56 protein-coding genes and 1 other RNA gene (2 of these 57 running past the window's edge) are annotated in these 56526 nt (G+C 66.1%); 36 read left to right on the plus strand and 21 right to left on the minus strand.

All coding sequences use genetic code 11. The features are described 5' to 3' along the window. A protein-coding gene (locus tag AB0I14_RS09545) for an aromatic ring-hydroxylating dioxygenase subunit alpha (protein WP_358019410.1) crosses the window boundary here: on the plus strand, nt 1-543 show its 3' portion. The gene continues 798 nt to the left of window position 1, outside the view; the window shows 543 of its 1341 coding nt (coding positions 799-1341); its start codon lies off the left edge, out of view; it ends in the stop codon at nt 541-543. Then, nucleotides 540-1193 (plus strand): TetR/AcrR family transcriptional regulator, encoded by a 654-nt coding sequence (locus AB0I14_RS09550; protein WP_358019413.1) that lies wholly within the window; start codon nt 540-542, stop codon nt 1191-1193. Before AB0I14_RS09545 ends, AB0I14_RS09550 begins: the two co-directional genes overlap by 4 nt. On the opposite strand, the gene AB0I14_RS09555 is transcribed toward AB0I14_RS09550, so the two are convergent. From AB0I14_RS09555 to prfB, 12 genes are all read right to left on the minus strand, one after another. Next, a complete protein-coding gene (locus AB0I14_RS09555) occupies nt 1165-2574 on the minus strand; it encodes a DUF4185 domain-containing protein (protein ID WP_358019416.1) in 1410 nt (469 codons plus the stop codon). The genes AB0I14_RS09550 and AB0I14_RS09555 overlap by 29 nt on opposite strands. A gap of 641 nt (nt 2575-3215) precedes the next feature. Continuing rightward, nucleotides 3216-6098 (minus strand): MMPL family transporter, encoded by a 2883-nt coding sequence (locus AB0I14_RS09560; RefSeq protein WP_358019419.1) that lies wholly within the window; start codon nt 6096-6098, stop codon nt 3216-3218. Between the two features lie 110 nt (nt 6099-6208). Continuing rightward, nucleotides 6209-6943, minus strand: a complete 735-nt coding sequence (locus tag AB0I14_RS09565) for a TIGR02206 family membrane protein (RefSeq protein ID WP_358019422.1) — start codon at nt 6941-6943, stop codon at nt 6209-6211. Between the two features lie 122 nt (nt 6944-7065). Further along, nucleotides 7066-8040 (minus strand): cutinase family protein, encoded by a 975-nt coding sequence (locus AB0I14_RS09570; protein WP_358019424.1) that lies wholly within the window; start codon nt 8038-8040, stop codon nt 7066-7068. Between the two features lie 129 nt (nt 8041-8169). Next, nucleotides 8170-8538, minus strand: a transfer-messenger RNA (tmRNA) gene (gene ssrA / locus AB0I14_RS09575). 109 nt (nt 8539-8647) lie between these two features. After that, complete coding sequence (locus AB0I14_RS09580) at nt 8648-9181, minus strand: cytochrome C5 (RefSeq protein WP_358019427.1); 534 nt, start codon at nt 9179-9181, stop codon at nt 8648-8650. 34 nt (nt 9182-9215) lie between these two features. Then, complete coding sequence (smpB, locus tag AB0I14_RS09585) at nt 9216-9701, minus strand: SsrA-binding protein SmpB (protein WP_358019430.1); 486 nt, start codon at nt 9699-9701, stop codon at nt 9216-9218. A 13-nt stretch (nt 9702-9714) separates the two neighbouring features. Beyond that, complete coding sequence (gene ftsX, locus AB0I14_RS09590; protein WP_358019433.1) at nt 9715-10611, minus strand: permease-like cell division protein FtsX; 897 nt, start codon at nt 10609-10611, stop codon at nt 9715-9717. Continuing rightward, entirely contained in the window at nt 10612-11301 is a 690-nt protein-coding gene (gene ftsE, locus AB0I14_RS09595) for a cell division ATP-binding protein FtsE (RefSeq protein WP_064896558.1), read from the minus strand. 45 nt (nt 11302-11346) lie between these two features. Then, nucleotides 11347-11871: a hypothetical protein gene (locus AB0I14_RS09600; protein WP_358019436.1), complete on the minus strand. Its 525-nt coding sequence runs from the start codon at nt 11869-11871 to the stop codon at nt 11347-11349. Further along, on the minus strand, nt 11868-12851 hold the full coding sequence (locus AB0I14_RS09605) for a mechanosensitive ion channel family protein (RefSeq protein ID WP_358019439.1): 984 nt from the start codon (nt 12849-12851) through the stop codon (nt 11868-11870). Before AB0I14_RS09605 ends, AB0I14_RS09600 begins: the two co-directional genes overlap by 4 nt. Next, nucleotides 12838-13956, minus strand: a complete 1119-nt coding sequence (gene prfB, locus AB0I14_RS09610; protein WP_358019441.1) for a peptide chain release factor 2 — start codon at nt 13954-13956, stop codon at nt 12838-12840. Before prfB ends, AB0I14_RS09605 begins: the two co-directional genes overlap by 14 nt. Nucleotides 13957-14106: 150 nt before the next feature. On the opposite strand from prfB, the gene AB0I14_RS09615 reads away from it, so the two are divergent. After that, nucleotides 14107-15477, plus strand: coding sequence for an FAD-dependent oxidoreductase (locus AB0I14_RS09615; protein WP_358019444.1), 1371 nt, complete (start codon nt 14107-14109; stop codon nt 15475-15477). On the opposite strand, the gene AB0I14_RS09620 is transcribed toward AB0I14_RS09615, so the two are convergent. After that, nucleotides 15478-15810 carry a hypothetical protein gene (locus tag AB0I14_RS09620; RefSeq protein WP_358019447.1) on the minus strand — a complete coding sequence of 111 codons (333 nt, stop codon included), beginning with the start codon at nt 15808-15810 and terminating at the stop codon, nt 15478-15480. 23 nt (nt 15811-15833) lie between these two features. On the opposite strand from AB0I14_RS09620, the gene hisN reads away from it, so the two are divergent. Next, nucleotides 15834-16616 carry a histidinol-phosphatase gene (hisN, locus tag AB0I14_RS09625; RefSeq protein ID WP_358019450.1) on the plus strand — a complete coding sequence of 261 codons (783 nt, stop codon included), beginning with the start codon at nt 15834-15836 and terminating at the stop codon, nt 16614-16616. 1 nt (nt 16617) lies between these two features. Here the strand turns inward: hisN and AB0I14_RS09630 are convergent, their stop codons facing one another. Beyond that, entirely contained in the window at nt 16618-17523 is a 906-nt protein-coding gene (locus AB0I14_RS09630) for a zinc-binding dehydrogenase (protein WP_358019453.1), read from the minus strand. 123 nt (nt 17524-17646) lie between these two features. Here AB0I14_RS09630 and AB0I14_RS09635 point away from each other — a divergent pair, with 123 nt between their 5' ends. From AB0I14_RS09635 to AB0I14_RS09645, 3 genes are all read left to right on the plus strand, one after another. Continuing rightward, nucleotides 17647-18096, plus strand: coding sequence for a helix-turn-helix domain-containing protein (locus tag AB0I14_RS09635; protein ID WP_358019456.1), 450 nt, complete (start codon nt 17647-17649; stop codon nt 18094-18096). 94 nt (nt 18097-18190) lie between these two features. Next, complete coding sequence (locus AB0I14_RS09640) at nt 18191-19588, plus strand: acyl-CoA dehydrogenase family protein (RefSeq protein WP_358019459.1); 1398 nt, start codon at nt 18191-18193, stop codon at nt 19586-19588. A 39-nt stretch (nt 19589-19627) separates the two neighbouring features. After that, entirely contained in the window at nt 19628-20848 is a 1221-nt protein-coding gene (locus tag AB0I14_RS09645; protein ID WP_358019462.1) for an acyl-CoA dehydrogenase family protein, read from the plus strand. A gap of 302 nt (nt 20849-21150) precedes the next feature. Here AB0I14_RS09645 and AB0I14_RS09650 read toward each other — a convergent pair whose 3' ends face one another. Next, complete coding sequence (locus AB0I14_RS09650) at nt 21151-22128, minus strand: alpha/beta hydrolase family protein (RefSeq protein WP_358019465.1); 978 nt, start codon at nt 22126-22128, stop codon at nt 21151-21153. Between the two features lie 476 nt (nt 22129-22604). Between AB0I14_RS09650 and AB0I14_RS09655 the strand changes: the two genes are divergently transcribed. Together AB0I14_RS09655 and AB0I14_RS09660 are read left to right on the plus strand one after the other, a co-directional pair. Then, nucleotides 22605-23771 (plus strand): acyl-CoA dehydrogenase family protein, encoded by a 1167-nt coding sequence (locus tag AB0I14_RS09655; protein WP_358019468.1) that lies wholly within the window; start codon nt 22605-22607, stop codon nt 23769-23771. 57 nt (nt 23772-23828) lie between these two features. Further along, nucleotides 23829-24293: an NAD(P)H-dependent oxidoreductase gene (locus AB0I14_RS09660; RefSeq protein ID WP_358019471.1), complete on the plus strand. Its 465-nt coding sequence runs from the start codon at nt 23829-23831 to the stop codon at nt 24291-24293. A gap of 7 nt (nt 24294-24300) precedes the next feature. On the opposite strand, the gene AB0I14_RS09665 is transcribed toward AB0I14_RS09660, so the two are convergent. After that, the gene (locus tag AB0I14_RS09665) at nt 24301-24858 is read right to left on the minus strand and encodes a type 1 glutamine amidotransferase domain-containing protein (RefSeq protein ID WP_358019474.1); all 558 of its coding nucleotides are present in this window, start codon (nt 24856-24858) and stop codon (nt 24301-24303) included. A gap of 175 nt (nt 24859-25033) precedes the next feature. On the opposite strand from AB0I14_RS09665, the gene AB0I14_RS09670 reads away from it, so the two are divergent. The 8 genes from AB0I14_RS09670 to AB0I14_RS09705 are packed head-to-tail and all read left to right on the plus strand — an operon-like array spanning nt 25034 to nt 32695. Continuing rightward, the gene (locus AB0I14_RS09670) at nt 25034-26149 is read left to right on the plus strand and encodes a homogentisate 1,2-dioxygenase (protein WP_358019477.1); all 1116 of its coding nucleotides are present in this window, start codon (nt 25034-25036) and stop codon (nt 26147-26149) included. Nucleotides 26150-26151: 2 nt separating this feature from the next. After that, nucleotides 26152-27351, plus strand: coding sequence for an alpha/beta fold hydrolase (locus tag AB0I14_RS09675; protein WP_358019480.1), 1200 nt, complete (start codon nt 26152-26154; stop codon nt 27349-27351). Beyond that, nucleotides 27348-28550 (plus strand): CoA transferase, encoded by a 1203-nt coding sequence (locus AB0I14_RS09680; protein ID WP_358019483.1) that lies wholly within the window; start codon nt 27348-27350, stop codon nt 28548-28550. The genes AB0I14_RS09675 and AB0I14_RS09680 overlap by 4 nt, the downstream gene beginning before the upstream one ends. Before the next feature lies 1 nt (nt 28551). Further along, the gene (locus AB0I14_RS09685; RefSeq protein ID WP_358019486.1) at nt 28552-29469 is read left to right on the plus strand and encodes a hydroxymethylglutaryl-CoA lyase; all 918 of its coding nucleotides are present in this window, start codon (nt 28552-28554) and stop codon (nt 29467-29469) included. Between the two features lie 7 nt (nt 29470-29476). Next, on the plus strand, nt 29477-30088 hold the full coding sequence (locus AB0I14_RS09690) for a TetR/AcrR family transcriptional regulator (RefSeq protein WP_358019489.1): 612 nt from the start codon (nt 29477-29479) through the stop codon (nt 30086-30088). Between the two features lie 20 nt (nt 30089-30108). Continuing rightward, nucleotides 30109-31353, plus strand: a complete 1245-nt coding sequence (locus AB0I14_RS09695; RefSeq protein WP_358019492.1) for an acyl-CoA dehydrogenase family protein — start codon at nt 30109-30111, stop codon at nt 31351-31353. Beyond that, the gene (locus tag AB0I14_RS09700) at nt 31350-32342 is read left to right on the plus strand and encodes a phosphotransferase family protein (protein WP_358019495.1); all 993 of its coding nucleotides are present in this window, start codon (nt 31350-31352) and stop codon (nt 32340-32342) included. Before AB0I14_RS09695 ends, AB0I14_RS09700 begins: the two co-directional genes overlap by 4 nt. Next, on the plus strand, nt 32339-32695 hold the full coding sequence (locus AB0I14_RS09705) for a DUF6285 domain-containing protein (RefSeq protein WP_358019498.1): 357 nt from the start codon (nt 32339-32341) through the stop codon (nt 32693-32695). Before AB0I14_RS09700 ends, AB0I14_RS09705 begins: the two co-directional genes overlap by 4 nt. Nucleotides 32696-32700: 5 nt before the next feature. Here the strand turns inward: AB0I14_RS09705 and AB0I14_RS09710 are convergent, their stop codons facing one another. After that, the gene (locus AB0I14_RS09710) at nt 32701-33339 is read right to left on the minus strand and encodes a class I SAM-dependent methyltransferase (RefSeq protein WP_358019501.1); all 639 of its coding nucleotides are present in this window, start codon (nt 33337-33339) and stop codon (nt 32701-32703) included. A 59-nt stretch (nt 33340-33398) separates the two neighbouring features. Here AB0I14_RS09710 and AB0I14_RS09715 point away from each other — a divergent pair, with 59 nt between their 5' ends. The 18 genes from AB0I14_RS09715 to AB0I14_RS09800 all read left to right on the plus strand — a co-directional run bounded on the left by AB0I14_RS09715 (nt 33399) and on the right by AB0I14_RS09800 (nt 50854). After that, a complete protein-coding gene (locus tag AB0I14_RS09715) occupies nt 33399-33788 on the plus strand; it encodes a nuclear transport factor 2 family protein (protein ID WP_358021185.1) in 390 nt (129 codons plus the stop codon). Between the two features lie 36 nt (nt 33789-33824). Next, nucleotides 33825-34340, plus strand: a complete 516-nt coding sequence (locus AB0I14_RS09720) for a YceI family protein (RefSeq protein WP_358019504.1) — start codon at nt 33825-33827, stop codon at nt 34338-34340. Nucleotides 34341-34404: 64 nt separating this feature from the next. Next, nucleotides 34405-34803 (plus strand): hypothetical protein, encoded by a 399-nt coding sequence (locus AB0I14_RS09725; protein ID WP_358019507.1) that lies wholly within the window; start codon nt 34405-34407, stop codon nt 34801-34803. Nucleotides 34804-34976: 173 nt separating this feature from the next. Continuing rightward, nucleotides 34977-35345 (plus strand): NADH-quinone oxidoreductase subunit A, encoded by a 369-nt coding sequence (locus AB0I14_RS09730; RefSeq protein ID WP_358019510.1) that lies wholly within the window; start codon nt 34977-34979, stop codon nt 35343-35345. After that, nucleotides 35336-35890: an NADH-quinone oxidoreductase subunit B gene (locus tag AB0I14_RS09735; RefSeq protein WP_036388633.1), complete on the plus strand. Its 555-nt coding sequence runs from the start codon at nt 35336-35338 to the stop codon at nt 35888-35890. The genes AB0I14_RS09730 and AB0I14_RS09735 overlap by 10 nt, the downstream gene beginning before the upstream one ends. Continuing rightward, a complete protein-coding gene (locus AB0I14_RS09740) occupies nt 35887-36582 on the plus strand; it encodes an NADH-quinone oxidoreductase subunit C (RefSeq protein ID WP_358019514.1) in 696 nt (231 codons plus the stop codon). Before AB0I14_RS09735 ends, AB0I14_RS09740 begins: the two co-directional genes overlap by 4 nt. After that, nucleotides 36582-37886 (plus strand): NADH dehydrogenase (quinone) subunit D, encoded by a 1305-nt coding sequence (nuoD, locus tag AB0I14_RS09745; protein ID WP_358019517.1) that lies wholly within the window; start codon nt 36582-36584, stop codon nt 37884-37886. Before AB0I14_RS09740 ends, nuoD begins: the two co-directional genes overlap by 1 nt. A 61-nt stretch (nt 37887-37947) precedes the next feature. Next, on the plus strand, nt 37948-38679 hold the full coding sequence (gene nuoE / locus AB0I14_RS09750) for an NADH-quinone oxidoreductase subunit NuoE (RefSeq protein WP_358019519.1): 732 nt from the start codon (nt 37948-37950) through the stop codon (nt 38677-38679). Then, a complete protein-coding gene (nuoF, locus tag AB0I14_RS09755) occupies nt 38676-39992 on the plus strand; it encodes an NADH-quinone oxidoreductase subunit NuoF (protein WP_358019522.1) in 1317 nt (438 codons plus the stop codon). Before nuoE ends, nuoF begins: the two co-directional genes overlap by 4 nt. A 32-nt stretch (nt 39993-40024) precedes the next feature. Next, nucleotides 40025-42412, plus strand: a complete 2388-nt coding sequence (locus AB0I14_RS09760; protein WP_358019525.1) for an NADH-quinone oxidoreductase subunit G — start codon at nt 40025-40027, stop codon at nt 42410-42412. Then, nucleotides 42409-43632, plus strand: a complete 1224-nt coding sequence (gene nuoH, locus AB0I14_RS09765; RefSeq protein ID WP_358019528.1) for an NADH-quinone oxidoreductase subunit NuoH — start codon at nt 42409-42411, stop codon at nt 43630-43632. Before AB0I14_RS09760 ends, nuoH begins: the two co-directional genes overlap by 4 nt. Then, a complete protein-coding gene (gene nuoI / locus AB0I14_RS09770) occupies nt 43625-44158 on the plus strand; it encodes an NADH-quinone oxidoreductase subunit NuoI (protein WP_358019531.1) in 534 nt (177 codons plus the stop codon). Before nuoH ends, nuoI begins: the two co-directional genes overlap by 8 nt. Then, entirely contained in the window at nt 44155-44940 is a 786-nt protein-coding gene (locus AB0I14_RS09775) for an NADH-quinone oxidoreductase subunit J (protein ID WP_358019534.1), read from the plus strand. Before nuoI ends, AB0I14_RS09775 begins: the two co-directional genes overlap by 4 nt. A gap of 4 nt (nt 44941-44944) precedes the next feature. After that, the gene (gene nuoK / locus AB0I14_RS09780) at nt 44945-45244 is read left to right on the plus strand and encodes an NADH-quinone oxidoreductase subunit NuoK (protein ID WP_064878910.1); all 300 of its coding nucleotides are present in this window, start codon (nt 44945-44947) and stop codon (nt 45242-45244) included. 7 nt (nt 45245-45251) lie between these two features. Next, a complete protein-coding gene (gene nuoL / locus AB0I14_RS09785) occupies nt 45252-47132 on the plus strand; it encodes an NADH-quinone oxidoreductase subunit L (protein WP_358019538.1) in 1881 nt (626 codons plus the stop codon). Then, entirely contained in the window at nt 47126-48742 is a 1617-nt protein-coding gene (locus tag AB0I14_RS09790) for an NADH-quinone oxidoreductase subunit M (RefSeq protein ID WP_358019541.1), read from the plus strand. Before nuoL ends, AB0I14_RS09790 begins: the two co-directional genes overlap by 7 nt. A gap of 2 nt (nt 48743-48744) precedes the next feature. Then, on the plus strand, nt 48745-50310 hold the full coding sequence (nuoN, locus tag AB0I14_RS09795; RefSeq protein WP_358019544.1) for an NADH-quinone oxidoreductase subunit NuoN: 1566 nt from the start codon (nt 48745-48747) through the stop codon (nt 50308-50310). A gap of 157 nt (nt 50311-50467) precedes the next feature. Further along, nucleotides 50468-50854, plus strand: a complete 387-nt coding sequence (locus AB0I14_RS09800) for a hypothetical protein (RefSeq protein WP_358019547.1) — start codon at nt 50468-50470, stop codon at nt 50852-50854. Nucleotide 50855: 1 nt separating this feature from the next. Here AB0I14_RS09800 and AB0I14_RS09805 read toward each other — a convergent pair whose 3' ends face one another. After that, nucleotides 50856-52685 (minus strand): phospholipase D-like domain-containing protein, encoded by a 1830-nt coding sequence (locus AB0I14_RS09805; protein WP_358019550.1) that lies wholly within the window; start codon nt 52683-52685, stop codon nt 50856-50858. A gap of 195 nt (nt 52686-52880) precedes the next feature. Between AB0I14_RS09805 and AB0I14_RS09810 the strand changes: the two genes are divergently transcribed. After that, nucleotides 52881-53648, plus strand: a complete 768-nt coding sequence (locus AB0I14_RS09810; protein ID WP_358019553.1) for an enoyl-CoA hydratase — start codon at nt 52881-52883, stop codon at nt 53646-53648. Here AB0I14_RS09810 and AB0I14_RS09815 read toward each other — a convergent pair. The 3 genes from AB0I14_RS09815 to AB0I14_RS09825 all read right to left on the minus strand — a co-directional run. Continuing rightward, nucleotides 53645-54691: a zinc-dependent alcohol dehydrogenase family protein gene (locus AB0I14_RS09815; RefSeq protein WP_358019556.1), complete on the minus strand. Its 1047-nt coding sequence runs from the start codon at nt 54689-54691 to the stop codon at nt 53645-53647. The two genes, AB0I14_RS09810 and AB0I14_RS09815, sit on opposite strands and share 4 nt — an antisense overlap. 31 nt (nt 54692-54722) lie before the next feature. Next, nucleotides 54723-55397 carry a PIG-L family deacetylase gene (locus tag AB0I14_RS09820; protein WP_358019559.1) on the minus strand — a complete coding sequence of 225 codons (675 nt, stop codon included), beginning with the start codon at nt 55395-55397 and terminating at the stop codon, nt 54723-54725. A gap of 160 nt (nt 55398-55557) precedes the next feature. After that, on the minus strand, nt 55558-56526 hold the 3' portion of the coding sequence (locus AB0I14_RS09825; RefSeq protein ID WP_358019562.1) for an LLM class flavin-dependent oxidoreductase. The gene runs 396 nt beyond the window's last position; 969 of the gene's 1365 nt are visible here — the last part of the coding sequence; the start codon falls outside the window, past its right edge — the gene reads right to left on this strand; its stop codon occupies nt 55558-55560.

Raw genomic sequence — 56526 nt, forward strand, 5'->3', positions numbered from 1 at the left:
TACACCCAGGGTCCCCTGATGGGTATGGCCGAAGGAACACCGTTCCCCCGTGAGCGGCAATCCCCCGGCCAGACGGTGGCCGACGTGATCGCCACACAGATCAAGGAATTCGCGGCCGGACGCGGTGTCGACATCAGCTGGGCCAGCACCCTCCAGGTGATGTGCCTGCACCAGTACAACATCTTCCCGAACCTGACCCTGCTGGCCAGCGCCGATCATCTGACGGTGATGACGTCGCTGCCCGGGCCTGATCCCGACCGCGGCCTGCTCGTGATGACCCTGATGACCCGCACGCCACCGCAGGCACCGCGGATCAGGCCGACGGATGTCCGGATGAGCGCCGCCGACGCCCACCCCGGCGTGGTGATGAGCCAGGACATCGCCGTACTCACCGGCCTGCAGCGCGGTTTGCACCAGCCGGGCTTCACTCACCTGGTCCTGTCCGCCGAGGAGCGGAGAATCATCAACATGCACCGCAACCTGGAGCGCTACCTCGAACTCCCCGAGGCCGAATGCATCGCCGAAGCGGAAGCCGGCGGATGAGTCCGAAGTCGAAGGCGATCGACGCCGACGTCATCCTCGATGCGGCGGCATGCCTGATCGAAAAGGATGGGGTCGAAGCGTTCTCGATGCGGGGTCTGGCCGAGCGCATCGGCGTGGCCGTCACCTCGATCTACTGGCACATCGGCGGCCGAGACGCGCTCTTCGACAGTCTGGTCGACCGCTTGGTCGCCGAGATGGCCGGATTGCCCATGGAGGGCGACACTCCGGTGAATCGGATTGCCGCGCTCGCCCGCAACCAGCGCAGCCTGCTGATCCGCCGCCAGCATCTGTTGGGGGTCGCCCACGAGCGGGACCGCACCCCGACGTTGTTCCTGCCCGTGCAGCAGCGGCTGGCGACCGAACTGTCCGAGTTGGGTGTTACCGGGGCCCGTGCGGCACTGGTGCTCCGCGCGGTGGAAGTACATGTGATTTCCTCTGCGGTGATGCAGTTTTCGGCGGTGCGCGGCCCCCGGCACCAGGAGGAGGACCCGTCCCTGTGGACCGCCGACTGGCCCGATCAGGATCTCGTCGCTGCGCTACAGTCCCCCACCGATTACGACGCGGTGTTCGAGTACGGCCTCGACGCGCTGTTGGCGCCGCTGAGGCAGGTCAACGGTCGGGTCAGGGCAGCACGGTCTTCATCAGCATGACGTTGTAGGCCGACCACAGCGACAGGTTGTAATACAGCTCCTTGCCCGTCGACCACGGATGCAGGTACGGCGCGTAGATGCCGCCGGGGATCTGCGACGAGGGTGCGATCAACTGCTCGGGCCCCCACGGGCCCTGCGGCGCCGGCGCGGTCCGCATCACGACATCGTTCATCCCGTTGCCGTACAGCACCAGGTACTGCTTGAGATACGTGTTGTACTGCGCGGACATTTCGCTCACCGGCCCCGGGATCACCGGTGTCGCCGCCGCCGGATTGCCCGGCACCCACGCGTTGTTGTCGGCGTTCCAGTATTCGTATTTCGTGAGATCCGGAATCAGCGCAGGAGATACCCGTGCCAGGTACGCCGATCCGCCTCGGCCGTTCGGTGTCCCGAACGTGTAGATGTACGGATCGCCGGGGCCCGGCTTGAGGAACGCACCCATCTGGAAGTTCTCATTGCCTCCGCCGGGCGGGCGGATGGTCCCGGGGTAGACGCCCCAGTTCTCGCCGTTGTCCGGCGACATCGCGATCGCCGAGAAGTTGGTCGACCACGCTCCCGGGCTGTCCCAGTTCCTGATCGACATGAAGTTCAGATACTGGTTGCGCCCGACGGCGACTCCCGCCGTCGGAATGATGCCCGTCTCCTCCGGCGCCCGGCCGATGCTGTTGATGATCTGCTTGGAAATGCCCTGGCGCCACACGGGAGAACCCGAATACCTGTTGGCCACCACACCGTCGGGCACGGCGACGGTCTGCGACAGCGAGCCGTCCTGGCTGCGGAACAACGCGTTGTACCGCCACTGCTTGCCGGGAATGCCGCAGTAACCGTTGGTGTCGCCGAAGGCCATCAGTACCTGGCGGTTCGCCGGATCGCCGTTGTCCCACATGATCCCGAGGTCAGTGCCGGTGATGGCGAAGCGCTTGATCGTCTGATTCGGGCTGTCGGGGCCGGTCACCCACCCGACGATCGACGTGCCGGGAGGCGCACCCGGGGCCGGTTGGGCAGCCGGAGCCGGAGCGGGCTGAGCTGCGGCCGGAGCCGGTGCGGGCTGAGCTGCATTCGGGACGGGCTGGGCGCCACCAGGATTGGGCGCCGGGACAACCGCCGCCTTCTGCCTGACCTGTCCGGTGTTCGGCATCAGCGCCTTGAGCAGAGCCAACGGCAGCTGCCCGAGTTTGGGCAGTGGAGCGCGGTCATTGGCCCCCGCGGGCATGTGCCCGATCGGCCGGTTGAGGGGGGCGAGCCGGGACGGCTTGGGGATCTGGAAGGCCTGGTTCGGGAGGGGTTGCGCGGCCGCGGCAGCGCCTTCACAGGGTTCGGCCGATGCCGAAGGCGCTACTCCGACGGCGACGACTAATCCGATTGCGGCCGCCGCTGCCATCGTCGAAGCACCTCGAGGACGTCGCGACATGTCACACCTTCCCAATGCAGGGACGTCGGCATGACGTCACAGTTGGCTGATGTGACGTTAGTGATCAATGGTGTCGATGTGACCAGTGATGCACCGATAGGTACCGTCCCGTGACCGTGTCGCAACCGGCCCGGCGTGTTGCATTCCCGCGGTTCGATGGGGGCTGACCTGGGGGTTTGCTCCGGCGGCGCGGATAATCAGTGCTCGGACCAGGCTCCAGGCAGTCTTGGCGCCCTTATCGCCGAAGGCATGGCCGGCGTCGCCGAACTGCCCGCCGGCATCGGCCCGCCGACCGTTCGCTGTAGCGCCGGCAGCTAGCGGATCCACCGCGGCTATCACCGTCGATATCCCAACCACCCGCGGTAATTCCGCTGTTCGTCGCTGTTCGCTGCGCCGTCGTGAGTTCGTGGCTACGGTGGGCAGTGGTGGAACTATCGAAACGAGCGAGAGGGATCACCATGGCAGGAACGTTCGATCCGAAAAAGGGCGGCAAATTCGAGCCGACCACCAAGGCCAAGCCGCCGCCACCGCCGCGGCCTGGGGGCAACAAGAAGTAGTCAGACAGGACTGCCCACGTGCGAGCGTTTCAGCTCACACGTGGGCAGTTACGTTTACGGGACTGCGTGGACGCTCTGGACGTCCGGGTCGCGCTGCAACCCGGCCAGCCGCCGCTTCGACGCCGCCGACTGGATGACCTGCGGCCACCAGAACCACCGGCCCAGTAGAGCCGCGATCGCCGGGGTCATGAAAGACCGCACGATCAGAGTGTCGAACAGCAGGCCGAGCGCGATGGTGGTGCCGACCTGTGCCATGACCTTGAGATCACTGAACGCGAACGATGCCATGGTGAACGCGAACACCAGACCCGCCGAGGTCACCACCGAACCGGTGCCCGCCATCGCCCGGATGATGCCGGTTTTCAGGCCACCGGACAGCTCCTCCTTGAAGCGGGACACCAGCAGAAGGTTGTAGTCGGACCCGACCGCCAGCAGCAGGATGACCGACATCGCCAACACCATCCAGTGCAGTTCCAGCCCGAGTAGGTGCTGCCAGACGAGCACCGAAAGGCCGAAGGACGCGCCGAGGGACAAGAGCACCGTGCCGACGATCACCGCTGCCGCCACCGCGCTGCGCGTGATCAGCAGCATGATGATGAAAATCAGTGACACCGCGGCGATTCCGGCGATCATCAGGTCGTAGAAGGACCCGTCCTTCATGTCCTTGTAGGTGGCCGCGGTACCCGCCAGATAGATCCTGGAGCCCTCCAGCGGCGTGCCCTTGAGCGCTTCCTTGGCCGCCAGCTTGATCGGCTCCACATGGTTGACGCCCTCCGGCGTCGCGGGATCGCCCTCGTGACTGATGATGAACCGCACCGACTTTCCGTCGGGTGAGATGAAGCTCTTCATGCCGCGTTTGAAGTCCTTGTTGTCGAAGGCCTCCGGCGGGAGATAGAACGTATCGTCGTTGCGCGCCTCGTCGAAGGCCTTGCCCATCGCAGTGGAGTTCTCCTGCATGGCGGCCATCTGATCCTGCTGACCGGCCTGGGTGGCCCGCTGCGTCAGCATCATCGTCTTCATGCTCTTCATGGTCTCGATCTGCTGCGGCATCAACGCGGCCAACTGCGGCATCAATGTGTCCAGGCGCTCAAGGTCGGGCAGCAGCTCCTGGACGTCATCGGTCAAGGGGTCGATCCCGTCAAGGGTGTCGAACATCGACCGGATCGACCAGCACAGCGGGACGTCGAAACAGTGCGGCTCCCAGTAGAGGTAATTGCGCAGCGGACGCAGGAAATCGTCGAAATCGCCCAAATTGTCCCGCAATTCGGCGATGTCGAGAGTCATCGTCTTGGTCTTGGCGACCATCGAATGAGTGATGTCGGCCATCTGCAGGGTCAGCTGCGACATCCGCTCCATCGTGTCGATGGTCTTCTGCATCTCGTCGGCCTGAACCAGCATGTCGGCCATCCGGTCCTGGTTGTACTTCCGGTTCATCGTGTTCAGCGTGCCCTGCCTGCTGAGCAGGAACGGAATCGACGTGTGCTCGATCGGGCGGCCGTTGGGCCGGGTGATGGCCTGCACCCGGGAGATTCCGGGGACGCGGACGATCCCCTTGGCGATCTTGTCGATGACGAGAAAGTCTGCGGGGTTTCGCAGGTCGCGATCGGTCTCGATCATCAGCAATTCCGGATTCATCCGCGCGGCGCTGAAATGCCTTTCCGCGGCGGCATATCCGACATTGGCGGTCAGGTCGGAGGGCAGGTATTTGCGGGCGTCGTAATTGGTCTTGTAACCCGGCAGTGTGAGCAGGCCGATGAGTGCCAGGCCCAACGTCGCAGCCAGGATCGGACCGGGCCACCGGACCACCGCGATGCCGACCCGCCGCCAGCCACGCGACCGGATACTGCGCTTGGGCTCGAAACGCCCGAACCGGCTGCCGATCACGATGACCGCCGGGCCCATCGTCAGCGCGGCGATGACCGCGACGAACGTGCCCACCGCACATGGCACGCCCATGGTCTGGAAGTACGGCAGGCGGGTGAAACTCAGGCACAACATCGCGCCGGCGATCGTCATGCCGGACCCGAGCACCACATGAGAGGTACCGCGGAACATCGTGTAGTACGCGGTTTCCCGGTCTTCACCGGCACCACGCGCCTCTTGATAGCGACCGATCGCGAAGATCGCATAATCGGTTCCCGCCGCGATGACCATCAACGTCAGGAGGTTGACCGCGAAGGTCGACAAGCCGATGACGCCGGTATGGGCCAGGAGTGCCACGATGCCTCGGGCAGCACCTAGCTCCATGAACACCATGAGCAGTACCAGGATCATGGTGGCGATCGAGCGGTAGACGAGCAGCAGCATCACCGCGATCACCACGAGCGTGATGGCGGTGACCCGGGCGACGCTCTTGTCGCCGGCGTGGTGCTGATCGGAAACCAGCGGCGCCCCCCCGGTCACGTACACCTTGATCCCGGCCGGGGGCGATGACTGGTTGACGATGTCACGCACTGCGGCAACTGATTCGTTGGCCAGCGTCTCGCCCTGGTTGCCACGAAGGTACAGCTGGACGTAGGCGGCCTTGCCGTCGTTGCTCTGCGCACCCGAGGCCGTCAACGGGTCGCCCCAGAAATCGGCCACGTGCTGCACGTGGGCGGTGTCGGCCTCGAACTTGTCGACCATGCCGTCGTAGTAGTGGTGTGCGTCGTCGCCCAGGGGCTGCTCGCCTTCCAGCACCACCATGGCGTTGCTGTCGGAATCGAACTCCTGGAAGTTGCTCCCGATCTTGCGCATGGCGATCATCGCCGGCGCGTCCTTTGCGCTCAGCCCGACGGTGTTCTCTTCGCCGACTTTCTCAAGCGGTGGGACGAAAACGTTCGTCAGGATGGTCAGGGCCACCCAGCCGAGCAGGATGGGCACGGCCAGCACACGGATGACGCGGGCGATGCCCGATCTATCCGGTCCCGCGCTCGTGCCCGTTGCCTTGGTCTGCACAACCCGCCCCTTCGATCAGGCCACTGTCGCCCGGTGGGACAGGTCGCAAGCGATACACATTCGCAATCGCGCGTAATATACCTAGCCTGTCAAAGTGTAAGTGTCAATAATCACTTTGCCGGTCCACTGACAGCTACCTCACAGCTACGGCGCATGCGCTCCCACGGCCAGGTCATCAGCGCCCAGACGATGATGACGATCACGACCTCGGCCAGCAGATATACGGGCCACGGGCCGAGAACGTCCAGCAATGACGCGGTGGGCGGCTTCCGGTTGAGGTAGCCGTAATTCGATCCGGTGACCACGTTGAAGGTGAAGGTGACGGCCGCCCACGCGAGCGTCGCGACGACCGCGAAGCCGTAGTCACGCCAACGCGGCCGCATCCCTCTCCCCCAGGTGAGATAGATGGCCGCCCACACCACGAGCACGTGAAGCGTGAAGAACGTGACGAAGAGATGGTGGGGAAAGTCCGGAGCGCCGTCTTTGGCCGTACCGATGTCTGGCGTGATCAACGCCTGTGAGCTCAGGACCAGGCCCCAGTAATAGGTGAGTACGAAGGCCCAATGCCGTTGCGACCACAGGGCATACGCCGCCGCGAGTTCCGCGAGGTCGCACAGCTGCAGGGGTACCGAGGTGTCGACCGTGGGGTCGACCAGCTTGTAGGCGAGCGCCACGAGAAAGGCCGCGATGAGCGCAACCGCCAGGACACGGCTCAGGATTCGGGCGTGCGACTGGGTCTGCCGGCGACCGATCACGAGCAGCAGCACCGCGCCGACCGCGAACACCGCCAGCACCACCAGGTGCGACGGCCCGTATGCCGAGAACTCGCGTTGCGCAGCCAACAAATTCGATCAACTCCCCCGTTTCATCGCAGGGAACGATTACCCATGATCGCAGGCGGGGCCGCGTCTCTGCGTTGAAAAACGAAGAAGGGCCGCATCTCTGCGGCCCTTGCCTCGGGGACTGCCTAGACCCACCCGATTCCGGCGGGCGGTGCGGAAGGCGCGGATGTCGACGTACCAGACCCGGGCGGCTGCGTTCCGTACCCAGGTGTATCCGGGCTGTACCCCGGCGCCGGGCCGTACCCCGGTTGCGGACCGTGCAGCGACGTGTTCGGGCCGGAGCCCGGCAGTGGGCCATACACCGGCGTCGGACCGGACCCCGGCAACTGGCCGAACTCAGGCAGCTGACCGTAATCCGGCAGCGCGGGGCCGTACCCGGGCGGCGACTGGCCGGACCCGGCGAGCAGCTTCGACGCGATGAATGCCGCCGCCTGGGTGGTGTACACGGGGACGTAGCCCTCGGTGTGCCCGCTCCATTCGTTGCCCTGGCCCTCGTGACAGATCGGATCCATCGGGTTACACAGGTCGATCGCCTTGGACCCGTACAGTGCGCTCTGGGTTGCTATCGATTGCTTGGTTCGGGTGCCCACGTCGCCGAAGGTGGTGATCGCCACGACGTTGTCGGCGTATTCACGCGGTAGCGAATCGCCCCACGTGATGTTGCCCAGCGGGTTGCCGGCCACAATGTTGATCACACTCGCGCCCTGCGAGTATCCGCCCAGCACGATCTTGGTGTCAGGGCAGGAGGACAGCGTGGACTTGATGTGGGAAATCGCGTCTTTGGCGCCGTCGCCGCCGTGCAGCTGCAGCTTGCTGGCCTTGTAGTTGACCCCGTAGCTGTCGATCTTCATGCCGGCGGTCTGCTTGCGCAGTGCATCGACGAGGGCATCGCCGACCCGGCCCATACCGGCCGGCTCATCGGTGCCACGCGCGAAGACGACCTCCGCATCGGCGCAGTCGGCGGCCGACGCTACCGGCGGCGCGGTGAGAGCGGCGAGCGGAGCTCCCGCGGTGAGAAGTGCAGCAGCGCCAAGCCCGACCCAGCGACCACCTGACCGCCCGCTGCCCTGTTGAGGGCCACGTTTGCGGTGAGAAAACATGCCTCAATCTAACCCGTAACCAGGACGAGTGGACTCATGTGTGCGGATGGCCGGCCCCGGCTCCGTGGTGAAAGGGTGGTGACAGAAAAGAAAACAGGCCAGGGATTAGATCCCTGACCTGCATCTTCTCGGTGGAGCTGCCGGGAATTGAACCCGGGTCCTACGGCATGTCCTCGAGGCTTCTCCGTGCGCAGTTCGCTGTGCCTCTACTCGGATCTCTCAGTCACGCGAACAAGCCGAGATGACGATCCCAGTCGCTGTTTGATGTCCCCACGGATTCCGCGACCGAACCCGTGGGTGGGTCCCTCTAGCTGATGCCAGGGTCCGGGTCGAGGGCGCTCCCGGTCTGACAGACACGCAGTCGCTTAGGCAGCGAGTGCGTAGTCGCGCTGATTGGAATCGGCGCTTAATTGGTTGCAACGACGCTTACGGTGGTCTCTTGCCTGCACCGGCACGCTTCCCTTGATTCGATGCGCGAAGTCGAAACCGATCAGCCCCTCGCATCCCTGTCGAATCTCGGCAGGACAGTCAATGGTACGTCAAACCCAACGGCGAACGCCAAGCCATTATTCCGAGGCATTTTCGTGTCGGGCAGCAGGCACGCACGCTAGCGGTCGTCGGCTGCGCTGATGTGGTCGAGGAGGTCGTCGCCGGAGTCGAATTCGACGACCTCGACATCGTCGTCCTTGTCGTCCTTGTCGTCCACGATCACGCCGTCGACGTCGAAATCCGGATCGAGCTGCACGCGGATCCAGCTGTCGGGGAACTGCTTCGGCGCGGCGAACGACAGCAGGAACGCGTCGTGAAAGACGGCTGTTGACGCGAGCACCAGGTCATCGCGCAGGTCGGTGGTCTCGTGGACGGGCTGATCGCCGACCGCCTCCTCGATCTCCTCCGCGATCGAGTCGATGGTCCGAGCCCATTCCTCGGGTGTGATCGCGACTAGTCGCTCAATACGGCCAAGGAGCACAGGGACATCCGGATCGGGCCTGTCGTCGAGTTCGGGGTCGACGTTCACGGTGACATCGATTCCGATCGCGGGCATCCGAGCAGTGCCATGAACGAATCCGTCGTCGGCCACCGGCACCGCGAGCAGACCGCTCCGGACAATCTCGTCCCGCAACAGATCGATCGGACCCATCAGTTCGTCCTTTCCGAAGACGACGCAAGGGGCCCTACATGCCCTTGGCGCGGCGGCCCAACTCGCGGGTGATCTCCCGGTCGGCGTCGCGCTTGGCCAGGTCCTGGCGCTTGTCGTGGGCCTGTTTACCGCGGGCCAGCGCCAGCTCGACCTTGACCTTGCCGTCGGAGAAGTACATCGACAACGGCACCAGGGTGAGGTTGCCGTCGCGGATCTTGCCGATCAGGTTGTCGATCTGAGAACGGTGCAACAGCAGCTTGCGGTTGCGCCGCGGGGCGTGGTTGGTCCAGGTGCCGTGGTGGTATTCGGCGATGTGCACGTTGCGCAGCCAGATCTCGCCGTCGTCGACGGTCGCGAACGCGTCGGCCAGTGAGGCCTGGCCTTCACGCAGGCTCTTGACCTCGGTGCCCATCAGCGCGATACCTGCCTCATAGGTATCGAGGATCATGTAGTTGTGCCGTGCCTTGCGATTGCTGGCCACAATCTGCTTATTGCCGGCAGGGCTGGACTTCTTGGTCACGGCGATTTCACAACTACCTTCGTATGTAGAGCCGCAGCGTCACGTACGCGGTAATGCCGGACATCGCCAGGCCGAGGAACAGCATCCACGGTGCGCTGAAGTAGAGCACGTCAGCGTAGTCGACTCTGGCAATCAAATTCGACTGATAAAACTGGTCGAGCGCTTTCTCCAGGAACACCGCTCGCACCACGATCAGCCCGACGATGGCGATCACCACACCGATCAGGGCTGCGATCATCGCCTCCACGAGGAACGGCAGCTGGGTGTACCAGCGGGTGGCGCCGACCAGACGCATGATTCCGATCTCGTTGCGCCGTGTGTAGGCGGCCACCTGAACCATGTTGGCGATCAGCAGCACCGCACCGATCGCCTGCACCAGTGCCACCGCGAAGGCGACGCTACTGAGACCGTCGAGCACGGCGAACAATCGGTCGATCAGATCCTTCTGGTTGAGCACGTTGAGCACACCGGGCTGCCCCTGCATCGCCTTGTCGAACGCGTCATGCTGCTCGGGGTCGTTGAGCTTGACGATGAACGACGCCGGAAACGCATCCTTGCCCGCGACATCCTTGTACTGCGGGAACTTCTTGATCGCGTCGTTGTAGGCCTGCTCGCGATTGAGGAAGCTCAGCGAGCGCACGTCGTCACGGTCGTCGATCATGCGGTACAGCGCCTTGCACGCGTCGGCGTCGCAGTTCGGGTCGTTGGCCGAGATGTCGTCGGTCAGGAACACCTGGCTCTCGACGCGGTCGAGGTAGATGTCACGGGACTGGTCGGCCAGCCGCACCACCAGCAGACCGCCACCGAACAGGCCGATGGAGATGGCGGTGGTCAGGATCATCGCCACCGTCATCGTGACGTTGCGACGAAGCCCGGTCAGAACTTCATTGACAAGAAAGCCGAAGCGCACTTAGCGATCCATTCCGTAGACGCCGCGCTGCTCATCACGGATCAGCCGGCCGAGTTCGAGTTCGACGACCCGCTGGCGCATGGAGTCGACGATGTGGTGGTCGTGGGTGGCCATCAGCACCGTGGTGCCGGTCCGGTTGATCCGTTCCAGCAGGTCCATGATGTCCTTGCTGGTCTCGGGATCCAAGTTTCCGGTGGGCTCGTCGGCGATCAGTACCAGCGGACGGTTGACGAAGGCCCGCGCGATGGCGACACGCTGCTGCTCGCCACCGGACAGTTCGCTCGGCAACCGGTTGGCCTTGCCGGACAGGCCGACCATCTCCAGCACATCCGGGACCACCCGGTTGATCACCTCGCCGCGCTTGCCGATCACCTCGAGCGCGAACGCCACGTTCTCGAACACGGTCTTCTGCTGCAGCAGCCGGAAGTCCTGGAACACGCAGCCGATGACCTGACGCAGGCTCGGGACATGCCGGCCGGCGAGTTTGTTGACGTGAAACTTGGAAACCCGGATGTCACCGGAGGTGGGCGTCTCGGCCGCCAGCAGCAGCCGCATGAACGTCGACTTGCCCGAACCCGACGGGCCGATCAGGAAGACGAACTCACCCTTGTCGATTTTCAACGAGACGTCGTCGAGCGCTGGGCGCGCCGAAGACTTGTAGTGCTTCGTCACGTGGTCGAGGGTGATCATCACGGCACGCCAGTGTAGCGGGGCGGAAGTATCCGGCTGGTCAGGCTATCGCGGCAATGTCGGCGCCACCGGCTCCTGGCCGGGTAGCGGCTGCTCGGTGGGCGGGGCCGACGCAGGCCCGGGCAACACCGGCAACGTGATGGGCGGGATCAGTCCCGGACCGTCCGGATCGAACACCGTCGTCCGGGGCGCCCCGGGCAACGGCGTGGTCGTGGGACTGGTCGGCTCCCCGGGCGCAGGCTCGGTCGGAGTCGTGGTCTCCGTCGGAGTCGTCGTCTCCGGGGTGGTGGTCTCGGTGGTCTCCGGAGTCTCCGTCGGCGTCGTCGAACGGGGGGTCTGCAGCTTGGTGCGCGGCACCCAGGTGTAGTCGGGGTCGGGCACGAACCCGGGCGGTACCACCTGGGTGTCGGGCTCCTGGGGTGCGGTCTGCTTGGGCCGGTACTCCTGCTGCACCCACGACAGCGCGACGAAAACCACGATCAACACCACTGTCGATGTGCGGACCCGGCCCACCCGGCTACGCCAGAGCTTTTCGGCGGCGTCGGTCACCCGCGAGAAGTCGAGTTTCACTTCTTCGGCTCCTGCGTCGCGCCTTGAGGTGTCGCGACCGTCTCGGCGACCGCAGCCGGGTTCATGAAGTCCCCCGCCGCCGCGACCGACGCGTCAGACGACGTCACCACCCCGGCGCGGCGCAGCGCCCGCACCACCCGGACCCGCAACCGTCTGCCCACGTCGAACTGTTTGCCCGGCAGGGTCCGTGCGACCATCCGCAGGTTCACCGTGTCGACTCCGATGCTCTCGACGCCCATCAGCTGCGGCTTGTCGAGCAGCAGCCTGGACAATTCGCGATCTTCGGTGGCCTTCTCGGCGACATCGTTGAGCACATCGTTGACAACGTTGAGGTCGGCGCTGACCGGCACGGGGATGTCGACGACCGCTCGCGCCCAGTCCTTGGACAGGTTCAGCGCCTTGACGATCTGTCCGTTGGGCACGGTGTACATCTCGCCCTCGGACGACCGGAGCTTGGTGACCCGCAGCGTGACGTCCTCGACCGTGCCCTCGGCCTCGTTGGCCGCCGCGATCGTCAGCCGGACCAGATCGCCGAAGCCGTACTGCTTCTCGGTGATGATGAAGAAGCCGGCGAGCAGGTCCTGCACGATGCGCTGCGCACCGAAACCCAGCGCGGCGCCCAGCACCGCGGCGGGGGCGACCAGAGAGGCGACCGGCACCGCGAGAGCATCGGTGACCTCGACGAGCACGATGATGAACAGGACTGCCACCGACACCCAGGAGATCACCGAGGCGACCGCCTGCCGGTGCTTGGCGCTCTCCGAGCGCACCAGCTGATCGCTTTCCTGATACTCGGCGTCGATCCGGCGCACCACACGCTGCGCCGCCCAGTTGATGAAGCGCGCCGCAAGCAGGCCGCCGATGATCAGCAGGGCGATGTGCAGTCCGGTGGTCAGGATCCAGACACCGATCTCGCCGGCCCAGAAATCGTGCCAGCGGTCGGCGAGGGGAAGGGCTAGCACCGTGTTAGTCGTCGTCATCTTTTCTGTTGCGCCATCTGATCCCCGCTTCCAGGAATCCGTCGATGTCCCCGTCCAACACCGTGGCCGGGTTACCGACCTCGTACTCGGTGCGCAGGTCCTTCACCATCTGATAGGGGTGCAGCACGTAGGACCGCATCTGGTTACCCCATGAGCTGCCGCCGTCACCCTTGAGCGCGTCCATTTCGGCACGCTCCTCCAAACGCTTGCGTTCCAGCAGCCGTGCCTGCAGAACCCGCATCGCCGCGACCTTGTTCTGCAGCTGCGATTTCTCGTTCTGACAGGTCACCACGATGCCGGTGGGTATGTGGGTGAGCCGGACAGCGGAGTCGGTTGTGTTCACCGACTGCCCGCCGGGACCGCTGGAGCGGTACACGTCGACGCGCAGGTCGCCTTCGGGGATCTCGATGTGGTCCGTGGTTTCCACGACCGGGAGCACCTCGACGTCGGCGAACGACGTCTGGCGCCGGCTCTGGTTGTCGAACGGGCTGATCCGCACCAGTCGGTGGGTGCCCTGTTCCACCGAGAGGGTGCCGTAGGCGAACGGAGCGTGCACGGCGAAGGTCGCGCTCTTGATCCCCGCCTCCTCGGCGTAGGACGTGTCGAACACCTCGACCGAGTAGTCGTGCTTCTCGGCCCACCGGATGTACATCCGCATCAGCATCTCGGCCCAGTCCGCGGCGTCGACGCCACCCGCGCCGGAGCGGATCGTGACGACGGCTTCCCGCTCGTCGTACTCACCCGAGAGCAGGGTGCGGACCTCGAGGGTCTCGATCTCCTCGCGGAGCTTGGCGAGCTCGGCATCGGCCTCGGCCAGGGTTTCGGATCCCCCTGCTCCCTCGTCTTCGGCGGCGAGTTCGAACAGCACCGGCAGATCCTCGACGCGCTGACGCAGGTCCTGCACCCGGCGCAGTTCACTCTGCGCGTGCGAGAGCTCACTGGTGACCTTCTGGGCCCGCGACTGGTCGTCCCAGAGCTTCGGATCGGAGGCCTGCTGCTCGAGCGTGTCGATCCGCTGGCGCAGGCCATCGATGTCGAGCACCCGCTCCACTGTCGTCAGGGTGGTGTCGAGTGCGGCTACGGCGGCTTGGCGGTCTGGATCCACGAATGTTCAGGGTACCCGGCGGCATTTCGGCGGCAGTTCTCTCCGACTCGCGGCAGCGCAGACGATCTGTGTTTAAAGTCGGTTGGTACCCGGCCCAGCACGCCGTCAGCCGGGTCTGTGACGGTTTTTCCGCTCGTAAGAAGGCAGGGTATGCGCCCATATCACGTGGCGATCGTCGGCTCCGGCCCCTCGGGATTCTTTGCTGCCGCATCGCTGCTGAAGTTCGCCGATCTACCCGACTCCGATCGCGATGTGCGAGTCGACATGCTCGAGATGCTGCCGACCCCGTGGGGGCTGGTGCGCTCGGGCGTGGCGCCCGACCATCCGAAGATCAAGTCGATCAGCGCGCAGTTCGACAAGACCGCGGCCGATCCCCGGTTCCGGTTCTTCGGCAACATCAAGATCGGCGAGCACATCACTCCCGCCGAGTTGGCGCAACGCTACGACTCGGTGATCTATGCGATCGGGGCGCAGTCCGACCGGGCCCTGCACATCCCCGGGGAAGACTTGCCCGGCAGTGTGGCCGCGGTTGATTTCGTCGGCTGGTACAACGCCCATCCGCATTTCGACGGCATGGCACCCAACCTGGCGGGCGGGCGGGCCGTGGTCGTCGGCAACGGCAACGTCGCCCTGGACGTGGCCCGCATCCTGGTCAGCGACCCACAGGCCCTGGCCAACACCGACATCGCCAACCACGCGCTGGCCTCACTGGACACCCGCGGGGTGGAAGAGGTGGTCGTGATCGGACGCCGGGGCCCGTTGCAGGCGACGTTCACGACTCTGGAACTGCGCGAGCTGGGCGACATGGAGGGGCTGGGCGACGTCGACGTCATTCTCGACCCGGCCGATTTCGCGGGTATCACCGACGATGACCTCGAAGCGGCGGGCAAGACCGTCAAGCAGAACATCAGAGTGCTACGCAAGTACGTCGACGAGCCACCTCAAGAATCCAAGCGGCGCATCGTGTTCCGCTTCTGCACCTCCCCCATCGAATTACGCGGCGAGGACCGGGTCGAGTCGATCGTGCTGGGCCGCAACGAACTTGTCCGCGATGCGGACGGACGCATGGTGGCCAAGGACACCGGGGAGCGCGAGGAGCTGCCGGTCCAGCTGGTGGTGCGGGCGGTCGGCTACCGCGGCGTGCCCACCCCGGGACTGCCGTTCGACGAGCGCTCCGGCACGATTCCGCACACCGACGGCCGAATCGACGGCAGCCGGAACGAATACGTGGTGGGCTGGATCAAGCGGGGACCGTCCGGCGTGATCGGCAGCAACAAGAAAGACTCGCAGGCGACGGTCGACACCCTGCTCGACGATCTTCGAGCGCGCGGCGTCGACGAGCACGGTTCGGAACACGGCGAAGAACTGGCCGAGTGGCTGCTGGGGCACCAGCCCGCCCTCGTCACCGGCGCGCACTGGCAGCTGATCGACGCGCACGAGCGCGCCGCCGGCGAGTCAGTCGGACGGCCCCGGGTGAAGCTGGCCAGCGTGGCCGAGCTGCTCCGGATCGCCCACGCCTGATCAGGCCGGCGGCGGCTCCGCGGGCGCCATCGCCCAGTTGTCCGGGTTGCTCGGGGAGTAGACCACCGGGAACAGCGTCCCCATGGTCGGCCAGTTGTCCACGTCGACCGCCATGCGCTGATACACGACGTGCTCGCTGACGGTCGGTCCGGTGATGACGCCGGTGATCGTGACGTACTGCTCCCCCGTGGCATCCGGGCGCGGACTCACCCCGGTCACCAGCAACGTGCCGTGCGCCAGCTCACCGCGAATTCCCCGGCGCCGCATGATCCGTGGTGCCAGCAGCAGCACGAGGGCACCCACGAGCAACAGGAGTATGCCGATTTCCCACACGAGGCCATGGTAGGACTTCTGGCATGAGTACCACCGCGGATGACATGGCATTGGCCCTCGAGTTGGCCGATCAGGCCGACGCACTCACCATGGACCGCTTCGGCGCCCTCGATCTGCGCATCGAGACCAAACCCGACCTGACCCCGGTCACCGATGCCGACCGCGGAGCCGAGGAAGCCCTGCGCGCATCGCTGGCCACGGCCCGCCCGGACGACACGGTGTTCGGCGAAGAGTTCGGTGGGACAACGACATTGACCGGCCGCCAGTGGGTGATCGATCCGATCGACGGGACCAAGAACTTCGTCCGCGGCGTCCCGGTGTGGTGCACATTGATCGCGTTGCTCGAAGACGGCGTCCCGACCATCGGCGTGGTGAGTGCACCGGCACTGGCCCGGCGATGGTGGGCAGGCCTGGGACAGGGCGCGTTCGGTTCGTTCGCCGGAGCGACCCGCAAACTGTCGGTGTCGGCGGTCGGCGACCTCGCGTCGGCAAGTCTGTCCTACTCCGACCTCACCACCGGCTGGGACGACCGCCGGGACAGCTTCGTCGCGTTGACGGATGCGGTGTGGCGGGTGCGCGCCTACGGCGACTTCTGGTCGTACTGCATGGTCGCCGAGGGCGCGGTGGACATCGCCTGCGAACCCGAGGTGAAGCTGTGGGACATCGCCCCGCTCGACATCCTCATCCGCGAGGCCGGCGGCACGTTCACCAGCATCGACGGCACCCCGGGCCCGCACGGCGGCAGCGCGCTGGCCACCAACGGGCCGCTCCATGGACAAGTGTTGGACCGGCTCGCCGGCAACTAGTTCACGGCTGGAGCACGTACCGACCACGCACTCCGCCCTTGGCGAGCGCCCGGTGGGCATCGGCCACCTGATCCAGCGGCAGCACGGCATGCACCCGGGCCTGCAACTGGCCGGACGCCGTACGGGCGAGGAGGTCGGCGAGCCGAGTGCCGTCGGGGTGCGCCACGACGGCCGCAACGGCGATGCCACGCTCGGCCGGCGGAGGCGAACTCGGCTGCACCCCGACGAACTGCCCGCCGTCGCGGACGAGCGCGAGGGCCTCCTGTTGCATCGCACCGGCATCGGCGACAGCGTCCCACCCCGGCTCTGCATCGGCCGTGAAGTCGGCACCCAGGCCGCGGACGAACTCCTCGTCATGCGCGCGGGCCAGGCCGGTCACCTTCCAGCCGCGCTCCCGCGCGAGCGCGACGAGGTAGCCCCCGACCGCACCGGCCGCACCGGTGACCAAGAGGCGGCGACCGTCGGCGGGCGCGTCGCCGAGCAGATCGAGGATCTGGGCTGCAGCTAATCCGTTGAGCGGCACCGTCGATGCCTCGATCAAGTCCAGTCCGTCGGGTACTACGGCAACGTCGGCCACCGGAACCACCAATTGCTCGGCGTACGTGCCGTAGTTACGGTCGAAACCGGCGACCGGCGTACCGATGGCCAGACCCGCGCCGGCACCGGCGGCTTCGACGGTGCCCGCGAAATCCCAGCCGAGCCCGGTCCAGTTCGGTTGATCGACTAGTCCGAGATCGTGGAACACGCCGCCGGCGACCCCGAGGTCGACCGGGTTGACCGCCGCTGCGGCGACTTTCACGCGGACCTGCCCGGGGCCTGGTTCGGCCAGCGGAACATCGATGATCTCGATCGAGTCCGGGCCGCCCGGAGTACGGACAACAGCGGTGCGAAACGTGGGAACAGACATGAAAATTCACTCCTCGAAGCCTTGTGGTGAACTGCCCTCCTGCTCCACGATGGATGGGTAGCTCTCCAATGGGAAGTACGCACCTCGAAGTGCGTAAGTCACCTCGCATCGAACGGAGCCGACGTGCCGACGACGACCGCAGCCCAGAAGCGGGCGCGAGCAAAGATGGAATACGACGCCTTCCTGGCAAATTGCCCCAGCCGCCAGCTGCTTGACCGCATCAGCGACAAGTGGGTCGCGTTGATCCTGGCGGCGCTCGGCGGCGACGGCCCGCGCCCCGGAATGGGCGGGGCCGGCGAGCCACGTTCGATGCGCTACTCCGAGATCTCCCGGCGTCTCGCCGGAGTCAGCCAGAAGATGCTCACCCAGACGCTGCGCGCCCTCGAGCGCGACGGACTGCTCACCCGCACAGTGACCGCAAGCGTGCCGGTCACGGTCACCTACGAGCTCACCGACCTCGGCCTTTCACTGCACCACCTGATGGCCGGGGTCAAGTCGTGGGCCGAGGCGCACATGGACGAGGTTCACGCGAACCGCGAGAAGCACGACCAGCTTTCCGCAGCTGAACCCTGATCCCACATGGTGTGAGGTTGGTAACAGATGCCATACCTTACTCCAGAGTAAGATACGGTCAGATGCGTCGCCACGACCAACAGAGGCAGCTGACATGACCAACACCCTGCCGTCCAAGAACGGCACCCCTTCCCGTCCCTCGACCTCCGGCCAGCAAAGCGCGGTCGGTCTGCACAAACACAAGCGGACAGCGACCGACATCGGGTTGGCGCTGATCACTCCCATCGTCGGCCAGGAATTCCTGGACCGCTACGGCCTGCGCGACCCGCTGAACCGTGGAATCAAATACGGTGTCAAACACGCCTTTTCGGCCGCAGGCGCGGCCACCCGCCAGTTCCAGCGCATCCAGGGCCTCGGAAAGTCGCCGACCCGGCTGAAGGCCAGCGGGGCCGACTACTTCGACCTGACCCCCGACGAAGACCAGCAGCTGATCGTCGAGACGGTCCGGGAGTTCGCCGCGGAGATCCTGCGGCCGGCGGCCCACGATGCCGACGAAGCCGCGGCCTACCCGGCGGATCTGATCGCCAAGGCCGCCGAGCTGGGCATCACCGCCGTCAACGTGCCCGAGGACTTCGACGGCATCGCCGAGCACCGCAGCACCGTCACCAATGCACTCGTCGCCGAGGCCCTGGCCTACGGTGACATGGGGCTGGCTCTTCCGATCCTGGCGCCCGGCGGCGTCGCCTCGGCACTGACCCACTGGGGCAGCGCCGACCAGCAGGCCACCTATCTCAAGGAATTCGCCGGCGAGAATGTGCCGCAGGCCTGCGTGGCAATCGCCGAACCGCACGCGCTGTTCGACCCCACCGCGCTCAAGACCACCGCGGTACGCACCCCCAGCGGCTATCGTCTCTCCGGGGTCAAGTCGCTGGTGCCGGCCGCCGCCGATGCCGAATTATTCATCGTGGCAGCGCAATTGAACGGCAAGCCGGCGATGTTCATCGTCGAGGCCTCGTCACCGGGACTCACGGTCAAGGCCGATCCGAGCATGGGCATCCGGGCCGCGGCGCTGGGCCGCGTCGAACTCGACAACGTGGCGGTGCCGCTCGGCAACCTCCTCGGCGAGGATGGCGCAACCGATCAGGATTACTCCGAGGCCATCGCCCTGTCCCGGCTGGGCTGGGCCGCGCTGGCCGTCGGCACCTCGCATGCGGTGCTCGACTACGTCATCCCATACATCAAGGAACGCACCGCGTTCGGTGAGCCGATCGCCCACCGCCAGTCCGTGGCGTTCATGACCGCCAACATCGCCATCGAACTCGACGGCCTGCGGCTGATCACCTGGCGCGGCGCCGCCCGCGCCGAGCAGGGCCTGCCGTTCGCCCGCGAGGCAGCACTCGCGCGCAAGCTCGGCACCGACAAGGGCATGCAGATCGGCCTGGACGGTGTCCAGCTGCTCGGCGGTCACGGTTACACCAAGGAACACCCGGTCGAACGCTGGTACCGCGATCTGCGAGCTATCGGCGTCGCCGAAGGTGTTGTCGTCATCTAGCCCTGGGTCATTCCTGTTATCTGAGCTGAAAGACTAATCATGGCAATCAATCTGGAAATGCCCCGTAAGCTCCAGGCGGTCATCGAGAAGGGCCACCAAGGCGCCGCCGAGATGCTTCGCCCGATCTCGCGCAAGTACGACCTCGCCGAGCACGCCTACCCCGTCGAGCTCGACACTCTGGCCACGCTCTTCGAAGGAATCTCTCAAGCCAAGACGATCTCGTTCGCCGGCGCCGAGGCGTTCCGTGACGACGCCAACGCCAAGGGCGACAAGACCACCGTCAACGGTGCCAACATGTCCGCCCTGCTCAACGCACTCGAAGTCAGCTGGGGCGATGTCGCCCTGCTGCTGTCGGTGCCGCGTCAGGGCCTGGGCAACGCCGCCATCTCCTCGGTGGCCACACCCGAGCAGCTCGACCGCCTGGGCAAGGACGTGTGGGCCGCAATGGCGATCACCGAGCCGTCCTTCGGGTCGGATTCGGCGGCAGTCACCACGACCGCGGTGCTCGACGGCGACGAATACGTGATCAACGGTGAGAAGATCTTCGTCACCGCGGGTTCGCGCGCCACCCACATCGTGGTGTGGGCGACGCTGGACAAGTCGTTGGGCCGGGCGGCGATCAAATCGTTCATCGTGCCGCGCGAGCATCCCGGGGTCACCGTCGAGCGTCTCGAGCACAAGCTGGGCATCAAGGCGTCCGACACCGCGGTGATCCGCTTCGAGAACGCACGCATCCCCAAGGACAACCTCCTGGGCGACCCGGAAGTCCACGTGGAGAAGGGTTTTGCCGGGGTCATGGAGACCTTCGACAACACCCGGCCGATCGTGGCCGCCATGGCGGTCGGTATCGCCCGCGCCGCACTGGAGGACCTGCGCGCGATCCTCACCGACGCCGGTATCGAGATCTCCTACGACAAGCCCGCCCATGCCCAGAGCGCCGCGGCCGCGGAGTTCCTGCGCATGGAGGCCGACTGGGAGTCCGGCTACCTGTTGACGGTGCGCTCGGCATGGCAGGCCGACAACAGCATCCCCAACTCCAAGGAAGCCTCGATGGGCAAGGCCAAAGCCGCCCGGGTGGCCAGCGACATCACCCTCAAGGCCGTCGAAATGGCAGGCACCACCGGCTATTCCGAGCAGACCCTGCTGGAGAAGTGGGCCCGCGACTCCAAGATCCTCGACATCTTCGAGGGCACCCAGCAGATTCAGCAATTGGTGGTGGCCCGCCGCCTGCTGGGCCTGTCCTCGGCCGAGCTGAAGTAGCTTTCTCGGCGACCAGTCCCCCGCAAGCGGGAGGTGCCCCCAGTAAAACTGCCCAAAACCGCATGGTTTTGGGCAGTTTTGCGTCTGTTCGGCCAGGACGGTCGTGGAGACCGGCACGACCGGCACGACCGGCGCGGGTCAGCATCGACCTGCTGACAGCCGCCGGCTATCAGGTGGTGGCGTCAATCGGAAAGCCCGACCAGGCCGATCCCGAGGCCGGGGCCGGGGCCGGGGCCGTAGACAGCGAAATCGCCCAGAACACCAGGTGTTCTGGGCGATTTCGTTATCGCGTGTTGCCGGGCTTAGCCGAGCACCCGCTGCAGGTCCGGAACCATGGCCTGCAACTGCTGACCCCAGTAGGCCCAGTTGTGCGTGCCGGATTCCGGGAAGTTGAACACACCGTTGGTGCCGCCTGCGGCGATGTAGTTGTCCTGGAACGTCCGGTTGGTCTTGATGGTCAGGCCTTCGAGGAAGGTGGCAGGCAGGTCGCCGCCGCCCAGCTCGTTGGGCTGCCCGTTACCGCAGTAGATCCAGAGCCGCGTGTTGTTGGCCACCAGCGTGGGGATCTGCAACATCGGGTCGTTGCGCTTCCAGCCGCTGTTCGGATCCTCCGTCGGACCCCACATGTCGTTGGCCTTGTAGCCGCCGGCGTCACCCATGGAGATGTTGATCAGGAATGGCCACCACCCCTCGGAGGGGTTCAGGAAGCCCGACATCGAACCGGCGTAGATGAACCGGTCCGGGTGGTACGTCGCCAGGATCAGCGCGGCGGAACCGGCCATCGACAGACCGATCGCGGCGTTACCGTTCGCAGCGACGTCGCGGTTGGCGGCCAGCCACTGCGGCAGCTCGCTGGTCAGGAAGGTCTCCCACTTGTAGGTGGTGCAACCGGCCTTACCGCAGGCCTGGTTGTACCAGTCGGCGTAGAAGCTGGACTGACCACCAACGGGCATGACCACCGAAAGGCCGCTGTTGAGGAACATCTCGAACGCGTTGGTGTTGATGTCCCAGCCGTTGAAGTCGTCCTGAGCACGCAGGCCGTCGAGCAGGTACACCGCGTGCGAACCCGGCCCACCGCTCTGGAACTGAATCTTGATGTCGCGGCCCATCGACGGCGACGGGACCATCAGGTACTCCACCGGCAGACCCGGCCGGGAGAACGCTCCCGCGGTCGCCGACCCGCCGGTCACTCCGATCAAGCCAGGCAGCATCAGTGCTGCCACAGCCGCCACCGTCATGCGGCGTGCCCAATGGCCACGAATCTTGTCAATGAAGGTCATACTGCGAATCCATCCGTCTTCCGGGTCAATTACGCCCTTTTGTGCGATCAGCGATCAACATCGCCAAGCGACACCACAGCGATCGACTCGCTGCGTTGCCACGCCCGCTCGCTACGCCCGGACGCTTCAGAAGGCGTAACGGAGCGGACCAAAGAATTCAGTTGTTGCGCCATGAGTAAAGCACGCGTCCACGACAGGGGAAAACCCGCGGCGCGCCGCCGAACTGCACATCTGCGGATTTCAAAAAGTGATTTCGACTTTATCTATTGCCCGTCGGCGGGTGATCTACCTGGGAAAACGGCTCGACACTCGCGACGGCGCGGGTGACGTTCGATGAACACCGATGCGCATCTGTTCACAACTGGTGTCCGGAGGGTTATCTGATCGTCGCCAACCGGTTTTCAAATTGCCCGGGCGGAGCCTCCGGGACGGGCCCCAATCATGGCCATACTAAAAAGTATGGTAACTTTCGGGCCATGACCTCGCCCCCCACCACGGACTGCGCCATCACCGCCGAATTCGTCACCCGACTGGCCGCGCGGGCCGGTGAAGCCGAGGAGTTGCGCCGGCTTCCGGATGCGACAGTGACCGACCTCGTCGACTCCGGTTTCACCGAGCTCCTGGTACCCGCCCGCTACGGCGGTCAGCAGGCTGATTTCGCGGCAATCCTGGATCCGGTACGCCGGATGGCCCACGGGTGCACGTCGAGCGCCTGGACCATCGGCTTCCTGGCCCTGCACAACTGGATGCTCTCGTTGTTCGGCGAGCAGGCCCAGGAGGAGGCGTTCGCGAACCGCCCGTTCCTGGCCCCGGCCCCACTCGCACCGACCGGGCGCGGGCTGCCGGCCGACGGCGGCATCCGCCTGACCGGCAGGTGGTCCTGGGCCACCGGCGTCATGCACAGCAACTGGATCATCGTCGCCGCGCTGTGCGGACCCGACGATGCGCTGTACCCGGCACTGGCGCTGCTGCCGATCGGCGACGTGACCGTGGCCGACGTGTGGCACACCGACGGCATGCGGGCCACCGGCTCCAACGACGCCATCGCCACCGACGTCTTCGTCCCGGAGCACCGGCTGGTGAAGGTGCTCGACATCTACTCGGGTACCGCGCCGGGCGCCGGATTGCACGACAGCGCCGCCTACCGCTGGCCGATGGTGCCCGCACTGGCACTGCTGGCGGCGATGCCCGCACTGGGCAGCGCCGAGCGGGTCACCGAGATCTATGCGCAACGCCTCGGCGAACGCGTGCTGCCCTATGAGGGCGTCATACAGAAGGACAAGCCGATCGCGCAGGCCCACTTGGCCGGGGCGCAGGTTCGAGTGCGGGCCTTGCGCGCCCTGCTGGCCGACACGGTCGGCGAGATCGAGGGCATCGTGGCGACCGGCGACGCGGTGGACAAGCCGGTGCGCGCGCAGGCCCGCCTGGCGGCCGCGCACATCGTCACCGAATCCAAGGCGGTGATCGCCGACCTATTGGGGGCAGGCGGCGCGAGCATTCATTTCCTGTCCAGCCCGCTGCAGCGATTCAAGCGCGATGTCGACGTCCTGTCCGGACATGTGGTGTTCGACTACGACACCAGCCGCGAACTGGCCGGTGCACTGGCGCTGGGGATGAAGATCCCCCGGACCTCAATGATCTGACGGAGCTGAACTGATGCGGACTCTGTGGATAAAGGCCAGCCCGAAAAGGGACGAGCATTGTCCTCACAATTGGCGCAGGCCTATCTGGATGCCGCCGACGGGGTCGGCAAGGTGGAACGGTTCTCGGTGTGGGACGACGACATGCTGCGCTTCGGCCGGCCGGTCGTCTCCTCCCCCATGTGGAACTGGCATGTGCCGCATGCACTCAAGGCGTGGATCGACATCATCGTGCAGCCGGTGGCCAGCTTCACTCTCAACGAGCGTGGTGAACACGTGGGCACGCTCGGCGAAGGGAAGCCGTTGCAGCTGTTGCTGACCCGCAGCAGCGCGTACGACGGGCGCCACCCTGAACTGCAGGATTTCCAGAGGCCGTATCTGGAGTATGTGTTCGGGATGCTGGGCTACCGCGTCGACACCCTCGTCGTGGAGCCCACGACAAGGTGGACACCTGCCGAACGGGAACAGATGCGGACCCAGGCCGTCGAGCGTGCCCGGGAAGTCGCCCGCACCTCCGGGGCTTGACCGGCGCTCAGGTCTGGGCAGGACTGCAGGCCAAAACCTCGGTGATCGCCTCACAGAACGCCGGCAGATCACCGGGGGCGCGGCTGGTGATCAGGTTGCCGTCGACGCAGACCTGCCGATCCACCACGATGGCACCGGCGTTGCCGAGATCCGTACGGATACTCGGATAGCCGGTCAGCGTGCGGCCGCGCACCACGTCCGCCTCCACCAGGGTCCACGGACCGTGGCAGATCGCCGCCACGGGCTTACCGGATTTGACGAAATCGCGGACGAACGCCACCGCAGTCTTGTCGAGCCTCAACTTGTCCGGGTTCACGGTCCCGCCGGGCAGGATCAGCGCGTCGAACTGGTCGACCTTCGCCTCGGCGACCGTGCGGTCCACCGGAAAGGTGCCTGCGGGTTCGAGATCGTGGTCGCGAGCCTGGATCTCGCCGGCTCTGAGCGACAGCAGCTCGACGTGACCGCCCTCGTTCTCGACGGCCGCGCGCGGTTGTTCGAGTTCAATGCGCTCCACACCGTCGGCGGCAAGGATCCCGACCCTGCGGCCTTCCAATTCCTTTCGCATGAGAGTCCTTTCGTTGACACCGACGGGCAGCAGTGAGCTTGGGCGCCCACTCGAGGGCTACCCCGGAAAACGGACTGCAAAACGTTGAAGATCACCTCCTCAACCCCCTTGTCAGTGGCTCTAACAAAAAGTAAAGTCACTTTCAGTTTTCGCCCCGCACCTTCAGGAGTCGAGCATGGAATCTTTCGTCCACCTGCGCAAAGGCAAGACCCCGAAGCGGGTGCATGCCGACCTCGACGGCCTCAAGGACGACGAACTCGGCCGTGGCGGGTTCGTCGGCCGCACCGCCAACATGTATCGGCGCAACGACCCGACCGCCTACCGGACCGTCGGCCCGCTGCGTCCCACCGACGTGTTGTCCAGCGAGCTCAAGCCCAGCGATGCCACCGACGCGCAGGGCGGCCCGCTGCTGATGTTCTCCAACCCCGACTGCCAGGTGCTGCTGAGTCGACGCACCGAGGAGATGCCGTTCTTCGTGCGCTACGTCGACGGCGACCTGCTGTTGTTCGTGCACAAGGGATCTGGCCTGCTGGAGACCGAGTTCGGCCCACTGCGCTACCGCGAGGGCGACTGGGTCTACATCCCCAAAGCCTGCACGTTCCGTCAGGTGCCCGACAGTGGAGCGGACGGGGCGAGCACTTTCCTGATGATCCAGGCCACCGATGATTTCCGGGTCCCGCCGGCCGGCATCCTGGGGCGGCACTTCCCGTTCGATCCGGCGCAGGTCACCATTCCCGAACCGGCGCCGATCGACGACGGCGTCGGGCCGCAGACCGCCGGAGAATACGAAGTCCGCCTCATTCATGACGGCGGTCCGACTTCGCTGTTCTACCAACACAATCCCCTCGACGTGGAAGGCTGGCGGGGCGACAACTTCCCGTTCACCTTCAATATCGAGGACTACACCGTCATCACCTCCGAGAGCGTGCACCTGCCACCGACCGTGCACCTCTTCATGCAGGCCACCGGCGTGTACGTGATGAACTTCCTGCCCAAGCCCGCCGAGAGCGTGCCGGGCACCGAGCGCACCCCGTGGTACCACCGCAACGTCGACTACGACGAGATCGCCTTCTTCCACGGCGGAACGCTGTACGGCATCCCGATGCCGCCCGGCCTGGTTTCCCATGCACCGCAGGGTGTTCACCACGGGGCACCTGAGAAGGCGCGGGAACGCGCCCGCCGCAAGTTCGACGACTACGACCGGGTCGACTGGTCGGTGATCGCCATCGACACCCGTCGTCGTCTCATCCCGTCCGCCGAAATCCTCGCCAACGACCTGGGGCAGCACTAGACATGACAACAGTTGAAGCACCTGTGAAGCACGAGTACAACCGCATCCCGTATCTGGTTGCCTACCAGAACAACTCGTCGGTGCGCGATGTGTACGGCGGTGTCGCCGAGCTGGTGGTGTTGGAGAGCTACCTGCTGCGCCCCAAGCAGAAGCCTTCGGACACCGTGCTGGTGTTCATGCATCCGATCGGCGGCGGCGCGTACCTGCCGATGATCAATGCGCTGGCCCGTGCGGGACACCATGTCATCTACTGCAACAGCCGGTTCCGCGGCACCGACTCGGCGCTGCTGATGGAGAAGGTGGTCGAGGATCTCGGCGAGTGCATCAAGGATGCCAAGAACCGTCTCGGCTACGACAAGGTCGTGCTGGCCGGATGGAGCGGCGGCGGATCGCTGTCGGTGTTCTACCAGCAGCAGGCACAGAACCCCACGGTGACTGCCAGCCCCTCCGGGGACGGGCCGGATCTGACCAAGCTCGGCTTGATCCCGGCCGACGGAATCATGCTGCTGGCCGCACACATCAGCCGACACGGCACCATGACCGAATGGATGGACGCGTCCATTATCGATGAGAACGATCCGTCCAAGCGGGACCCCGAACTGGATCTCTACAACCCGGACAACCCCAACCAGCCGCCCTACACGCCGGAGTTCTTGGAGCGTTACCACCAGGCCCAGATCGCCCGGAACCGGCGAATCACTGTGTGGGTCAAAGAAAAGCTAGCGGAGCTGTCCGAAATGGGGCGGCCCGATGACGAGTTCGCGTTCGTCGTGCACGGCACGATGGCCGACCCGCGCTGGCTGGACCCGAGCGTCGATCCCAACGAGCGCACCCCTGGCACCTGTTATCTCGGCGATCCTCAGGTGGTCAACATGAGCCCGGTCGGACTGGCGCGGTTCTGCACCCTGCGCAGTTGGCTGTCTCAGTGGAGCTACGACGACGCGAACGGTGACGCGGTCAAGGCCGGGCCGGATATCGCGGTACCCGCCCTGGTGATCGGCAACCTGGCCGACGACGCCTGCACGCCCAGTCACACCCGCCGGTTGTACGAGGCGATCGGTCATTCCGACAAGGAGATGCACGAGATCCCCGGCGCCAACCACTACTACTCGGGCCCGGACCAGCGCGACACGCTGCGCCAGGCCGTCACGGTCTGCACGGATTGGCTGCACCGGCACGGATTTTCACTGGACCCGGCATGACGACAGGCGCATTGGACGGGGTCCGGGTGATCGAACTCGGCACCCTGATCTCCGGGCCGTTCGCCGGCCGACTGCTGGGCGACATGGGCGCCGAGGTCATCAAGATCGAACTGCCTGCCACCCCGGATCCGCTGCGCACCTGGGGTCAGGCCGAGCTCGACGGGCACCATTTCTTCTGGACCGTGCACGCCCGCAACAAGAAGGCCGTCACCCTGGACCTTCGGACCGCCAAGGGCCGCGAGTTGTTCCTCGAACTGGTCGAACGGTCCGACATCATCGTGGAGAACTTCCGCCCGGGCACACTGGAGAAGTGGGACCTGGGCTACGACGTTCTGCGCAAACGCAATAAGGGCATCATCCTGGTCAGGGTGTCCGGTTATGGACAGACCGGACCCGACGCAGGCAAGGCCGGTTACGCCTCGGTGGCTGAGGCGTCGAGCGGGTTGCGCCACATGAACGGGTTCCCGGGCGGTCCCCCGCCGCGGCTGGCCCTGTCACTGGGCGACAGCCTGGCCGGCATGTTCGCCGCCCAGGGCGCGCTGGCGGCCCTGTACCGCCGGACCGTCACCGGCGAGGGCCAGATCGTCGACACCGCGTTGACCGAAAGTTGCCTGGCCATACAGGAATCCACCATCCCCGACTACGACGTCGGCGGCGTGGTGCGCGGGCCGTCGGGCACCCGGCTGGAAGGCATCGCGCCGTCGAACATCTACCAGAGTGCCAACGGCAGCTGGGTGGTGATCGCGGCCAACCAGGACACCGTGTTCCGCCGGCTGTGCGCGGCGATGGACAGCCCGGAGCTGGCGACCGACGATCGATTCGCCAATCATGTTGCCCGGGGCCGCAATCAGGACGAGCTGGACAAGATCATCGGCGATTGGGCGGCGCGCCGGCAGCCGGAGGAGATCATCGAAACCCTGTCACAAGCCGGAGTGATCAGCGGGCCGATCAACACCGTGGCCGAGGTCATGCAGGATCCGCAACTGCAGGCCCGCGGCATGCTCGCCGACCATTGGGACGAACGGGTGCAACGCAATGTCAAGGGCCCCGGCGTCGTCCCGGTGCTCTCCGAGTCACCTGGCACGATCCGCAATGCCGGCTCAGCCCGGCCCGGCCAGCACAACGAAGACGTGTACGGCGGCCTGCTCGGGCGCAGTGCACAGGACCTGGAAACACTGCGCGCCGAGGGGGTGCTGTGACATGACGAACGCTGAGACGACCCTGCCCAACAAGGTCGATATCCGCGAGGTGTGCCTGCGGGACGGCCTGCAGATCGAGACGCCGATCCCGTTGTCGGCCAAGGTTGCGATCCTCGAGGCCATCGTCGCCACCGGAGTACGGGAGGTGGAGGCGACGGCGTTCGTCTCCCCCTCGAAAGTGCCGGCCCTGGCCGACGCGGCCGAACTCGCCGCAGAGCTGCACCGGTTTCCAGATGTGGAGTTCTCCGCCCTGGTCGCCAGCCCCAACGGCGCCAAACGCGCCATCGCCGCCGGCCTGCGTTCCATCGAGTACGTGGTGTCTGCCTCCGACGCCCACTCCCATGCCAACGTCGGACGCACCTCGGCGGAGGCCACCGCACAGATCGCCGACATCGTGGCCATCGCGTCAGACAGCGGCACCTCGGTCGAGGTGATCGTCGCCACCGCGTGGGACTGCCCGTTCGACGGCCCGACCGATCCGCAGCGGGTGCTCGACATCGCCTCGGCCGCCGCCGGTTTCGGGGTCAGCCGGATCGCCATCGCCGACACCATCGGCACCACCACCCCGCGCCGGGTGAGCGCATTGATCGCGCAGGTCCGACCGCTGATCGGTGACCTGCCGCTGGGCGCGCACTTCCACAACACCCGCGGCGCGGGCCTGGCCAGCGCCTACGCGGCCGTGCAATCCGGGGTCACCCGCCTCGACGCGTCGGTCGGCGGATTGGGTGGCTGCCCGTTCGCCCCAGGCGCAAGCGGCAACATCGCCACCGAAGACCTGGTCTACATGTTGCGCGACAGCGACATCGCCGTCGACGTCGACCTGCCCACCGCGATCGTTGCCGCACGCGTCGCGCAGGAGGCCGTGGGCCACGAGCTTCCCAGCGCACTGCTGCGGGCCGGCGACCGGATCTTGAACTGAGACGTCGATGACCGCTGCCGAGCTGGGTACCAAGGGCCGCCAGACGCGGTCGGCGATCGAGCTTGCCGCTCGAAAACTATTTGCCGAGAGGGGTTTTCACGGCACTACCCTGTCCGACATCACCTCGGCCGCGGGCAAGAGCCCGGCGGTGTTCTATCGGTACTTCACCGACAAGGAGGATCTGCTGGCCGCGCTGGCCGAATCGTTCCTGCACGACGTCGTCGAACCGTCCGGGCTGAACCTGCACCTGCCGGATTCCCCGGAAGACACCGAGTTCTTCACCACGGTGGTCACCGGCTACTGGAACATCTTCAAACAGAACATCGGCATCATGATCGCGGTCGCCCAGTTGGCCGCCACCCAGCAGCGATTCGCCGACGTACAGAACAAGTTCCGCCGGTTCGGCATCGACATCGTCATCGCGTCGGTGCATCACGCGCAGGACCAGGGCCATGCTCAGGGACTGCAACCCGAACACGTGGGGGCGGCCATCGCCTTGCTGTTCGAGAACTTCACCACGGTGTTCGTCGGTCAATCGGGGCTCGGCATCGAGATCAGCGATACCGAGGCCATCACCACCCTGTCCACAATCTGGAAGAAGACCCTGTACGGCTTCTGATCCGAGAAAGAGAGATCACAGTGGATTTCGCTTTGCCCGAACATCTTTCGGATGTGCTTGCCGAGATGGACGAGTTCATCGAGGCCGAGATCAGGCCGCTTGAGCGCGAACACATGCAGTATTTCGACCAGCGCCGCGAATACGCCCGCACCGACTGGGAGAACGGCGGGGTACCCGCCCGGGCCTGGGAGGATCTGCTCGACGAGATGCGTCGACGTGCCGATGCCGCGGGTTGGCTGCGGTACGGGCTGCCTGCCCGGTTCGGCGGACGCGACGGCAGCAACCTGGACATGGCCGTCATCCGGGAACACCTGGCGCACAAGGGTCTGGGGTTGCACAACGACCTGCAGGACGAGTCCTCGATCGTCGGGAACTTCCCGCAGGTGATCATGATGGACCGCTTCGGGACCGAGGCCCAGAAGGCTGACTGGGTCGAGGCGATGCTCACCGGCAAGCGTTCGATGGCGTTCGGGTTGACCGAGCCCGACCACGGTTCGGATGCCACCTGGTTGGAGACCACGGCGGTACCCGACGGGGACGGCTGGATCATCAACGGTCGCAAGCGGTGGAACACCGGGGTACACCGTGCCACTCATGATCTGATCTTCGCCCGGACCTCCGGCGAGCCCGGACAAGCCCGTGGCATCAGCGCATTCCTGGTGCCCACCGACGCGCCGGGATTCACCGTCCCGTTCTACTGGTGGACGTTCAACATGCCCACCGATCACGGTGAGGTGGAGCTGAAGGACGTCCGGGTGCCGGCCGATGCGGTGCTCGGCGAAGTCGACCGGGGCCTGGAGGTCGGGCAGACCTTCCTGCACGAGAACCGGATTCGTCAGGCCGCCAGCAGCCTGGGTGCCGCCCAGTTCTGTATCGACCGCGCCGTGGACTACGCCAACCGGCGCATGGTGTTCGGTAAGCCGCTGGCGGTGAACCAGGCCGTGCAGTGGCCGTTGGTGGAATTGCAGACCGAGGCGCAGATGGTCCGGTTGCTGGTCCGGTATGCCGCAACGCAGCTGGACCAGAACCACCACATGGAGGTTTCCGACAAGGTCTCGATGGCGAATTACCGCGCCAACCGTCTGGTGTGTGAGGCCGCCGATCGGGCCATGCAGGTACACGGCGGCATCGGCTACAGCCGTCACGAGCCGTTCGAGCACATCTACCGCCACCACCGGCGGTACCGGATCACCGAAGGAGCCGAGGAGATCCAGATGCGCCGAGTGGCGCAGCGGCTGTTCGGGTTTGGCAAGGCCAAGCGGTGACCAGCCTGTCCCGGCCGGCCGATCTGCTCACCCCTCGGCTGGTCGATGTCCTCACCCCGGTGCTCGGCGCCGGTGTCGCCGTCGAGAATCTGCGCGAGCTGACCGGCGGAGCCAGCCGCACCACCTGGTCGTTCGATGCCGTCACGGACTCGACTCGGCGCGCCCTGATCCTGCGTACCGGCGCGCCCGATGAGGTGCACGCCGGGATGGAACTGGAGGCCGGTGCACAACGGGCGGCGGCGCTGGCCGGCGCGCCGGTCCCCCCCGTGCTGGTCGCCGACGATTCCGCTGCCGCCCTGGGTGATCCCTTCCTGATCTGTGACTTCATCGGTGGCGAGACCATCGTGCGGCGGATTCAGCGCATGCTCGACGACGCCGGCCGGGCACGGTTGCTCACCCAGTGCGCGCAGGCGCTGGCCGCCATCCACCGGGCCGAGCCGCCGGCGCTGACGGGCCTCGCGGAGCTGGACCAGGTGTCGCAGTGGCGTGAGCAACTCGACGAGATGGGCGATACCACAGCCACTTTCGAATGGGTGTTTCGCTGGCTGGACGCCAACCGGCCGCCCGCGTCGCCACTGCGGCTGGTGCACGGCGACTTCCGGATGGGCAACGTGATCGTAGACGGCTCCGGCCTGGCCGCGGTGCTGGACTGGGAGCTGGTGCACCTCGGCGAGGTGTACGAGGACCTGGCCTGGTTCTGCATCCGGGCCTGGCGGTTCGGGGCACCGGCCGACCTCGGGGCGGGCGGGCTCGGCAGCATCGAGAGCTTCCTGAGCGCCTACGAGAAAGCCGCCGGGCAGACACTGGACCGGTCGGCGATCCGCTGGTGGCTCGTGCTCGCCACGTTGCGCTGGGGCGTCATCTGCCGCTACCAGGCCGAGCGGCATCTGAGCGGGCAGACCCGATCGGTGGAGCTGGCAACCATCGGCCGTCGGGTGTGCGAAACCGAGTGGGACCTGTTGTGTCTGCTGGACGGGAGCAGCTGGTGAGCAACCTGTACGGACGACCGAGCGCGGCCGAACTGGTGGCTGCGGTGGCGGAGTTCCTCGACACCGAGGTGCGCGACAGCGAGACGGTCGCAGCGCCGGTCAAATTTCAGGCTCGCGTCGCCGCCAACGCGTTGCGCATGGTGGAGCGCGAACTGCTGGCCTCCGACACCCCTGCTGCGGCCACCGCCCCGTTTGCGGCGCTGGCCGGCATCGGCTTCACCGACGAGGCCGCGCTCGCGGCGGCGATCCGTGCCGGCGAACTCGACGACCGGGCCGATGACGTCACCCCCTGTCTGCGCGTCCTGGTGCGTCAACGGCTCGCCGCCGCACACCCGGGCTACGACGAGCCGTGAATCCGTCAAAGTCTGCGGATCCGGGCCAGCCAGGCCGGCTCGTCCACGCGGGCCCCGACCGGCTCGCCGAGCACGTCGGCATGCGCCGTGCCCACCACACCGCGGTAGGTGGTGGTCTCCAGAGATTCCAGTTCCCAGCCGTCGGAGAAGGCCTGCCGGATCACCTCCTCGCTGACCTGGGGTCCGAATCCGCGGCCCGCGTCGGAAAGCGCCAGCACGTGCACCGTCGCACCCGGCCGGCAGGCTCGGTGCAGGCTGGCGACGTAGCGGTGGCGGTCGGCAGGGTCGCCGAAGACATGGAACAGCGCACTGTCGACGATGGTGTCGTAGCGCGGGTCCGGCGACTCCCCGAGGCGGGTCGCGTCGGCCACTGCGAAGTACGCGTCGATTCCCCGCTGCGCGGCATTCTCGCGGGCTTGAGCGACAGCATGTTCGGAGAAGTCGATTCCGAGTACGTCGTATCCCAGTCGGGTCAGCAACATGGTGTGTTCACCGGTACCGCAGCCGACGTCGAGCACCTTGCCGCGCAGGCGGCCGGCGCGTTCCAACTCGACGATCGCCGGCTGCGGCTCGCCGATCACCCACGGTGCGGTGCGGTGCTCGTAGGCTTCGTCGAACAGGGAGTGCGCGGGTGTGGAGTTCATGATTCGAGTCTGAAACCTCAATAACCATTGAGGTCAAGCCCTGTCCGAGGAGGCCGATGATATCCCCAGCCGACACCCAGGTCATCGATGACGTCGCGCACCGGTTGTTCGACGCGATCGAGCGCGGAGACAAGGCCGGGGTAGCCCGGCTGTGGGCCGATGACGTCGCGGTATGGCACGCCGGCGACTCCCGGGACAACGACCACACCCGCGCGTTGAAAGTCATCGACTGGTTCATCAACGCCACCGGCGAGCGCCGCTACGAAGTGCTGGACCGGCAGTTCTTCGACGGCGGATTCGTCCAGCAACATGTCCTGCATGCCACCGGACGCGACGGTGCATTGATCGCCCTCCGGGTGTGCATCGTGATCAAAGTGGGTACCGACGGTCTGATCCACCGCATCGACGAATACTTCGATCCAAAAGACATCGCACCCTTGTTCACCTGACCCGAGCCGACAGAATGCCGACTGAACGGAGATGCCATGGCTACGATCCCTGACATCCTGACCACGCACGCCGGAAACTGGACCCTGGTCCCAGACCGGTCCCGAGTGACGTTCCGGAACAAGACGCTGTGGGGCCTGGCCACCGTCACCGGGCGGTTCACCGAGTTCACCGGTGAGGGCAGGGCCGATGACGGGGTGACCGGCCGCGTGGTGATCAAAGCAGCGTCAGTGCGCACCGGAATCGGCAAGCGTGACGCGCATCTGCGGTCGGCCGATTTCTTCGATGCCGAGGCTCACCCCGATATCGCCGTTCAGGTGACAGGTTTGGATCCGTCGGACGAAAGCGCGCGATTGACGACGGTTCTTACGGTCCGAGGCGTATCGCGAACCATCGAGTTGCCGGTCGACGTGCAGATTCTCGACGACGGTTCACTGCAACTCTCCGGCTGGTGCTCGGTACAGCGGGCCGACTTCGGCGTGTCGGGCGACCTACTCGGGATGGTGGGTCCGACGACGATCCTCTCGGGTGAACTGGTGTTCACCCGGGACTGATGCGCCACAACAGAATTCGCTGAGTTGTCCGGCCAACGGCGTCGCGCGCAGTAGCATCGGCACCATGGCCGGCCCAGCGCCGCTGCGCATCCTGGTGTACAGCGACAACCCGCGCACCCGCGAACAGGTACGACTCGCACTGGGCAAACGCCTGCACCCGGAACTGCCGGAACTGGCGTACGTGGAGATCGCCACCGCACCGATGGTGATCTCGCAGATGGACGCCGGGGGTATCGACCTGGCGATTCTCGACGGGGAGGCCACGCCGGCCGGGGGCATGGGAGTGGCCAAACAGCTCAAGGACGAGATCACCGATTGCCCGCCGATCCTCGTGCTCACGGGGCGTCCCGACGACGCCTGGCTGGCTAGCTGGTCACAGGCGGAGGCCGCCGTGCCACACCCGATCGATCCGATCCGGCTGGGCGATGCCGTGGTGTCTCTGCTGCGCACCCCAGCTCAGTAAATTTTCTGCGAATTGCCCTGTTGCCGTTGATTGTTCACGGCACGGCTGTGGCCGCAGCGACACGCTGCCCCGATATGAAACGATACTAACCAAAATGTGTGGCGCAGGCCGCAAACCTCGCTAGGCTGTGGGTTAGCTCACATCGACAGCCCAGCGAGGGAGCGATAAGTGGCATGAATCTATACACGCCCATCCTTGTTCTCGGAGCGATCGCGGCCGCGTTCGCCGTGGGGTCCGTGGGGATCGCGCTCGTCATCGGCCCGCGCCGCTACAACCGGTCCAAACTCGATGCCTACGAATGCGGTATCGAACCGATGCAGCCCGGGGCTGCCGGCGTGACCGGCCAGCGCATGCCGATCCGGTACTACCTGACGGCGATGTTGTTCATCGTGTTCGACATCGAAATCGTCTTCCTCTACCCGTGGGCGGTGGCCTTCGACAATCTCGGGCTGTTTGCGCTGGTGGAGATGTTGCTGTTCATGCTCACGGTATTCGTGGCGTACGCCTATGTCTGGCGGCGAGGAGGCCTGAATTGGGATTAGAGGAGCGCCTGCCCGGTGGAATCCTGCTGTCGACGGTGGAGGCTGTCGCGGGCTACGTACGTAAGGGGTCGTTGTGGCCGGCCACCTTCGGCCTGGCCTGCTGCGCAATCGAGATGATGTCGACGGCCGGGCCGCGGTTCGACATCGCCCGGTTCGGCATGGAGCGGTTCTCCGCGACGCCGCGGCAGGCCGACCTGATGATCGTCGCGGGCCGGGTCAGCCAGAAGATGGCGCCGGTGCTGCGACAGATCTACGACCAGATGGCCGAGCCGAAATGGGTGCTGGCCATGGGGGTTTGCGCTTCCTCCGGCGGCATGTTCAACAACTACGCGGTGGTGCAGGGCGTCGACCATGTGGTGCCGGTGGACATCTACCTGCCCGGCTGCCCACCGCGGCCGGAGATGCTCCTGCACGCAATCCTCAAGTTGCACGACAAGATTCAGCAGATGCCGCTCGGGGTCAACCGCGAGGAGGCGATCCGTGAGGCCGAGCAGGCAGCGCTGGCCGTCACACCGACCATCGAGCTCAAGGGGCTGCTGCGGTGAGCACGGCCAACGGGAACGGCCCGGACGGCGGCGACACCCCCGAGGTGATCGGGACGCGGCGCGGCATGTTCGGCGCCTCGGGCACGGGCGACACCTCCGGGTACGGCCGGCTGGTGCGATCGGTGGCACTGCCCGGCAGCTCCCCCCGGCCCTACGGCGGGTTCTTCGATGAGGTGGTGGACCGGCTCGCCGAAATCCTCGGCGAGGAACGCTATGCGGTGTCGATCGAGCGTGTGGTGGTGCATCGCGATGAGCTGACCTTGGAGGTCAGCCGGGTCCAACTGCCCGCGGTGGCCAGTGTGCTGCGCGATGATCCGCAGTTGCGGTTCGAACTGTGCCTGGGTGTGAGCGGGGTGCACTATCCCGACGACACCGACCGCGAACTGCACGCCGTCTATCCGCTGATGTCGATCACCCACAACCGCCGGATCCGGCTGGAAGTCGCAGCGCCCGATGCGGATCCGCATGTGCCGTCGCTGTTCACGATCTATCCGACCACCGACTGGCACGAACGCGAGACCTACGACTTCTTCGGAATCGTGTTCGACGGGCACCCGGCGCTGACCCGGATCGAGATGCCCGACGACTGGGTCGGCCATCCCCAGCGCAAGGACTATCCGCTGGGCGGCATTCCGGTCGAATACCACGGCGCGCAGATCCCGCCGCCCGATCAGCGGAGGTCGTACAACTGATGAGTACCGAATCTCCTGTGGTGGTGGTCGGCGGGCAGGACTGGGATGACGTGGTCGCCGCGGCCCGTGAGCATGCAGGCGAACGCATCGTGGTCAACATGGGCCCCCAGCATCCGTCGACCCACGGGGTGCTGCGGCTGATCCTGGAGATCGAGGGCGAGATCATCACCGAAGCCCGTTGCGGCATCGGCTATCTGCACACCGGTATCGAGAAGAATCTCGAATACCGCAACTGGACGCAAGGCGTCACCTTCGTCACCCGGATGGACTATCTCTCGCCGTTCTTCAACGAAACGGCGTACTGCCTGGGCGTGGAGAAGCTACTCGGCGTCACCGACGATATTCCCCAGCGCGCCAGCATCATCCGGGTGATGCTCATGGAGCTCAACCGGATTTCCTCGCATCTGGTGGCGCTGGCCACCGGCGGCATGGAACTCGGTGCGATGAGTGCGATGTTCTACGGGTTCCGAGAGCGCGAGGAGATCCTGCGGGTCTTCGAGTCGATCACCGGCCTGCGGATGAACCACGCCTATATCCGGCCGGGCGGGCTGGCCGCCGATCTGCCCGACGGCGCGATAGGCCAGGTTCGGGCGCTGCTCGATCTCCTGCCGAAGCGGTTGCAGGACTTGGAGGATCTGCTCAACGAGAACTACATCTGGAAGGCCCGCACCGTCGGTGTCGGGTATCTCGACCTGACCGGGTGTATCGCCCTGGGCATCACCGGCCCGGTGTTGCGCTCCACCGGGCTGCCCCACGACCTGCGTCGCGCACAACCGTACTGCGGCTACGAGGACTACGAATTCGACGTGATCACCGATGACCGCTGCGACTCGTACGGCCGGTACATCATCCGGGTCAAGGAGATGCGGGAGTCGCTCAAGATCGTCGGGCAGTGCGTCGACCGACTCGAGAAGCTCGGCGACGGTCCCGTGATGATCAACGACAAGAAGCTGGCCTGGCCGGCCGATCTCAAAGTCGGCCCAGACGGATTGGGCAACTCCCCCGAGCACATCGCCAAGATCATGGGCCACTCGATGGAGGGGCTGATCCATCACTTCAAGCTCGTCACCGAGGGCATCAGGGTTCCCGCCGGGCAGGTGTACGTCGCCGTGGAGTCCCCGCGCGGCGAGCTCGGAGTGCACTTGGTGTCCGACGGCGGCACCCGGCCCTACCGGGTGCACTACCGGGACCCCTCGTTCACGAATCTGCAAGCGGTGGCGGCGATGTGCGAGGGCGGCATGGTCGCCGATGCCATTGCCGCGGTGGCGTCGATCGACCCGGTCATGGGCGGAGTTGACCGCTGATGAGCGCTTGCGCGAAGAAGAGACCGCACATGAGCGCTTGCGCGAAGGGGAGACAGCAAGGATGAGTGACGTATTCATTCAGCTGGGGCAGCGCCCCGATGAAGCGGGCCCGCCGATCAACGGGCCCGCGGCATATCCGGATGAGGTGACGGCGCGACTCACTGCCGAGGCCGAGCAGATCACCGCCCGCTACCCCGATGCCCGTTCCGCTCTTTTGCCGTTGCTCCATCTGGTGCAGGCCGAGGACGGTTGCCTGACCCCGGCCGGAATCGGTTTCTGCGCAACGCTGTTGGGCCTGACCGACGCCGAGGTCACCGCGGTGGCCACGTTCTACTCGATGTACCGGCGTACCCCGACGGGCGACTACCTCGTCGGGGTGTGCACCAACACGTTGTGCGCGATCATGGGCGGCGACGCGATCCTGGATTCGCTGCAGGAGCACCTGGACATCCACGCCGGGGAAACCACTGCAGACGGCCGGGTCACCCTGGAGCACATCGAGTGCAATGCCGCGTGTGATTACGCGCCGGTGATGATGGTCAACTGGGAGTTCTACGACAACCAGACTCCGTCGTCGGCACGGGATCTCGTCGACGGGCTCCGCGGCGGAACTCCACCCGCACCGACCCGCGGCGCGCCGCTGTGCACCTTCCGGGAAACAGCCCGCACCCTGGCCGGCCTGAGCGATCCCAACGCGCCGGGCGGCACCCCAGGCCCGGCCACCCTGGCCGGGCTGCGGGAAGCCCGCAAACGCGGAATGTTCACTCCTGAAGCGGCAGGTCCGAGCGCATGACGGCGCTGACCCCGGTACTCAGCCGATTCTGGGACGAACCAGAACCGTGGACGTTGGACACCTACCGCCGCCACGACGGTTACCGCGGGCTGCAGCGGGCCCTGGCGATGGGGCCGGACGACGTGATCGGACTGGTGAAGGATTCCGGGCTGCGCGGCCGCGGCGGCGCCGGGTTCCCGACCGGGACCAAGTGGTCGTTCATCCCTCAGGGCGAAGAGGGCGCAGGAGCCAAGCCGCACTATCTCGTGGTCAACGCCGACGAGTCGGAACCCGGGACGTGTAAGGACATTCCGCTCCTGCTGACCACGCCACACTTCCTCATCGAGGGTGTCATCATCGCGGCGTACTCGATCCGGGCCAAGCATGCCTTCATCTACGTGCGTGGCGAAGTCGTGCCGGTGTTGCGGCGTCTGCAGGCCGCGGTCGCCGAGGCCTATGCGGCGGGATATCTGGGTACCGACATCCTCGGCTCGGGCTTCGATCTGGAGCTGACCGTGCACGCCGGTGCGGGTGCCTACATCTGCGGCGAGGAAACCGCACTGCTGGATTCCCTGGAGGGCCGCCGCGGCCAACCACGGCTGCGCCCACCGTTTCCCGCCGTCGCGGGTCTCTACGCGTGCCCGACGGTGGTCAACAATGTCGAGTCCATCGCGAGTGTCCCGCCGATCATGGTCAATGGGGTGGATTGGTTCCGGTCGATGGGATCGGAGAAATCCCCCGGCTTCACATTGTATTCGCTGTCGGGCCACGTCAACCGGCCCGGCCAGTACGAGGCGCCGCTGGGAATCACCCTGCGGGAACTGCTCGACTACGCCGGCGGCGTCCGCGACGGGAACACCCTGAAATTCTGGACCCCGGGCGGTTCGTCGACACCACTCCTGACGGCCGAACACATCGATGTGCCACTGGATTACGAGGGCATGGCCTCCGTCGGCTCCATGCTGGGCACCAAGGCACTGCAGATCTTCGACGAGACCACCTGTGTGGTCCGGGCGGTGCGGCGCTGGACGCAGTTCTACGCCCACGAGTCCTGCGGTAAGTGCACACCGTGCCGGGAAGGCACCTACTGGCTGGCCCAGATCTACGCCCGGCTGGAAACCGGTGCGGGCACTCAGGCCGATATCGACAAGCTGCTCGACATCGCCGACGGCATCTTCGGAAAGTCGTTCTGCGCGTTGGGAGACGGTGCGGCCAGCCCGATCATGTCGTCGATCCAGCATTTTCGCGAGGAGTACGTGGCGCATCTGGACGGCGGGTGCCCGTTCGATCCGCACGCCTCGACATTGATGGCGACCGAAGGGGCGGGTGCGTAGATGTTTCTCACCGCGAGGAGAGGGGGGCGTGCATGACGCTGGCCGAACCGACCAAGGACACCCCGCCGGTCGAGATGGTGTCGCTCACCATCGACGGTGAACAGATCAGTGTCCCCAAGGGCACGTTGGTGATCCGCGCCGCCGAACTGATGGGTGTCCAGATCCCCCGGTTCTGCGATCACCCGCTGCTCGATCCCGTCGGGGCCTGCCGGCAGTGCCTGGTCGAAGTCGAGGGCCAGCGCAAACCGATGGCCTCGTGTACCACCACGGTCAGCCCGGACATGGTGGTACACACCCAGTACAGCTCCGAGGCGGCAGACAAGGCACAGCGCGGCGTGATGGAACTGCTGCTGATCAACCACCCGCTGGACTGCCCGGTCTGCGACAAGGGCGGTGAATGCCCGTTGCAGAACCAGGCAATGTCCAACGGGCGCCCGGAAACCCGGTTCGAGGACGTCAAGCGGACCTACCCGAAACCGATCAGCATCTCCGCGCAGGTGCTGCTGGACCGCGAACGGTGCGTGCTGTGCGCACGGTGCACCCGGTTCTCCGCACAGATCGCCGGCGACCCGTTCATCGAGCTGTTGGAACGCGGTGCGCTGCAACAGGTCGGCATCGCCCCGGGCGAGCCGTTCCAGTCCTACTTCTCCGGCAACACCGTGCAGATCTGCCCGGTGGGCGCCCTCACCGGGACGGCCTACCGCTTCCGGGCGCGGCCCTTCGACCTGGTGTCCAGCCCCAGCGTGTGCGAGCACTGCGCGTCGGGTTGCGCCCAGCGCACCGACCACCGCCGTGGGAAAGTACTGCGCCGCCTGGCCGGTGACGACCCCGAGGTCAACGAGGAGTGGAACTGCGACAAGGGCCGGTGGGCCTTCACCTATGCCACCACCGGCGACCGGATCACCACACCGTTGATTCGCGAAGACGGCACGCTGCGCCCGGCATCGTGGTCGGAGGCGCTGACGGTTGCCGGGGCGGGCCTGCTGGCTGCGGCGTCGAACACCGGCGTGTTGGTCGGTGGACGCTGCACCGTGCAGGACGCCTACGCCTATTCGAAGTTCGCCCGAATGGTGCTGGGCACCAACGACATCGACTTCCGCGCCCGCCCGCACTCCGGTGAGGAGGCCGATTTCCTGTCCTCCCGCATCGCTGCGCAGCCGATGACATTGCGCTACGCCGAACTGGAGAAGGCACCGACCGTTCTGCTGGTCGGGCTGGAGCCCGAAGAGGAATCCCCGATCGTCTTCCTGCGGCTGCGCAAGGCCGCCCGCAAGAACGGCCAGCAGGTGCTCGCGGTGGCACCGTTCGCCAGCCGCGGGCTGACCAAGATGGCGGGCACGCTGATCGCGACCGTCCCTGGGGCCGAGGCGGACGCATTGGCCGCGCTGGAGACCGATGAGCGGCTGCGACGCCCGGGCGCCGTGGTCCTGGTCGGTGAGCGACTGGCCACCTCACCCGGTGCACTGTCGGCCGCGCTGCGTCTTGCCACCGCGACCGGGGCCCGGTTGGCCTGGATCCCGCGCCGGGCCGGTGAGCGCGGCGCCCTGGAGGCCGGCGCCCTGCCGAACCTTCTGCCCGGTGGGCGCCCGGTGACCGACGCCGACGCGCGGGCCCAGACCGCCGCGGTCTGGAACGTCGCCGAACTGCCCGGCAACACCGGCCGCGACACGAACGCCATCCTGGCCGCGGCCGCCGACGGACAACTCTCCGCGCTTCTGGTCGGCGGCGTCGAGATCACCGACCTCCCCGACCCCGTCACGGCGCTGGCCGCGCTGCGGGCCACCCCGTTCGTGGTGAGCCTCGAGCTGCGCGAGAGCGAGGTCACCGAACTGGCCGATGTGGTGTTCCCCGTGGCGCCCGTGGTGGAGAAGGCCGGCGCATACCTCAACTGGGAGGGCCGGATTCGCCCGTTCAAGCCGGCATTGCAGACCAACGCGATTCCCGACCTGCGGGTGCTGCAGTACCTCGCCGACGAGATCGGCGTCGACCTCGGGCTGACCGGACCCGAAGCCGCCGACGCCGAACTGGCCCGGCTCGGCTCCTGGACCGGACCCTGCCCCGCGGAGCCGTCGACGACACCCGAACCGCTCCCCACCCCCGGACCCGGACAGGCCGTGCTGGCCAGCTGGCGTCTGCTGCTGGACGCCGGACGCCTGCAGGACGGCGAACCCTATCTGGCCGGCACCGCGGTCAGCCCGGTGGTGCGGCTCTCCCCCGGCACCGCCACTGAACTCGGTGCGGCAGCGGGAGATCCGGTGACCGTCAGCACCGACCGAGGATCGGTCACGTTGCCGCTGTCGGTTACCGAGATGCCCGACCGGGTGGTATGGCTGCCCACCAATTCCCCGGGATCGGCGATCCATCGTCAACTCGGGGTGACCGCCGGTGCCCTGGTCGCGATCGGGCGGGCCGCCTCATGACCTACCCCGACCCCACCCTGTTCGGCCACGACCCGTGGTGGCTGATCCTGGCCAAGGCACTCGGGGTGTTCGTCTTCCTGCTGCTGACCGTGCTCGCGGCGATCCTCATCGAACGGAAGGTGCTGGGCCGCATGCAGATGCGGCCAGGGCCCAACCGCGTCGGTCCCTGGGGTCTGCTGCAGTCCCTGGCCGACGGCGTGAAGCTCGCCCTCAAGGAGGGCCTCACCCCGGCCGGCGTCGACAAACCCCTCTACCTACTGGCCCCGGTGATCGCGGTGATCCCGGCCTTCATGGCGTTCGCGGTGATCCCGATGGGCGGTGAGGTATCGGTGTTCGGTCACCGCACCGCACTGCAATTGACCGATCTCCCCGTAGCGGTGCTCTACATCCTGGCTGTCACCTCGATCGGCGTGTACGGCATCGTGCTGGCCGGCTGGGCCTCCGGGTCCACCTACCCGCTCATGGGTGGGCTGCGCTCCAGCGCCCAGGTGATCTCCTACGAGGTCGCGATGGCCTTGTCCTTCGCCGCGGTCTTCCTCTACGCGGGCACCATGTCCACCTCGGGCATCGTGGCGGCCCAGGATCGCACCTGGTATGTGTTCCTGCTCCTGCCCTCGTTCGTGGTGTACGTGACGTCGATGGTGGGTGAAACCAACCGGGCGCCTTTCGATCTGCCCGAGGCCGAGGGGGAACTGGTCGGCGGCTTCCACACCGAGTACTCGTCGTTGAAGTTCGCGATGTTCATGCTCGCCGAGTACGTCAACATGACCACCGTGTCCGCGCTGGCCACCACGATGTTCCTCGGTGGGTGGCATGCACCGTTCCCGTTCAACCTGATCGACGGCGCCAACAGCGGCTGGTGGCCGCTGCTGTGGTTCACCGCCAAGGTGTGGACGTTCATGTTCCTCTATTTCTGGCTGCGCGCCACCCTGCCCCGGCTGCGCTACGACCAGTTCATGGCACTGGGCTGGAAGGTGCTCATCCCGGTGTCACTCGTCTGGATCATGGTCGTCGCGGTCACCCACAGCCTGCGCGAGCACGGCTACCACAACTGGGCCACCGGTCTGGTGACCACGGCGGTCGTGGTGGTGGCGGTGCTGGCCGTCGCACTGTGGAAGGCACTGCGGGGCAGAACCGTACAGCCGATACCGCAGCAGAGCGCCGGGGCCTATCCGGTGCCGCCGCTGCCGAAAGCTGGAAAGGAGGCGGTCGATGTCTAAGAAGCCCAAGTTCCTCGATGCCCTGGCCGGATTCGCGGTCACGTTCAGCTCGATGTTCAAAAAGACGATCACCGAAGAGTATCCGGAGAAGCCGGGACCGGTCGCACCGCGCTATCACGGCCGGCATCAACTCAACCGCTACCCCGACGGCCTGGAGAAGTGCATCGGCTGCGAGTTGTGCGCCTGGGCCTGCCCGGCCGACGCCATCTTCGTCGAAGGTGCCGACAACACTGACGCAGAACGCTTCTCGCCGGGCGAGCGCTACGGCCGGGTGTACCAGATCAACTACCTGCGCTGTATCGGGTGCGGATTGTGCATCGAGGCCTGCCCGACCCGGGCCCTGACGATGACGAACGAATACGAGATGGCCGACGACAACCGGGCAGATCTGATCTGGGGCAAGGACAAACTGCTGGCCCCGATGCAACCGGGGATGCAGGCGCCTCCTCACGACATGGCACCGGGCAGTACCGACGACGACTACTACCTCGGCCGGATCAAACCGCTCACCGAGGACGTCCAATGACCCCCGACGTCGTGCTGCTGGCCGAGCACATTTCGCGGCTCGCCGCGGCCGAACCCGCGGCGCGCACGTCGACATCAGAGGCAGTGCTGTTCTGGATCCTGGGGACGGTCGCAGTGCTCGGCGCCATCGGCGTGGTCGCCGCACCGAAAGCTGTGTACTCCGCGGTGTTCCTGGCCTGCACAATGATCTCGCTGGCGGTGCTCTACATCGCCCAGGACGCCCTGTTCCTCGGCGTGGTGCAGGTGGTGGTCTACACCGGCGCGGTGATGATGCTCTTCCTGTTCGTGCTGATGCTCATCGGTGTCGACCTGTCCGAATCGTTCGCCGAAACGATACGCGGCCAACGTCTTGCGGCACTCGCGGCCGGCACCGGGTTCGGCATCCTGTTGATCGCCGGGATCGGCAGCGTGTCCGTCAGCGGGTTCACCGGCCTGGCCCAAGCCAACAGCGGCGGCAACGTGGAAGGTCTGGCCGCCCTGATCTTCACCCGGTACCTGTGGGCATTCGAGTTGACCAGCACACTGCTCATCACCGCGGCAATGGGGGCGATGGTGCTGGCGCACCGGGAACGCTTCGAACACCGCAAGACCCAGCGGGAGCTGGCCGTCGAGCGCTTCCAGGCCGGGGGCCACCCGACGCCGCTGCCCAATCCCGGTGTCTACGCGCGGCACAACGCCGTCGATGTCCCGGCACGCCTGCCCGATGGCTCCGACGCGGCGTTGTCGGTCAGCGCCATCCTGCCGCGGCGCACGATCAGCAACTCGGCCAACGGGGAGGGGTGATGCGATGAATCCCGACAACTATCTCTACCTGTCGGCGCTGCTGTTCACTATCGGCGCATCGGGAGTGCTGTTGCGGCGCAATGCCATCGTGATGTTCATGTGCGTCGAGCTCATGCTCAACGCGGCGAATCTGGCATTCGTGGCGTTCTCCCGCATGCACGGCCATCTCGACGGTCAGGTGGTGGCGTTCTTCACCATGGTGGTGGCCGCCTGCGAGGTGGTCATCGGCCTGGCCATCATCATGACCATCTTCCGTACCCGCCATTCGGCCTCGGTCGACGACGCCAGCCTGCTGAAGCACTAAGGGCAACATGACATTACCTGTGTGGCTGCTGATCGCCCTCCCCGCCGCCGGAGCAGCGGTGCTGCTGTTGGGCGGCCGACGATCCGACCGGTGGGGGCATCTGCTGGGTTGCGCGACCGCCGTGGGCGCCTTCGCCGTCGGAGCGGTGCTCTTCACCCAGATGCTGGGCCGGCACGACGAGCACCGCGCGCTTCAGGAATCTCTGTTCTCCTGGGTTCCGGTGGCCGGCCTGCAGGTCGATTTCGGGTTGCAACTGGATCAGCTGTCGGTGTGCTTCGTGCTGCTGATCACCGGTGTGGGCTCGCTGATCCACGTCTACTCGATCGGCTACATGGCTGACGATCCGGACCGGAGAAGGTTTTTCGCATATCTGAACCTGTTCCTTGCGGCGATGCTGCTGCTCGTGCTCGCGGACAACTACCTCGGTCTGTACGCCGGGTGGGAAGGCGTGGGCCTGGCCTCGTATCTGCTGATCGGATTCTGGTCGTACAAACCCTCGGCCGCCGCCGCAGCCAAGAAGGCTTTCGTCGTCAACCGGGTCGGCGACATGGGCCTGGCGATCGCACTGATGATCATGTTCGCCACCGTCGGATCCATCTCGTTCGCCGGGGTGTTCGGCGCCGCACCGGCATTGAGCGAAGGAACCCTGACCGCGATCGGCCTGCTGCTGTTGTTGGGCGCGTGTGGCAAATCGGCCCAGGTGCCGCTGCAGTCCTGGCTCGGGGATGCGATGGAGGGCCCGACCCCGGTGTCGGCGCTGATCCATGCCGCGACGATGGTCACCGCAGGCGTCTATCTGATCGTGCGTTCGGGGCCGATCTTCGACCTGGCGCCGGGCGCCCAGACCGGTGTGGTCATCGTCGGGGCGGTCACGCTGCTGTTCGGCGCGATCATCGGCTGCGCCAAGGACGACATCAAGAAGGCCCTGGCCGCGTCGACCATGAGCCAGATCGGCTACATGGTGCTCGCCGCCGGACTCGGGCCCGCCGGTTACGCGTTCGCGATCATGCACTTGCTGACCCACGGATTCTTCAAGGCCGGCCTGTTCCTCGGCGCCGGGTCGGTGATGCACGCCATGAACGACGAGGTGAACATGCGGCGCTACGGCGGCCTGCGCAAGGTCCTGCCGGTCACGTTCGCCACGTTCGGACTCGGCTATCTGGCCATCATCGGGGTCCCGCCGCTTGCCGGCTTCTTCTCCAAAGACAGCATCATCGAAGCGGCGCTGGGCGCCGGGGGCGTGCGCGGCATGATCCTCGGCGGGGCGGCCATCCTGGGGGCCGGGATCACCGCGTTCTACATGACCCGGGTGATGCTCATGACGTTCTTCGGCGAAAAGCGCTGGGACGAACAGTCGCATCCCCACGAGGCCCCGGCCGTGATGACCTGGCCGATGATCTTGCTCGCGGTCGGCTCGGTGGTCTCCGGCGGTGCGCTGGCGATCGGCGGCACGCTGTCACATTGGCTGGAGCCGGTCGTCGGCGCTCACGAGGCGCACCACGCGATCCCCGCGTGGGTGGTCACCGTGGTAGTGCTGGCGGTCGTGGCGGTCGGTATCGCGGTGGCCTACCGGATGTATGCGCAGCAGCCGGTTCCGGCCGACGTGCCCGACGGGTCAGCGTGGGCGGTGGCGGCCCGACGCGATCTGTACGGCGACGCATTCAACGAGGCGGTGTTCATGCGAGGTGGCCAGACCTTGACCGCGGCCCTGGTGACCGTCGATGACAAGGTGGTCGACGGAACGGCCGGCGGGCTGGCCGCGCTGGTCAGCCGAACATCGGAGGGGTTGCGCCAGTTGCAGACCGGCTTCGCCCGCTCCTATGCGCTCTCCATGCTGGGCGGGGCGGCCCTGGTGGTGGCGACGATCCTGGCGGTGCGACTGTGGTGAGCACATTTCCGTGGCTGACGGCGTTGTGGGCCACCCCGACGGTGGGAGCCGCCGTGGTGATGCTGCTCCCGGCCGGGCAGCGGACGTTGGCGAAATGGCTGGCGCTGGTGGTCTCGCTGGTGGTGCTGGGCCTGGCGGCCGTGCTCGCCGTCGGTTTCGATCCGGCGGGCGAGCAGTTTCAGTTCGTCGAATCACACCGCTGGATACCGTCGTTCGGAACCGGCTACATCCTCGGTGTCGACGGAATCGCGCTGGCCCTTGTCGTTCTCACCGCCGTGCTGCTGCCGCTGCTCATCGTCGCGGGCTGGAATGACGCCGCGCACCAGACCGGGCTCGGTGGCCGCGGCGTGCAGGCCTACCTGGCGTTGACGCTGGCCGTGCAGGGCATGGTGTTCATGTCCCTGGTGGCCCTGGACATCCTGCTGTTCTACGTGTTCTTCGAAGCCATGCTGATCCCGATGTATTTCCTGATCGGTGGCTTCGGCGGCGAGAACAGGTCTAAAGCGGCGGTCAAGTTCCTGCTGTACAACCTGTTCGGCGGATTGGTCATGCTGGCCGCGGTGATCGGTCTGTATGTGGTGACCGCGGGCAGCGACGCGTTCGCGGCCGTCGGCGGTGCCGACAATCCTGCCTCGGGCACCTTCGATTTCCGCGCGATCGTCGCCGCGGTATCGTCCGGTGCGCTGGTGATCAACCCCGCGGTGGCGAACTTCCTGTTCCTGGGTTTCATGTTCGCATTCGCCGTCAAGGCACCGTTGTGGCCGTTTCACCGGTGGTTGCCGGATGCCGCCGTGCAGGCGACCCCGGCCAGCGCAGTGCTGATGATGGCGATCATGGACAAGGTCGGCACCTTCGGCATGCTGCGTTACTGCCTGCCGCTGTTCCCCGATGCGTCAACGTATTTCCGCCCGCTGGTCATCACCCTCGCGGTGATCGGCATCATCTACGGCGCCGTCCTGGCGATCGGCCAGACCGATGTGATGCGCTTGATCGCCTACACGTCGATCTCGCATTTCGGTTTCATCATCCTGGGCATCTTCGTGATGACCAGCCAGGGCCAGGCCGGGTCGACGCTGTACATGATCAACCACGGGATCTCCACGGCCGCACTGTTCCTGATCGCCGGATTCCTGGTCTCACGCCGCGGTTCCCGGATGATCGACGCCTACGGCGGCGTGCAGAAGGTGGCTCCGGTGCTCGCCGGGGCGTTCCTGGTGGCCGGGCTCGCGACGTTGTCGCTGCCGGGCCTGGCGCCGTTCATCAGTGAATTCCTGGTTCTCATCGGCACATTCACGCGCTATCCGGTGGTCGCGGTGTTCGCGGCCACCGCACTGGTGCTGTCCGCCGTCTACATCCTGTGGATGTACCAGCGGATGATGACCGGTCCGGTCCCCGAGGAGCCCTCCGGAGACGAGCACCGGATCCGGGATCTGGTGCCTCGCGAACTCGTCGTTGTGGCCCCCTTGATCGCGCTGCTGCTGGTGCTGGGCATCTATCCCAAACCCGCACTGGACGTGATCAATCCGGCCGTCCAGCACACGTTGACCACCATCGGACAGACCGATCCGCCACCGCAGGTGCTACCCAAGATGGCAGAGGGGGTTCGCTGATCATGGTGACACCGAGCATCGAATACGGCCTGCTCTCCCCCATGCTGATCGTGTTCGGGGTGGGCGTGGCCGGTGTACTCGTCGAGGCATTCCTGCCCCGATCGGCCCGCTACCGGGTACAGGTTGCCCTCGCGCTCGGCGGGCTGGTGGCCGCCGTGGTGGCGGTCGTCCTGTTGGCCCGGGACTTGCACGGCACCCCCGGCAGGCCGGCGGTACTGGGCGCGGTGGTCCTCGATGCCCCGGCGTTGTTCCTGCAGGGCACCATCGCCCTGGTCGGCATGCTGGGGATCCTGCTGATCGCTGAACGGCAACCCCGCTCCGCGGCGCGAGACGGCATCGGCGGTCTGGACGGCTTTACGCCGCAGGCGTCCTCGGCGCCGGGAAGTGTGGCCGAACAACTGGCCACCAAGGCTGGGGTGATGCAGACCGAGGTCTTTCCGCTGACGATGTTCGCCATCGGCGGCATGCTGCTGTTCCCGGCCGCCGACGATCTGCTGACCATGTTCATCGCGCTGGAAGTCCTGTCGCTTCCGCTGTATCTGCTGTGTGGGCTGGCCCGTCGCCGGCGGCTGCTCTCTCAGGAGGCGTCGCTGAAATATTTTCTGCTCGGCGCGTTCTCGTCGGCTTTCTTTCTCTACGGTGCGGCCATGCTGTACGGCTATGCCGGCACCCTGGACCTGAACGGGATCGCCACGGCCGTGGCCACCAGGGCACCCAACACCCCGCTGGCACTGATCGGTATCGCCCTGTTGCTGGTCGGGGTGTTGTTCAAAGTCGGTGCCGTTCCGTTCCATTCGTGGATTCCCGACGTGTACCAGGGCGCCCCTACCGCGATCACCGCGTTCATGGCCGCGGCCACCAAGATCGCCGCCTTCGGCGCCATGCTGCGCATCTTCTACGTTGCCGTACCGCAGTTACGCGATGACTGGCGGCCGGTCCTGTGGGCGATCGCGATCCTGACCATGGTGGTCGGGACCATCACCGCCGTCACCCAGACTGACGTGAAACGAATGCTCGCCTACTCCGCGGTGGCGCACTCTGGTTTCATCCTCACCGGCGTGATCGCCGCCAACCCCGCTGGGGTGTCCTCCACGCTGTTCTACCTGTTCGCGTACGGATTCAGCACGCTGGGCGCATTCGCCGTCGTCGGCCTGGTCCGCAACGCCGCCGACGAGGAGGAGACGTCGATGGCCCGGTGGGCCGGACTGGGCCGCCGATATCCGATTGTCGGCGTGGTGTTTTCGCTGTTCCTTCTGGCGTTCGCCGGGATTCCGCTGACCAGCGGATTCGTCAGCAAGTTCGCGGTGTTCAAGGCCGCCGGTGAGGGCGGGGCGATCCCGCTAGTCATCGTCGGCGTCATCGCCAGCGCCGTTGCGGCCTACTTCTACGTGCGGGTGATCGTGCTGATGTTCTTCACCGACCCTCCCGAGGACGCACCCGACGTCGTCGTCCCGAGCGGGCTCACCACCGCCGTCATCACGGTCACCGCGGCAGTGACCTTCGCGCTCGGTGCCCTCCCTCAGCCGTTGCTGGATCTCGCCAACAACGCCCAGACGTTCTTTCGTTAGGCGTTCACAGCCAGATATCGGCTGTCTCACAGCACGTTTCCTGTTTCAACTCGAGTAGCCGGCTACCCGTGACCCCTCGGCGCTCCAAGGGCAAGATGGCAGCACGTCGGCGTGGCGCAGCCTCCGCCCGTCAACCCGAAACCGAAAGGGCACGAAGATGCCGAAGATCCACTGGCTGGACAAGCCCGAGACGCACGACTACCCAGCAGCGGCCGACTATCTGGACCTGATCGCCGACAGTGACACGGTTTCCGGCATCATCGACGCCCTGCGTGGTGGAACCGTCGCGCACAAGAAGGCCAAGGACATCTTGCGCGCCGCGGGGCTGCCCCTGCTGCCGAAGGACAACGCGCATGTCAAAGCCGACCTGCAAAAGGTGGATCAGGGCACAGCGCTCTCACCGATCCTGCTGGTGCGCGGCCGGCTGTCTCGCACCGTACCGCTGCAGATCGCCGACGGCTACCACAGAGTGTGCGCCAGCTACTACATCGACGAAAATACCGACATCCCAGTGATTCTCGCGACGATTCCCAAATTGGGATAGTTCAGCTACCGAAGAATTCCCGATCAGCACAGTGCAGATCGGTCGGATCGAAGTATTTCTGTGCCCAGGCGTCTGTGGTCCCAAGGAACCAGCCCGCCGCCACGGCTGCCGCCCCGCGATCGAGTGTCGCCGCGGCGACACTGGGCGGCGCAGCGGATTTGCTGCTGAGTGTGTCCAGGAACTGGTAGTGATCGACCAACGCCAGAGCTTCGATCACGAACGCCGTCGCGACATCTTCATCACTGATCGCGAGCAGGTTGTCACCGTTGGCCTGTTCCCCGCCCAGCGCCAGATTCGACGACCCGCAATAGACCACCGGGTCCGCACCGCGGAAACCACACACCACGAACTTGTGGTGCACCTCGTGCCCGACAACTTGCGGTACCTGGTCGAACGGCGGCGGTAGGGCCACGTGGCCGGGCTTGCCTGACACGATCAGACCGGTCTTCTGCCCGTGTACGTACAGTGCGACACCTTTGGGAGCATCCGAAATGCCCATACTGAATACCGCAGTGTCTGAATGTATTTCGTTCAGCGCATCGTAGACCGGGTTCGCCGAGGTACCGCCCAGAACCATGACGGCGAAGAACACCGAACCCTGCGGCGATGTCGCTTTCGACTCGGCGTTCACCCGGTCGACCAGCGCGCCCAGGATCTCGCCGGCGGTATCTGAGGTGTGCGGCGAGAACGTGATCGAGGTGGCCGGGGTGTCCGACGCGTCGCCGCCGAACGTATGCGGGCCGGTGGCCCACTGCGATGCTGCGAACGGTTTGGTCTTGACCCCGTCCTGCCACACCTCGTCGAACACGGCGGCGTAGGTGGCCGCAACCTCGCGGTCGTCGAACACGAGCACGTGGTTGGCATTGACGTACAGACCGTTGATCGAGAAATTGGTCGACCCGGTCAGCACGGTGCGCGCGCCGTCCTTGTCGGAGACCACCATCACCTTGTCGTGGGCGTAGCGGCTGAAATGGCCTCGCAGGATCGCATCGGTGCCCACCTGTCCGGTGAACGCGTCGTAGAACTGGTCCTCGGGCGTCGGCTTGGTTGTGCTGTGGTGCTCGGGGCAGTCATCGAGAATGATCCTGACCTGATTGCTCGCAGCCAACTTGAGTAACAGGGCACACACGTCGGGTTCGTTCAGGTCGTAGGCGAACACGTCGACTGACAGGGTCGGATCGGACTGCACCTCCGAAAGCAGATCGAGGACCCGCTTGCGGGCGGTAAACCCCAACCACTCGTATTCTTGTGCATAAGTGTAGGTTTGGCCATCGGACCGGGTTCCCGCCACCGCCGAGGTGTCGAACGTCAACAAGTCGTCGGCGGGGCGCAGATGTGTCGCGGGCCCGAAATGACGCACGAACGCCTGGGATTGCACATAGCCGCGGGTGAAACTGGCCGCCAGATTGCCCTTGACGAAGGGGCCGACTTCCACGTCAACGGTCACGGCCAGGCTCGGGTCCAGTAATTGCAACGCGCCGGCGTCACTGAAGTACCGCGGAGTGACGACGTAGCGGTACGCCCCGAAGGCTGGAGAGCCACCCTGATGAACGAGCCCGGGCACGTGCACCCACCGGAACTTGTGGATCGGGGCGTTCACGCTCGAGAACGGTGACACCCCCGCGACCTGGGCATGGTCTGGTGAGGCAGCCAACCGCAGATTGTTGTCGACGTAGTACGGCTGGACTCCCGGCGGATGAACCTCGACGGTGAAACCCGCCAGTCCGGTCCGCGCGGAGTCGGAGCTCAGATCGAAGGCCAGCAGGGTCTTGGCGTCGCCGCAGAAGGCGTTGACGGCGAGCACGGCATTGGAGGCGCGGACGGTCGACATGATGGGACTCCTTCGGCGTCGGGCGCGGTCAAACCGCGGGTACCCCCAGACTGCATTCGCCGACGATGACACGCGCGCGTACCCGACTACTCGAATCCGCCGGTCGGGATTCCAATTTCCCAGGCTCACAGCAAGTTACGAGCCAATAGACAGCACTTTCGCCGATATCTCATCTAGCGGGCTACATTCGAACCCATGACAACCGTCCTGACCGCTGACCACGGCGCCGTCCGGGTCCTCACCCTGCATCGTCCGCGGTCACGGAACGCCCTGGGACGCGAGCTGATCGAGGCACTGTACGGCGCCCTCGACGACGCCGATACCGATCAGACGGTGCGGGCCATCGTGCTCACCGGGACCGACCCGGCGTTCTGCGCCGGCGTCGATCTCAAAGAGGCGCAGACGCTCGGCATGGAGTATTTCGAGAAGTTCCGGTCGCACAACTGCATCACGAAGACCGGCGAGCTGCGTACCCCGATCATCGGAGCGATCAACGGAGCCACGTTCACCGGTGGGCTGGAGATGGCCCTGGGCTGCGACTTCCTGATCGCCTCCGACCGGGCGGTGTTCGCCGACACACACGCCCGGGTCGGGATCCTGCCCGGCGGCGGGATGACGGCACGGCTGCCCCATGTAGTCGGTGCTGCGATGGCGCGCCGGCTCTCGATGACCGGCGAGGTCGTTGACGCCACACGCGCCGAACGCCTGGGCCTGGTTACGGAAGTGGTGCCCCACGAGCGACTGCTGGCCCGCGCACTCGAGCTCGCGGGCCAGATCGCCGAGGTGCCCGGCCCGATCATGGCCGGGCTCAAAGAGATCTATGTCCGGGGCACGGCTCCGCTGATCGCACCCGCGCTGTCCGCGGAGCAGGCCATCGCCGGCGCGCAGGCGCGTGATTTCGACGGGTTGGGTGACCGGTATCAGGCGGTAGCTCAACGCAATCGCGGTCAGATCGACGATTAGCCGGTCCGGGCGGGCTCGATGATCGTCATCCCCGGCCCCGCGGGGGCGTCCATGGCGGCCAACGCCGCGCCCGCCTGGTCCAGCCCCACTCGCTGGGTGACCAACAACTCGGGCCGCAGCGCACCGGATGCGAGAAGGTCCAGCATCACCGGATAGTCGACGGCCGGCATTCCGTGCGACCCGAAGATCGCCAGTTCCTGGGCGATCACCCGGTCCATCGGGAGGGCAGTCTGTGCCGCGTCACCCAGCAGGAGGCCGACCTGGACATGGCGGCCACGACGGCGCAGCGAGGAGACCGAGGCCGCCGCGACCGCCGGATGCCCGATGGCGTCGACCCCGATGTGCGCACCGCCACCCGTGCGGTGCACGACTTCGGTTGCGATGTCCGTGATCTCACTGGCGTCGATCAACTCATCGGCGCCGAGTCCGCCGGCGGCGGCCAGCGCCTGGGCGCTGCGATCGACGGCAACAACTCTGGCGCCGAAGGCTTTTGCGATCATCACTGCCGACAGACCTACCCCACCGCACCCGTGGACCGCGACCCACTGGCCGGGTTGCACCCCGCCGTGGCTGACCACGGCGCGAAACGAGGTCGCGAACCGACACCCCAGCGAGGCCGCCGCGACGAACGAGACCGTGTCGGGCAGACGCACGAGGTTGGCCTGGGCCCGCGGAACCGCCACCCGCTGGGCGAAGGAGCCCGGCAGCGTGAATCCCGGTTGTAGTTGGTCGGGGCACACCTGGGCATCGCCGGCCACGCAGAACTCGCAGCGCCCACAGCCCAGCACGAAGGGCGCGGTCACGCGGTCGCCCACCTGCCAGCCCGCTACCTCGGCACCGACCGCCACGATGGTCCCGGAGAATTCATGTCCGGGAATGATCGGCAAGGTCACCGGATCATGCCCCCGCCAGGCGTGCCAGTCGGACCGGCACACGCCGGTGGCCGCGACCTCGACGACCACACCGTCGTCAGGACATACGGGGTCGGCCACCTCGACCACAGTGGGCCGCACGCCCACCTCGGAATAGACCACAGCACGCACAGCTGCGATGGTAGGCCGCCTCCGGACCGGCTCAGCGATGCCGCTTCACAATGAAGCCGACGGTGCGCCCGCCGAATCCGGGGAGTGCCGGGGTCGACATCTCCACCTGCCGTCGGGCCTGTTCGACGACAGGAGTCTCGGGATCGAGCACCGACAGGTAAACCTCGTGGGCAGCAAGAGAACTCACTGCCGTATCGGTGTAGCCGTCGACCACCTCGCAGTGCGACGGGTCCGGCCCGTTCTCGAAGAGCCAGGCCGGCGGGCTGGGCAGACTGTCATACGCCGCCGCGACCGCGTGCGCGAACTCGATGTGGTCACGTTGATTCGGTGCGCCCGGCGCCCAACTGGGCCCGCTGTAAAGGGTGACGACGACATCGGGACGCAGCGCCGCGATGGTCTCGGCGATCTTCGCCCGCAGCTCGGGGGTGTCGCGGATGTTGCTGTCCGGAAAGTCCCAGAACGCGACGTCGTGAACCCCGACGATGGCAGCCGATCGCCGCTGCTCCCCTTCCCGCAACGGCCCGGCCTGCTCCGGCGGCATTCCGGCGATACCGGCCTCGCCCCGCGAGGCCAGCGCGTAATGCACGCTCTTGCCCGCGGCAGTCCACTTCGCGACGGCCGCGCCGACGCCGTACTCGGGATCGTCCGGGTGGGCCACCAGCACCAGCGCGGTCTGCCAATCGGCGGGAAACGGTTGGATGTCCATTGCTAGCTCACCCGGGTGTTGTGGGCGGAGCGGATCAGCCAGCGCCCGTCGTTCTCGACGAGGACGTAGCTGACGATGCCGTTGCGGTCCTGCTGATCCTCGGTATTCACCGCACCAGTGTCGAACTTGAACCGCGGTTCATGTCAACCAGCTGATCGCCTCAGCCCCAGCCCGGCGGCCGATAGGCTGCGCCCGGATGCTCAGGAGCCAGCAATGGTCCGGCGCCGCCGAGCCGTTCCCGCAGCGTGGTCCGTTCGGCGGGCTCGGGCACTCGCCCGCGACGACGCAACTCGGGCACGACGTGGCGGGCGAAGTCGACAAAGGTGCCCGGTGTCGTGACGTAGGCGAGATTGAACCCGTCGACGCCGGCCTCGTCGACCCAACGTTCGAGCTCATCGGCAACCTCGGTGGGCGAACCCACGACCACCGGGCCACGGCCACCCAGACCGACCTCGTGCGCCAACTCCCCCGCCGTCCAGTTCCGGTCCGACGTGGTAAACGATGCCAGCGCAGAACGATTGGCCTCGGTCTGCACGTATCTCAGGGGTTCATCGGGCCCGAGCTCAGCCAGATCGACACCGGTCCAGCCGCCGAACAGTGCCAATGCGCCCTCCGCGCTGACAAACTGCCGGTACTCGTGCAGCTTGGCGACCGCCGCCTCATGGGTCTCGGCGACGATCGGGGTCAGCATCGTGAACACCTTGATGGACCCGGGATCTCGTCCGTGTTCGGCTGCGGCGGCGCGCAGGGCCTTGACCGGCTTGGAAACGATTTCGGGCGTGGGGCCCGACACGAACACCGCCTCGGCGTGTGCCGCGGCGAACCGGACTCCGCGCGGTGAGGCACCGGCCTGAAACAGCATCGGGGTGCGCTGCGGAGATGGTTCGCACAGGAACGGCCCCGGGACGCTGAAGTAGCGGCCTTTGTGTTCGATGTCATGGACTTTCGCCGGATCGGCGAACACGCCTCGTTCCCGGTCGCGGACGACGGCGCCGGGTTCCCACGATGCTTCCCACAGCTTGTAGCAGACCTCGAGGTATTCCTCGGCGATCTCGTAGCGCTCGTCGTGCGGGATCTGGGCATCCAGTCCGAGATTGCGAGCAGCGCTGTCGAGGTAGGAGGTGACGAT

Origin of the sequence: Mycobacterium sp. NPDC050441 (assembly GCF_040655355.1) — a bacterium.
Taxonomy (GTDB): domain Bacteria; phylum Actinomycetota; class Actinomycetes; order Mycobacteriales; family Mycobacteriaceae; genus Mycobacterium.

What these genes read in the sequence shown, in the direction of transcription:
- AB0I14_RS09550 (WP_358019413.1), top strand. Translation starts at nt 540, where the DNA reads ATGAGTCCGAAGTCGAAGGCGATCGACGCCGACGTCATCCTCGATGCG.
- AB0I14_RS09555 (WP_358019416.1), bottom strand. Translation starts at nt 2,574, where the DNA reads ATGGCAGCGGCGGCCGCAATCGGATTAGTCGTCGCCGTCGGAGTAGCG.
- AB0I14_RS09570 (WP_358019424.1), bottom strand. Translation starts at nt 8,040, where the DNA reads ATGTTTTCTCACCGCAAACGTGGCCCTCAACAGGGCAGCGGGCGGTCA.
- AB0I14_RS09580 (WP_358019427.1), bottom strand. Translation starts at nt 9,181, where the DNA reads ATGGGTCCGATCGATCTGTTGCGGGACGAGATTGTCCGGAGCGGTCTG.
- ftsE (WP_064896558.1), bottom strand. Translation starts at nt 11,301, where the DNA reads ATGATCACCCTCGACCACGTGACGAAGCACTACAAGTCTTCGGCGCGC.
- AB0I14_RS09605 (WP_358019439.1), bottom strand. Translation starts at nt 12,851, where the DNA reads ATGACGACGACTAACACGGTGCTAGCCCTTCCCCTCGCCGACCGCTGG.
- AB0I14_RS09615 (WP_358019444.1), top strand. Translation starts at nt 14,107, where the DNA reads ATGCGCCCATATCACGTGGCGATCGTCGGCTCCGGCCCCTCGGGATTC.
- hisN (WP_358019450.1), top strand. Translation starts at nt 15,834, where the DNA reads ATGAGTACCACCGCGGATGACATGGCATTGGCCCTCGAGTTGGCCGAT.
- AB0I14_RS09630 (WP_358019453.1), bottom strand. Translation starts at nt 17,523, where the DNA reads ATGTCTGTTCCCACGTTTCGCACCGCTGTTGTCCGTACTCCGGGCGGC.
- AB0I14_RS09640 (WP_358019459.1), top strand. Translation starts at nt 18,191, where the DNA reads ATGACCAACACCCTGCCGTCCAAGAACGGCACCCCTTCCCGTCCCTCG.
- AB0I14_RS09645 (WP_358019462.1), top strand. Translation starts at nt 19,628, where the DNA reads ATGGCAATCAATCTGGAAATGCCCCGTAAGCTCCAGGCGGTCATCGAG.
- AB0I14_RS09650 (WP_358019465.1), bottom strand. Translation starts at nt 22,128, where the DNA reads ATGACCTTCATTGACAAGATTCGTGGCCATTGGGCACGCCGCATGACG.
- AB0I14_RS09655 (WP_358019468.1), top strand. Translation starts at nt 22,605, where the DNA reads ATGACCTCGCCCCCCACCACGGACTGCGCCATCACCGCCGAATTCGTC.
- AB0I14_RS09665 (WP_358019474.1), bottom strand. Translation starts at nt 24,858, where the DNA reads ATGCGAAAGGAATTGGAAGGCCGCAGGGTCGGGATCCTTGCCGCCGAC.
- AB0I14_RS09670 (WP_358019477.1), top strand. Translation starts at nt 25,034, where the DNA reads ATGGAATCTTTCGTCCACCTGCGCAAAGGCAAGACCCCGAAGCGGGTG.
- AB0I14_RS09675 (WP_358019480.1), top strand. Translation starts at nt 26,152, where the DNA reads ATGACAACAGTTGAAGCACCTGTGAAGCACGAGTACAACCGCATCCCG.
- AB0I14_RS09680 (WP_358019483.1), top strand. Translation starts at nt 27,348, where the DNA reads ATGACGACAGGCGCATTGGACGGGGTCCGGGTGATCGAACTCGGCACC.
- AB0I14_RS09685 (WP_358019486.1), top strand. Translation starts at nt 28,552, where the DNA reads ATGACGAACGCTGAGACGACCCTGCCCAACAAGGTCGATATCCGCGAG.
- AB0I14_RS09690 (WP_358019489.1), top strand. Translation starts at nt 29,477, where the DNA reads ATGACCGCTGCCGAGCTGGGTACCAAGGGCCGCCAGACGCGGTCGGCG.
- AB0I14_RS09710 (WP_358019501.1), bottom strand. Translation starts at nt 33,339, where the DNA reads ATGAACTCCACACCCGCGCACTCCCTGTTCGACGAAGCCTACGAGCAC.
- AB0I14_RS09720 (WP_358019504.1), top strand. Translation starts at nt 33,825, where the DNA reads ATGGCTACGATCCCTGACATCCTGACCACGCACGCCGGAAACTGGACC.
- AB0I14_RS09725 (WP_358019507.1), top strand. Translation starts at nt 34,405, where the DNA reads ATGGCCGGCCCAGCGCCGCTGCGCATCCTGGTGTACAGCGACAACCCG.
- AB0I14_RS09730 (WP_358019510.1), top strand. Translation starts at nt 34,977, where the DNA reads ATGAATCTATACACGCCCATCCTTGTTCTCGGAGCGATCGCGGCCGCG.
- nuoD (WP_358019517.1), top strand. Translation starts at nt 36,582, where the DNA reads ATGAGTACCGAATCTCCTGTGGTGGTGGTCGGCGGGCAGGACTGGGAT.
- nuoE (WP_358019519.1), top strand. Translation starts at nt 37,948, where the DNA reads ATGAGTGACGTATTCATTCAGCTGGGGCAGCGCCCCGATGAAGCGGGC.
- nuoF (WP_358019522.1), top strand. Translation starts at nt 38,676, where the DNA reads ATGACGGCGCTGACCCCGGTACTCAGCCGATTCTGGGACGAACCAGAA.
- AB0I14_RS09760 (WP_358019525.1), top strand. Translation starts at nt 40,025, where the DNA reads ATGACGCTGGCCGAACCGACCAAGGACACCCCGCCGGTCGAGATGGTG.
- nuoH (WP_358019528.1), top strand. Translation starts at nt 42,409, where the DNA reads ATGACCTACCCCGACCCCACCCTGTTCGGCCACGACCCGTGGTGGCTG.
- nuoI (WP_358019531.1), top strand. Translation starts at nt 43,625, where the DNA reads ATGTCTAAGAAGCCCAAGTTCCTCGATGCCCTGGCCGGATTCGCGGTC.
- AB0I14_RS09775 (WP_358019534.1), top strand. Translation starts at nt 44,155, where the DNA reads ATGACCCCCGACGTCGTGCTGCTGGCCGAGCACATTTCGCGGCTCGCC.
- nuoK (WP_064878910.1), top strand. Translation starts at nt 44,945, where the DNA reads ATGAATCCCGACAACTATCTCTACCTGTCGGCGCTGCTGTTCACTATC.
- nuoL (WP_358019538.1), top strand. Translation starts at nt 45,252, where the DNA reads ATGACATTACCTGTGTGGCTGCTGATCGCCCTCCCCGCCGCCGGAGCA.
- nuoN (WP_358019544.1), top strand. Translation starts at nt 48,745, where the DNA reads ATGGTGACACCGAGCATCGAATACGGCCTGCTCTCCCCCATGCTGATC.
- AB0I14_RS09800 (WP_358019547.1), top strand. Translation starts at nt 50,468, where the DNA reads ATGCCGAAGATCCACTGGCTGGACAAGCCCGAGACGCACGACTACCCA.
- AB0I14_RS09805 (WP_358019550.1), bottom strand. Translation starts at nt 52,685, where the DNA reads ATGTCGACCGTCCGCGCCTCCAATGCCGTGCTCGCCGTCAACGCCTTC.
- AB0I14_RS09810 (WP_358019553.1), top strand. Translation starts at nt 52,881, where the DNA reads ATGACAACCGTCCTGACCGCTGACCACGGCGCCGTCCGGGTCCTCACC.
- AB0I14_RS09820 (WP_358019559.1), bottom strand. Translation starts at nt 55,397, where the DNA reads ATGGACATCCAACCGTTTCCCGCCGATTGGCAGACCGCGCTGGTGCTG.